53 protein-coding genes, 8 tRNA genes, 1 rRNA gene, 1 pseudogene, 1 riboswitch and 1 other annotated feature (1 of these 65 running past the window's edge) are annotated in these 57671 nt (G+C 38.9%); of the genes and pseudogenes, 13 read left to right on the top strand and 50 right to left on the bottom strand.

Annotated features, from left to right (window positions below):
- The 7 genes in view from ACFFHF_RS02005 to ACFFHF_RS01975 are tightly spaced (at most 32 nt apart) and all read right to left on the bottom strand, a layout consistent with a single transcriptional unit that may run on beyond the window.
- Positions 1-233, bottom strand: the 5' portion of a protein-coding gene (locus ACFFHF_RS02005) for a VOC family protein (protein ID WP_377057514.1). Its footprint begins 151 nt before the window's first position; only the first 233 of its 384 coding nucleotides appear in the window; it begins with the start codon at positions 231-233; the stop codon falls past the left edge of the window.
- A gap of 27 nt (positions 234-260) precedes the next feature.
- A complete protein-coding gene (locus tag ACFFHF_RS02000; RefSeq protein ID WP_377057513.1) occupies positions 261-824 on the bottom strand; it encodes a cob(I)yrinic acid a,c-diamide adenosyltransferase in 564 nt (187 codons plus the stop codon).
- Positions 825-840: 16 nt separating this feature from the next.
- Positions 841-1437 carry a histidine phosphatase family protein gene (locus ACFFHF_RS01995; RefSeq protein ID WP_377057512.1) on the bottom strand — a complete coding sequence of 199 codons (597 nt, stop codon included), beginning with the start codon at positions 1435-1437 and terminating at the stop codon, positions 841-843.
- The gene (cobS, locus tag ACFFHF_RS01990) at positions 1386-2177 is read right to left on the bottom strand and encodes an adenosylcobinamide-GDP ribazoletransferase (RefSeq protein ID WP_377057510.1); all 792 of its coding nucleotides are present in this window, start codon (positions 2175-2177) and stop codon (positions 1386-1388) included. Before cobS ends, ACFFHF_RS01995 begins: the two co-directional genes overlap by 52 nt.
- Before the next feature lie 32 nt (positions 2178-2209).
- Entirely contained in the window at positions 2210-3688 is a 1479-nt protein-coding gene (locus tag ACFFHF_RS01985) for an adenosylcobinamide amidohydrolase (protein WP_377057509.1), read from the bottom strand.
- Between the two features lies 1 nt (position 3689).
- Positions 3690-4751, bottom strand: a complete 1062-nt coding sequence (locus ACFFHF_RS01980) for a FecCD family ABC transporter permease (RefSeq protein WP_377057508.1) — start codon at positions 4749-4751, stop codon at positions 3690-3692.
- Positions 4714-5685 carry an ABC transporter substrate-binding protein gene (locus tag ACFFHF_RS01975; protein ID WP_377057507.1) on the bottom strand — a complete coding sequence of 324 codons (972 nt, stop codon included), beginning with the start codon at positions 5683-5685 and terminating at the stop codon, positions 4714-4716. Before ACFFHF_RS01975 ends, ACFFHF_RS01980 begins: the two co-directional genes overlap by 38 nt.
- Positions 5686-5828: 143 nt before the next feature.
- Positions 5829-6015, bottom strand: a riboswitch (cobalamin riboswitch).
- 245 nt (positions 6016-6260) lie between these two features.
- Here ACFFHF_RS01975 and ACFFHF_RS01970 point away from each other — a divergent pair.
- The gene (locus tag ACFFHF_RS01970; protein ID WP_377057506.1) at positions 6261-6818 is read left to right on the top strand and encodes a glycerol-3-phosphate acyltransferase; all 558 of its coding nucleotides are present in this window, start codon (positions 6261-6263) and stop codon (positions 6816-6818) included.
- 11 nt (positions 6819-6829) lie between these two features.
- The gene (locus tag ACFFHF_RS01965; RefSeq protein WP_377057505.1) at positions 6830-8404 is read left to right on the top strand and encodes an aminotransferase class V-fold PLP-dependent enzyme; all 1575 of its coding nucleotides are present in this window, start codon (positions 6830-6832) and stop codon (positions 8402-8404) included.
- Between the two features lie 72 nt (positions 8405-8476).
- Here the strand turns inward: ACFFHF_RS01965 and ACFFHF_RS01960 are convergent, their stop codons facing one another.
- Positions 8477-9241 (bottom strand): hypothetical protein, encoded by a 765-nt coding sequence (locus ACFFHF_RS01960; RefSeq protein WP_377057504.1) that lies wholly within the window; start codon positions 9239-9241, stop codon positions 8477-8479.
- Positions 9242-9489: 248 nt separating this feature from the next.
- Here ACFFHF_RS01960 and mgtE point away from each other — a divergent pair, with 248 nt between their 5' ends.
- Positions 9490-10848 (top strand): magnesium transporter, encoded by a 1359-nt coding sequence (mgtE, locus tag ACFFHF_RS01955; RefSeq protein ID WP_340901837.1) that lies wholly within the window; start codon positions 9490-9492, stop codon positions 10846-10848.
- A gap of 33 nt (positions 10849-10881) precedes the next feature.
- On the opposite strand, the gene ACFFHF_RS01950 is transcribed toward mgtE, so the two are convergent.
- The 7 genes and pseudogenes from ACFFHF_RS01950 to ACFFHF_RS01920 form a co-directional block, all read right to left on the bottom strand.
- Positions 10882-11247 (bottom strand): SLC5/6 family protein, encoded by a 366-nt coding sequence (locus ACFFHF_RS01950; RefSeq protein WP_377057503.1) that lies wholly within the window; start codon positions 11245-11247, stop codon positions 10882-10884.
- A 12-nt stretch (positions 11248-11259) separates the two neighbouring features.
- Positions 11260-11997, bottom strand: a complete 738-nt coding sequence (locus ACFFHF_RS01945) for a GerAB/ArcD/ProY family transporter (RefSeq protein WP_377057502.1) — start codon at positions 11995-11997, stop codon at positions 11260-11262.
- Positions 11997-12602, bottom strand: coding sequence for a Ger(x)C family spore germination C-terminal domain-containing protein (locus ACFFHF_RS01940; protein ID WP_377057501.1), 606 nt, complete (start codon positions 12600-12602; stop codon positions 11997-11999). The genes ACFFHF_RS01945 and ACFFHF_RS01940 overlap by 1 nt, the downstream gene beginning before the upstream one ends.
- Positions 12603-12713: 111 nt before the next feature.
- On the bottom strand, positions 12714-13211 hold the full coding sequence (locus ACFFHF_RS01935; RefSeq protein WP_377057500.1) for a Ger(x)C family spore germination protein: 498 nt from the start codon (positions 13209-13211) through the stop codon (positions 12714-12716).
- On the bottom strand, positions 13208-13567 hold the full coding sequence (locus ACFFHF_RS01930; protein WP_377057499.1) for a spore germination protein: 360 nt from the start codon (positions 13565-13567) through the stop codon (positions 13208-13210). Before ACFFHF_RS01930 ends, ACFFHF_RS01935 begins: the two co-directional genes overlap by 4 nt.
- Positions 13561-13935, bottom strand: a complete 375-nt coding sequence (locus ACFFHF_RS01925) for a spore germination protein (protein WP_377057498.1) — start codon at positions 13933-13935, stop codon at positions 13561-13563. Before ACFFHF_RS01925 ends, ACFFHF_RS01930 begins: the two co-directional genes overlap by 7 nt.
- Before the next feature lie 85 nt (positions 13936-14020).
- Positions 14021-14779, bottom strand: a pseudogene (locus ACFFHF_RS01920) (spore germination protein); the annotation flags it as partial.
- Between the two features lie 211 nt (positions 14780-14990).
- Here ACFFHF_RS01920 and ACFFHF_RS01915 point away from each other — a divergent pair.
- The 7 genes from ACFFHF_RS01915 (at position 14991) to adhE (ending at position 23208) form a co-directional block, all read left to right on the top strand.
- On the top strand, positions 14991-15191 hold the full coding sequence (locus ACFFHF_RS01915; RefSeq protein WP_377057497.1) for a hypothetical protein: 201 nt from the start codon (positions 14991-14993) through the stop codon (positions 15189-15191).
- Between the two features lie 155 nt (positions 15192-15346).
- The gene (gene rodA, locus ACFFHF_RS01910; protein WP_377057496.1) at positions 15347-16525 is read left to right on the top strand and encodes a rod shape-determining protein RodA; all 1179 of its coding nucleotides are present in this window, start codon (positions 15347-15349) and stop codon (positions 16523-16525) included.
- A 212-nt stretch (positions 16526-16737) separates the two neighbouring features.
- Positions 16738-17391: a hypothetical protein gene (locus tag ACFFHF_RS01905; protein ID WP_377057495.1), complete on the top strand. Its 654-nt coding sequence runs from the start codon at positions 16738-16740 to the stop codon at positions 17389-17391.
- Positions 17392-17609: 218 nt separating this feature from the next.
- Positions 17610-19394, top strand: coding sequence for an ABC transporter ATP-binding protein (locus ACFFHF_RS01900; RefSeq protein ID WP_340901830.1), 1785 nt, complete (start codon positions 17610-17612; stop codon positions 19392-19394).
- Between the two features lie 159 nt (positions 19395-19553).
- Complete coding sequence (locus ACFFHF_RS01895; RefSeq protein WP_377057493.1) at positions 19554-19988, top strand: Dps family protein; 435 nt, start codon at positions 19554-19556, stop codon at positions 19986-19988.
- A 278-nt stretch (positions 19989-20266) separates the two neighbouring features.
- The gene (locus ACFFHF_RS01890) at positions 20267-20494 is read left to right on the top strand and encodes a hypothetical protein (protein WP_160549025.1); all 228 of its coding nucleotides are present in this window, start codon (positions 20267-20269) and stop codon (positions 20492-20494) included.
- Between the two features lie 110 nt (positions 20495-20604).
- A complete protein-coding gene (adhE, locus tag ACFFHF_RS01885) occupies positions 20605-23208 on the top strand; it encodes a bifunctional acetaldehyde-CoA/alcohol dehydrogenase (protein WP_160549024.1) in 2604 nt (867 codons plus the stop codon).
- Positions 23209-23399: 191 nt separating this feature from the next.
- Here the strand turns inward: adhE and ACFFHF_RS01880 are convergent, their stop codons facing one another.
- The 10 genes from ACFFHF_RS01880 to ACFFHF_RS01835 form a co-directional block, all read right to left on the bottom strand.
- On the bottom strand, positions 23400-23555 hold the full coding sequence (locus ACFFHF_RS01880; protein ID WP_119706330.1) for a YpzG family protein: 156 nt from the start codon (positions 23553-23555) through the stop codon (positions 23400-23402).
- 79 nt (positions 23556-23634) lie between these two features.
- Positions 23635-24795, bottom strand: a complete 1161-nt coding sequence (locus ACFFHF_RS01875) for a mannitol-1-phosphate 5-dehydrogenase (protein WP_377057492.1) — start codon at positions 24793-24795, stop codon at positions 23635-23637.
- 1 nt (position 24796) lies between these two features.
- Entirely contained in the window at positions 24797-25234 is a 438-nt protein-coding gene (locus ACFFHF_RS01870; RefSeq protein WP_377057491.1) for a PTS mannitol transporter subunit IIA, read from the bottom strand.
- Positions 25235-25246: 12 nt separating this feature from the next.
- Complete coding sequence (locus ACFFHF_RS01865) at positions 25247-27340, bottom strand: BglG family transcription antiterminator (protein WP_377057490.1); 2094 nt, start codon at positions 27338-27340, stop codon at positions 25247-25249.
- Positions 27341-27527: 187 nt separating this feature from the next.
- The gene (locus tag ACFFHF_RS01860; protein ID WP_160549020.1) at positions 27528-28538 is read right to left on the bottom strand and encodes a DUF1646 family protein; all 1011 of its coding nucleotides are present in this window, start codon (positions 28536-28538) and stop codon (positions 27528-27530) included.
- A gap of 142 nt (positions 28539-28680) precedes the next feature.
- On the bottom strand, positions 28681-30093 hold the full coding sequence (locus ACFFHF_RS01855) for a PTS mannitol transporter subunit IICBA (RefSeq protein WP_160549019.1): 1413 nt from the start codon (positions 30091-30093) through the stop codon (positions 28681-28683).
- Positions 30094-30294: 201 nt separating this feature from the next.
- Entirely contained in the window at positions 30295-31914 is a 1620-nt protein-coding gene (gene metG / locus ACFFHF_RS01850; RefSeq protein WP_340901829.1) for a methionine--tRNA ligase, read from the bottom strand.
- A gap of 53 nt (positions 31915-31967) precedes the next feature.
- Positions 31968-32241: a binding site (T-box leader), on the bottom strand.
- 384 nt (positions 32242-32625) lie between these two features.
- Complete coding sequence (gene bcaP / locus ACFFHF_RS01845) at positions 32626-34017, bottom strand: branched-chain amino acid transporter BcaP (protein WP_377057489.1); 1392 nt, start codon at positions 34015-34017, stop codon at positions 32626-32628.
- 218 nt (positions 34018-34235) lie between these two features.
- Positions 34236-35957 (bottom strand): assimilatory sulfite reductase (NADPH) hemoprotein subunit, encoded by a 1722-nt coding sequence (cysI, locus tag ACFFHF_RS01840; RefSeq protein ID WP_160549515.1) that lies wholly within the window; start codon positions 35955-35957, stop codon positions 34236-34238.
- A gap of 24 nt (positions 35958-35981) precedes the next feature.
- Positions 35982-37808, bottom strand: a complete 1827-nt coding sequence (locus ACFFHF_RS01835; protein ID WP_377057488.1) for an assimilatory sulfite reductase (NADPH) flavoprotein subunit — start codon at positions 37806-37808, stop codon at positions 35982-35984.
- Positions 37809-38031: 223 nt separating this feature from the next.
- Between ACFFHF_RS01835 and ACFFHF_RS01830 the strand changes: the two genes are divergently transcribed.
- Positions 38032-38937, top strand: a complete 906-nt coding sequence (locus tag ACFFHF_RS01830) for a LysR substrate-binding domain-containing protein (protein WP_160549517.1) — start codon at positions 38032-38034, stop codon at positions 38935-38937.
- 99 nt (positions 38938-39036) lie between these two features.
- On the opposite strand, the gene ACFFHF_RS01825 is transcribed toward ACFFHF_RS01830, so the two are convergent.
- The 8 genes from ACFFHF_RS01825 to ACFFHF_RS01790 form a co-directional block, all read right to left on the bottom strand.
- Positions 39037-39813: a sulfite exporter TauE/SafE family protein gene (locus ACFFHF_RS01825; protein ID WP_160549518.1), complete on the bottom strand. Its 777-nt coding sequence runs from the start codon at positions 39811-39813 to the stop codon at positions 39037-39039.
- A gap of 85 nt (positions 39814-39898) precedes the next feature.
- Positions 39899-40126 (bottom strand): sulfurtransferase TusA family protein, encoded by a 228-nt coding sequence (locus tag ACFFHF_RS01820; RefSeq protein WP_160549519.1) that lies wholly within the window; start codon positions 40124-40126, stop codon positions 39899-39901.
- A gap of 23 nt (positions 40127-40149) precedes the next feature.
- On the bottom strand, positions 40150-41277 hold the full coding sequence (locus tag ACFFHF_RS01815) for an MBL fold metallo-hydrolase (protein WP_160549520.1): 1128 nt from the start codon (positions 41275-41277) through the stop codon (positions 40150-40152).
- Positions 41278-41321: 44 nt separating this feature from the next.
- Positions 41322-41897 carry a sulfurtransferase TusA family protein gene (locus tag ACFFHF_RS01810; protein WP_160549521.1) on the bottom strand — a complete coding sequence of 192 codons (576 nt, stop codon included), beginning with the start codon at positions 41895-41897 and terminating at the stop codon, positions 41322-41324.
- Between the two features lie 54 nt (positions 41898-41951).
- Entirely contained in the window at positions 41952-42248 is a 297-nt protein-coding gene (locus ACFFHF_RS01805) for a rhodanese-like domain-containing protein (RefSeq protein WP_160549522.1), read from the bottom strand.
- 66 nt (positions 42249-42314) lie between these two features.
- Complete coding sequence (locus ACFFHF_RS01800) at positions 42315-42794, bottom strand: DsrE/DsrF/DrsH-like family protein (protein WP_160549523.1); 480 nt, start codon at positions 42792-42794, stop codon at positions 42315-42317.
- A gap of 151 nt (positions 42795-42945) precedes the next feature.
- On the bottom strand, positions 42946-43209 hold the full coding sequence (locus ACFFHF_RS01795; protein ID WP_160549524.1) for a metal-sensitive transcriptional regulator: 264 nt from the start codon (positions 43207-43209) through the stop codon (positions 42946-42948).
- A gap of 516 nt (positions 43210-43725) precedes the next feature.
- Positions 43726-45672, bottom strand: a complete 1947-nt coding sequence (locus ACFFHF_RS01790) for a CoA-disulfide reductase (RefSeq protein WP_160549525.1) — start codon at positions 45670-45672, stop codon at positions 43726-43728.
- Between the two features lie 224 nt (positions 45673-45896).
- Between ACFFHF_RS01790 and ACFFHF_RS01785 the strand changes: the two genes are divergently transcribed.
- Entirely contained in the window at positions 45897-46808 is a 912-nt protein-coding gene (locus ACFFHF_RS01785) for a ferritin family protein (protein WP_160549526.1), read from the top strand.
- Between the two features lie 53 nt (positions 46809-46861).
- Here the strand turns inward: ACFFHF_RS01785 and ACFFHF_RS01780 are convergent, their stop codons facing one another.
- From ACFFHF_RS01780 to sigW, 7 genes are all read right to left on the bottom strand, one after another.
- Positions 46862-47662 carry an HAD-IIB family hydrolase gene (locus ACFFHF_RS01780; RefSeq protein ID WP_160549527.1) on the bottom strand — a complete coding sequence of 267 codons (801 nt, stop codon included), beginning with the start codon at positions 47660-47662 and terminating at the stop codon, positions 46862-46864.
- A 230-nt stretch (positions 47663-47892) separates the two neighbouring features.
- The gene (gene glmS, locus ACFFHF_RS01775) at positions 47893-49695 is read right to left on the bottom strand and encodes a glutamine--fructose-6-phosphate transaminase (isomerizing) (protein WP_160549528.1); all 1803 of its coding nucleotides are present in this window, start codon (positions 49693-49695) and stop codon (positions 47893-47895) included.
- A gap of 429 nt (positions 49696-50124) precedes the next feature.
- Positions 50125-51468, bottom strand: coding sequence for a phosphoglucosamine mutase (gene glmM / locus ACFFHF_RS01770; protein WP_340901816.1), 1344 nt, complete (start codon positions 51466-51468; stop codon positions 50125-50127).
- Between the two features lie 32 nt (positions 51469-51500).
- Complete coding sequence (locus ACFFHF_RS01765) at positions 51501-52736, bottom strand: CdaR family protein (RefSeq protein WP_160549530.1); 1236 nt, start codon at positions 52734-52736, stop codon at positions 51501-51503.
- Positions 52729-53556: a diadenylate cyclase CdaA gene (gene cdaA, locus ACFFHF_RS01760; RefSeq protein ID WP_160549531.1), complete on the bottom strand. Its 828-nt coding sequence runs from the start codon at positions 53554-53556 to the stop codon at positions 52729-52731. Before cdaA ends, ACFFHF_RS01765 begins: the two co-directional genes overlap by 8 nt.
- A 143-nt stretch (positions 53557-53699) precedes the next feature.
- A complete protein-coding gene (locus ACFFHF_RS01755) occupies positions 53700-54332 on the bottom strand; it encodes a zf-HC2 domain-containing protein (protein WP_340901812.1) in 633 nt (210 codons plus the stop codon).
- A 16-nt stretch (positions 54333-54348) separates the two neighbouring features.
- Positions 54349-54912, bottom strand: a complete 564-nt coding sequence (sigW, locus tag ACFFHF_RS01750; RefSeq protein WP_160549887.1) for an RNA polymerase sigma factor SigW — start codon at positions 54910-54912, stop codon at positions 54349-54351.
- A gap of 195 nt (positions 54913-55107) precedes the next feature.
- Between sigW and ACFFHF_RS01745 the strand changes: the two genes are divergently transcribed.
- Positions 55108-55278 carry an aspartyl-phosphate phosphatase Spo0E family protein gene (locus ACFFHF_RS01745; protein ID WP_160549888.1) on the top strand — a complete coding sequence of 57 codons (171 nt, stop codon included), beginning with the start codon at positions 55108-55110 and terminating at the stop codon, positions 55276-55278.
- Positions 55279-55295: 17 nt separating this feature from the next.
- Here the strand turns inward: ACFFHF_RS01745 and rocF are convergent, their stop codons facing one another.
- The 10 genes from rocF to rrf all read right to left on the bottom strand — a co-directional run bounded on the left by rocF (position 55296) and on the right by rrf (position 57482).
- Positions 55296-56192: an arginase gene (gene rocF, locus ACFFHF_RS01740; protein WP_377057487.1), complete on the bottom strand. Its 897-nt coding sequence runs from the start codon at positions 56190-56192 to the stop codon at positions 55296-55298.
- A 153-nt stretch (positions 56193-56345) separates the two neighbouring features.
- Positions 56346-56418: transfer RNA gene (locus ACFFHF_RS01735), tRNA-Lys, on the bottom strand.
- Between the two features lie 130 nt (positions 56419-56548).
- Positions 56549-56620 (bottom strand) — tRNA-Gln (locus tag ACFFHF_RS01730).
- Between the two features lie 62 nt (positions 56621-56682).
- Positions 56683-56766 (bottom strand) — tRNA-Tyr (locus ACFFHF_RS01725).
- Positions 56767-56784: 18 nt separating this feature from the next.
- Positions 56785-56860: transfer RNA gene (locus tag ACFFHF_RS01720), tRNA-Thr, on the bottom strand.
- Between the two features lie 44 nt (positions 56861-56904).
- A tRNA-Val gene (locus tag ACFFHF_RS01715) sits at positions 56905-56977 on the bottom strand.
- Positions 56978-57066: 89 nt separating this feature from the next.
- Positions 57067-57141 (bottom strand) — tRNA-Glu (locus tag ACFFHF_RS01710).
- A 24-nt stretch (positions 57142-57165) separates the two neighbouring features.
- Positions 57166-57238 (bottom strand) — tRNA-Thr (locus ACFFHF_RS01705).
- A gap of 36 nt (positions 57239-57274) precedes the next feature.
- Positions 57275-57350, bottom strand: a tRNA-Asn gene (locus ACFFHF_RS01700).
- A 16-nt stretch (positions 57351-57366) separates the two neighbouring features.
- A 5S ribosomal RNA gene (gene rrf, locus ACFFHF_RS01695) occupies positions 57367-57482 on the bottom strand.
- Positions 57483-57671: the final 189 nt, after the last annotated feature.

The raw sequence follows: 57671 nt of genomic DNA, 5'->3' as shown, positions 1-57671 counted from the left end.
ACAAAGCCTAACTCAAACGTATGACTTCTTTGAATACCATCTGGAATAGGCAATCCAGTCACTTCTCTTCCGCCTGCCCTTGTATTCATACTTAAGATCGTTGAGCCCGTTTCATATTCAATGTAGGAACCAAACTCATTTCGAAGCTTTAATCCAAGTAGTTCACCATAAAATTGCTTTGTTTTTTCTAAGCTGCCCACGTACAAAATGACATATCCAAGCTTAACTTCCATAGACTTTTCTCCTCTTCCCTACTTTAACTAATTTCTAAACACCTTCGCACTTCTTACATATTCAACATCTTTGACACCTAAACGGAAATTTATTACTCTCGCTAGAGCAAAAAAGTAATCAGAAAGACGGTTTACATACTGTAAGCAAACACTTGGGGTCGTTGAATCTGCCTTTGATAAACTGACAATTAGACGCTCAGCGCGACGAGCAACGGTACGAGCAATATGAATCGCAGCAGAAGCCTTTGTTCCTCCTGGTAAAATAAAGCGTTCAAGTGGTGGCGCTTCCTCGGTATACACATCGATTCTTTGCTCCAAGTACTGAACTGCTTCCTCTGTAAGTTTCGGAACACGTTTGGCCGTTACATTGGCTAAATCTCCTCCGCAGTCAAATAACTCATGCTGAATTTTCTCCAAGTCTGCAAGAACATCCGCAAAAACATCCGCATTGAGCTCCGCAGCCGCTTGTCCAACAAAGCTATTTACTTCATCAATCGTTCCATACGCCTCCACTCGGATATCATCCTTATCCACTCTTCCACCGATGATACTCGTTTGCCCTTTGTCTCCCGTCTTGGTATAAATCTTCATGTGCTCATCATCCCCTTTAAATGGATACTTTCTTTAGTGAAAAGGCTCGTTCTCCCTTTTCAAAGGCTTTTTTCAAAAATAGTAATTCATAATAAAAATCATGGGACACATTCCAGTCCCAGTATGCTCGTTCGTCTGGTGCAAACCTAGCTAATAAATGCCTTATGACACCTGCATGCGTGACAACAAACGAACGTGTCCAATGATTATGTTTCACTTCAGAAATCATCTTGTCCCAACCACGATCAACTCTTTTTACAAACTGCTGAAAACTTTCGCCATTCGGTGTGGTCGCTTCTTTGTAATGATTGAGCCATTGATTATACTCTTCAAGATCCTTTAAGTCCTCATAGGTGCAACCCTCAAAATCACCAAAATGCATCTCTCTTAGCTCGCTCAATTGAATGGGTTTTACCTCAGGAAAGAATGCTTGTAACGTGGTAATACAACGGCCTAAATCGCTCGTAAAAAACCCTTCATACGTCGTTACTAGCGGGGAGGGTTGATGGCATAAAGGAGAATCCGTCCACCCTAAATAGGCTTGTTTTTTATTTGCTTCTGTTAAACCATGCCTGCATAATGCCAGAGCCACACAATCATCCATAACAACCATTCCGTCCCTTCTGCAGATGCTCCCAACACATCTCCGGTTATTCCCCCAAACCAGTGGACTGATTTTTTTTGAATAAATAAAAAACATAAAAAAGCACTTGCTAATAACAAGAGGAACGAGGGAGTAAGCGCTGGCATGAAAAGGCTTAATCCTATTAACACGACCATACAATAGAAAGGATAACTGAGTAAAGAAATCTTACTCAATCTTTCTCTAAAAAATGCGGCCAGTCCCTCATTCTTTGCAAGTGGAGCAAGGACTAATAACGCACCCATCACTCCCCTACTGAAAAAAGGAATGAACAGGATGACGATATACGTGTAAGAATGGGCAAAACTCGTGATTTCATATAAAAACAAATAGCGACCACTTAACAGCACAATAGCAGATAACACACCAAATGCTCCTGTTCGAGGATCGCTCATAATTTCTAATCGTTTTTCCTTGTCGCGATAGGAAAAGAATGCATCGCTTGCATCCATCCAACCGTCTAGATGAAGACCTCCTGTAAAGAAGATCCATGCCAACCATAAGATAAAAGCAATGGCGACTGTCGATAACGGGGTCCACTCTATTAAGGTGAAAAGAAGGACTGAATACATGCCTCCTTGTAAAATTCCTAATAACGGGAACATGCCAACCGCACGCTTCATATGCGTGGCATCCATTGGCAAGTTCATGTTAACAGGAATGGAGGTAAAAAATTGCAAATTCAATAGAAAAGCACGGACAATTTTCACAGCTTATCCTCCCGGACCTATTTTGAACGAGATTAACTCATGCCTTCTTTTCTCAATCTAGATTTCCGAATGGCTTCCGTTGTACATTCGAAGACTCCTCGGCTAATTAATCTACCTAGCTGAGTAAAGGAGCCTGCATATTCAATGGATGTCCCCTTTTGGGTAGCTGCAATTAAGATGCTATCTGTTGAGGTACCTGTTGCAAGTGTCCCAGTGTTTAAGTCAAGCACCTCTTCATTTTGCAACACCTTCACTTTTACTTCCGTTGCGGTCATGATGGATTGAATAAATGCTTCCTCCGATAATTCTCCATTCACGAAGACCCATGTGTTGATTGTACCAGGCTTATAATCAAACACTTCTCGATCCATAACAGATGCGTCTATGGCATTTCCAACACCTGCCGTCACGACTACAAAAATGGAAACATTGCCATCTATATAAAGCTTATAAGAGACATCTTCAAGCTTAACAGCAGTCATCATTCCAACCGTTTCCCCTGGAAGGAAGCCATTTCTTTCTAAATAGTGGGCCATTTCTTGTTTATGGTCACTACAATTATAGGTTTTGTCTACATGGCGATTAACAAAGTTCTGATACCAGCCCGTTCCGGAACCAATCACACCAGAGCTCATTGTTTTTAATGGTTGCTCTGTTTTTACTACAATTCTTTCTGATGAAGCCTGAATCACTGATGGGTCAACTTGATAGATCTCTTCAATCTGTTCATTTTCCCACTCAGGCAATAACACCATTTGTGGAACGGGAACCTTTGGATGAGGCTGTTTGGCAATTTTCGTATGGTAAACGGTTTGAATTCGTTCTTGTTTTAACACTTCGTTCGGAGTATCTTCTATCACAATCTTTCCCTCATGAAGGAGCAGAAGTCTGTCACAGTATAATCCCGCTAAATTGAGATCATGGAAAATAGAAACGACCATTAGTTCACATTCCTTTGACCACTTTTTCAACAGATCAAACAACTCTTTTTGATAGCTTAAATCTAAGTGGTTGGTCGGCTCATCAAGTAGAAGGATACGTGGTTCCTGGGCGAGTGCCTGAGCTAAGTAAACCCTTTGTCTCTCTCCACCAGAGAGATCTTGAATATTTCGGTCTTGAAGGCTCAAGGTTCCCGTTTGCTCCATAACTCGCAGGACCGTTTCCTCATCTTCTTTACTCCAGCTATTGAACCAGCCTCTTTGATGGGCATAACGCCCAAGCGATATCGTTTCTTTTACCGTGTAGGAAAAAGGATCTGCCGCATGCTGGGGCAGCACCGCAATCAACTTAGCCAATTCCTTGGGAGAATATTCGGAAAGCTTATTTCCATCAATGGAAATGGTTCCTTCAGAAGCGGGCAAAATTCCACTAATTATTTTTAGAAGCGTGGTTTTTCCGCTTCCATTCGGTCCTAGAATACCAAGCATCTCGCCTTTATTCACTTCAAAGGAAATATCTTTTACGATTGAATGTCCTGCGTAACCACCACTGACATGCTGAATGTGAAGCATGTTAACCACTTCTTTCTGCTCTTGTTTTAAGTAGGATGACCGCAAAGACAGGTGCTCCGACCAGAGCGGTGATCACCCCAATGGGAAGCTCAATAGGAGCAATGATCGTCCTTGATACTAAGTCCGCTAATATTAAAAAGGCACTGCCTGTAAGAATCGATAACGGGAGGAGATGTTTATGATCTGGTCCCCAAAGCATTCTTGCTAAATGTGGAATCACCAATCCAACAAAACCAATCGTACCTGAAACCGCTACTGCACTTCCTGTTAACATGGACCCCGCCATCAAGATGATATGCTTTCTTCGTTGGACATTTACTCCCAGATGATGGGCTCTTTCCTCTCCAAACGACATAGCATTTAATTCTTTACCGTTAAAAATCAAGATGGCTGACCCTATTAGGAAGAATGGGAGAATAATTTTTATGTATACCCATCCTCTCATAGAAACGCTACCTAGTAACCATCCAATAATTTGACGTAACTCCTCACCTGTTAAAGCAATCATTAATGAGATAAGGGCTCCAAGAAAGGAGCTAAAAATGATTCCTGTTAAGATAATCGTCTCCACTCGCATCGATCGCTCTATTTTTTGTGCAAAACCTAATACGAGGAAAATAGTGATAAAAGAGAACAAAATACTGAGAACAGGAAGGGTGAATGCCCCAATGACTGGAAGTGACAGTTGAAAAAACAAGGTAACAACTGCTCCAACCGAAGCACCTGAGGATACGCCTAATGTATAGGGGTCTGCCAGTGGATTTCTGAGTAAACCTTGAAAGGCAGCTCCAGCAATCGCTAGAGCTGCTCCAACAAGTCCTGCTAAGATAACTCTTGGCAGACGGATATTCGATACAATGTTTACATGCATTTGGTCAACTCCATCTAGTGAAACAAATGGAAACAGTTGTGCAAGTAAAATTTGAATCGTACTTAAGATCGGAACTTTCACGGTTCCTAGTGAAATACCTAATACAATAGCCAACAGGAGAAACGAGGCTCCCATGGTGTAGGCTGCTAGTCGATTAGTTATTAAATACTTCCGGATATACGGCTTTTGCAAGTTCCTCTACCCCTTCAACGACCCTTGGACCTGGTCTGTTAACAAGATCTGGATTAACATCAACCACCTGCTTATTTTTGATCGCACTTACATCCGCCCAACCTTCTCTTGCCATTAGCTGACCTACAGGGTCTTCAATGTAATTATAAGTAGCAATAATGACATCGGGATTACGTTCAAGGATAGATTCTTGGTCAATGCTTGGCCAGCCCTCAAGATCTCCCGTAGCATTTTCTGCATTTATGGTTTGTAGCATGACATCCATGAATGTGTTTTTACCAACTGAATAGATATCTGGAGCTGGAGATATTTCAATATATACCTTTTTCTTTTCTGTCACTGTAGCTGCTTTTTCTTTAATTTCTTCAATTTTAGCTTTCATGTCAGCAGTTAACGCTTCTGCTTCTTCTGTTGTTCCTGTCAGTTGACCGATTATACCAATTGTATCGTAGACATCTACAAAATTAACGGCATCATTTACGATGAACACCTTGATACCTGCATCCCTCATTTGCTGAAAACCAGCTTCAGAAGAGGCTGCTGAAGATTCGTGTGCTAACACTAAATCTGGATTAAGTGCAATAACTTTTTCAATATCTACATTGAAATCTCCTACTTTTTCAACCTCTGCTGTTTCTTCTGGGTACGTATCATTTGTTGTTAACCCGACAACTTTATCTCCTAATCCCAATTCGTAAATAATTTCCGTGTTACTAGGAATTAGAGAAATGATTGATGCTGGTTCTTCCTCTATTACAACTTCATTATCTAATGCATCTTTGATCGTAACTGGAAAGGCCGCTTTTTCCGTTTGTTCCGTTTGGCCTTCTGTGTTTTGGTTTTCTTCTGTGTTTTCCGTTGTGCTCCCACAACCAGCAAGAATCCCTAGTGATAGTACGAGTAATGCAAATAGTGCGTAAAACTTTTGGCGCATGTTCTTTCCCCCTGTATAATGTAAAAAATAAAAAACATCTTCCTACAAAGGCAGGAAGATGTTGGTATGATAGACGTTTTACACTGATTAGAAATAAAATAATAGGTAAGGGTCTGCCACACCACTCCTATCCTCGTAGGAAATTCGGTGTATAGCAATAGGCGAGTTTCCTGGCTTATGGTCATTGCTTGCTACACCTTCCCATACATATAATGTACAGTGGTATACTTGCAGCTTGCTCCCATTTACAGTGGCGGGACCGCGTTGGAATTTCACCAACTTCCTTTTTAAGTCTTCAATAATGAAGACACCTACTACTAGTCGAATTATGAAATTTTCTGCTACGTCTGATTATACACCAACCAAACCCCAAAAACGCAACCCTTTTTAACAAAAAGGTGTCAGACACCCTTCGTGGACAAAAATGGCCAAAATGTCCACGGAGGGTGTCTGACACCACTCGTGGACACTTTTTGCGGCTTTGTCCTTCTGGGGCGGACAGTAACTTCTTATTGTGAAGAGGTTTTCCTTAGCATAATATGGAATATATACAACATAGCGCGGAGGTCATGTCTATGGTAGTAGTGGTTTATTTCTTCTTATCCTACTTCATTGGATGCATCATGTTTGGATACATTATTGGAAGACTGTTTGGGAAGATGGATATTCGGAAGGTCGGCAGTGGAAACGTGGGTGCTCGTAATATCGGGCGAAGTTTAAATAAGACGGCCTTTCTCGCTACCTTTTTAGGAGATGCGTCTAAAGGAGCAGCAGCTATCTTTCTTGGCAGAATGTTAGGCTTTTCAGAGGAGATTCAATTAGCGGGGTTTCTATTTGTCCTTGTAGGACATATTTGGCCCATCACCCTTTCCTTTCAGGGCGGAAAAGGAATCTCTAGCTTTCTCGGAGGAATCATTGCTTTTGAACCGACCGTAATCGTGGTCATACTCGTTAGCTTCGCCATCACCTATCCCTTTTTTCGCAGCTTTACGATTTCTGGTCTGCTAAGCCTATGCATTCTTCCAATCTATTTCTTTATTGAGTCTTATACATACACCGGCGTCGGCATAATTGCACTCACCATAATTACGATTCTTTTTGCTCATCGAACAAATATAAAAGAAAAAGACTAGGGGGAAACCAAATGGGCTTGCTTTTTAAAATTGCAAGAAGCGAAGAAGAAATGGAGCAAATTCATAAGCTAAATTATCGTACCTTTGTCGAAGAGATCCCACAGCATCCAAAGTCTGATACAGAAAGAAGAGTTGACCCTTTTCATGCAGAAAATACGTACCTCATTTGCTTAAAAAACAAACAGCTCATTGGAATGATTGCGGTTCGAGACAAGCGACCTTTTTCCATTGATAAAAAAATTGGTCCAGTAGAAGATCATCTTCCCTTTCAAGCTCATCTTTTATGCGAAATCCGCCTCCTCGCAGTTGATGCAAAAAATCGGAACGGAAGAGTGTTTCTAGGCCTTTCCCAATTATTAGCCAACTACTGTATCAAGCAAGGGTACGACGCAGCCGTTATCTCAGGAACGACCAGACAAACAAAGCTGTACACACAACTCGGCTTCACCGTGTTTCATGATCCAGTTGGAACAGAAGAGGCACAATTTCATCCGATGTATATCACTAGAGACACCTTTGAAAAACAAGTCTCTTCACGCATAGGGATTTCTTCTAGACGGTTTATACCCGGACCCATTATGGTAGCAGATGATGTGACCAAAGCGCTTATGAGTCCACCCATCTCTCATCGCTCTAAAGCCTTTCTAACATTATTTAATTCTGTAAAGGAAAAGCTTTTGAGGTTAACCAAAGCTGCCAATTGCCAGCTTCTTCTTGGATCTGGAACGCTTGCGAATGAAGTCATCGCCATGCAGTTGAAAAAACTTTCGAATGGAGTCATTTTTATTAACGGGGAGTTTGGAAAGCGACTGCAAGGTCACGCCATCCGTGCTGGCTTATCTTTTGAAAGTTATGAAATACCGTGGGGAACATCATTTACTTTGAAAGAAATAAAGGAGGTTATCCAAAAGCATAACCCTGAGTGGATCTGGTTTACCCATTGCGAAACATCGACTGGAGTTCTCAACTCTCTGGCTGATATGAGGGAGGCATGCACGGAAAAAGATATAAAAATCTGCCTTGATGCTATTAGTTCCATAGGAGCTAGCCCTGTGAATCTCTCAAATATCTATCTTGCCTCAGGAGTTAGTGGGAAAGCACTAGGCTCGTATTCAGGTCTTTCCATTGTGTTTCACCAGCATTACATAAAAAAAGATGAAACAATTCCAAGCTATCTGGATCTCGGAGGGTATATTGAGAACGACGGAGTCCCCTTTACCCATTCATCTAATCTTATTTCCGCTCTTCACCAAGCACTTGAAATCTATGAAGAGGACCAACCTTTCGAAAGAATTGTTCGTCAATATTTATACATTCGCGAGTTTCTCGAATCTCATGGCATTCCTGTTCTATCTAAGTTAGAGCATTCCTGTCCGGCCATTATGACGATTCCATTTCCATCAAAAATACCCTCAACCTTTATCGGAGAGGATATGGAGATGAATGGCTATTTACTACACTACGAAAGTGCGTATCTGAAAAATAATAACTGGGTTCAAATCTCTCCTATTAGCAATATTGAGGAGAAAGAGACACAGCGCATGCTATCCCAGTTTAAAGAACTAGTTACATACTATCAATCATAATAAAACCACGAGTGTCCACCCCACGCGGACAAATCAACCCAATTTGTCCACGAAGGGTGTCTGACACCGTTTTTACTGCCATTGCTTTGTTTTTTTGTCGAATGTGAGGGTTGCGTCGAATTTGGTTTTAGACAGTTTTTCGTACTCCTCGAACATATCATCCATATTCATGTAGTCGCCAATGACCCAAATAGGTACTTCAATCTTCGTTCTACTTTGTACCGCATCTTTAAAAGATAATAAGATTCCCTCTTTCATCAATGGTTTTAACGAAAGAGATATATCGATATCCATCGGAGGGTACTCCCTCCTTTTTTTCAACCCCAAAATTCCCTTTTCTGGTTTGAACTCATTTAACTTCTCAGGCACGAGATCAGATAGAAGCCGATAAAAATCGGTTAATGTCCGGTAATAAACCTTATTCCACCATCCATCATCGTGAGCAAAATAACCATATCTATTTCTCAGATGTCGGTTAAATGGCTGCTTTAGTTGCTCCTTCATATGCCCCATATAAAGTAACTCGGCAATCTCCTCGCCTGATAAGGCATTTACTCCTTCAAGCTCCTCGAAATCCACCCAGCAAAAATCTCCATACCCATGTACATCGTCACCCATAAGCCGATGCAATTTCTCTTTAGGGACGTATTCTAGTAATGTGTGACGATTAAACTCTCCCGATTCGTAAGCATGTTTAATCAACAAAAGATGATTCAAAGAATCGGAAAGAGACCGAGCAAACTCTTTAAATTCAATCCCGTGTGTCAGAACATATTGTTCACCTTCATTAAGGAATATGTAGAGAAGATCGCGTTTCTCCTGATTGCTTTTTTTCACCTAGTAAACCTCCACAATAATAGTAATATCTCCCTTACTTATGACGAATGAACGTATAAAAAAGTTTCGATTAATTTCCCGCACTGTTCTTCTAAATAAAACTATACTATTGTATAAGCACTATATAATTCAAGCACAATCTTTACAATTCACAAACTTTTATTAAACATCCATTTTAAAATAACTTGTTTTTCTCTATAATTAGCATGTTGGTAAAATGAACTTCCCCCACCAAAGAGGTGATACGTATGATTACAAATATGCCAGACAATCAAATTACTTTATACATTATTAAAGCGTTAAAAGAATCCAAACGAAAAGAATTTGACGCGATATTGGATGAGCTTCAGCCTTATGATGTCGCAAGAATATATGGGGAGTTGCCCGAAAAACACAAAAAGAGATTTTTATTGTACCTAAATATAGACATGCTTGCAGACCTCATCGAGGAATTAAGCAAAACCGAACAGCTCGATGTTCTAAATCGACTAGGTATTGAACGTTCAGGGGAAGTCCTCGATGAAATGGATAACGATGACCTCGCCTCATTGCTTGATGACCTGTCACCTGAAAAAATAACCCAACTCTTATCTGGAATGAAAAAAGAAGAATCCAAGGCCGTTCAAGATATCATGAATTATCCTCCTGAAACTGCTGGGCGATTGATGACGAACCGCTTTGTATGGATAAGAGATTACTATACCGTCAAGGAAGCGGTAACCAAGCTCAAATCATTTACCGACTACGCGGAAACCATTAATTATCTGTACGTAATCGACCAATACCGTAAATTAGTTGGCGTTGTTTCCTACCGTGATATTTTAATGGCAGAAGCTGATGCAGTTGTTCGCAATATTATGTACGAACGGGTCATCTCTGTTTCCGTCGATACAGACCAAGAAGAAGTGGCCATGCTTATTCAACGTTATGACTTTATGGCCATCCCTGCTGTAAACGAAGAAAATGTACTTATGGGTATTATTACCGTAGATGATATTATTGATGTTGTCATTCAAGAAGCGAACGAAGATATCGAAAAACTTTCCGCTTCAGGTAAATCCATTGATTTTGAAACTAGGGCCTATGTGGCTGCGTATAGAAGACTCCCATGGCTCATCCTTCTATTACTAATCGGCATTTTATCTGGAAGCATCATAAGTACGTATCAAGAAACACTTAAAGAAATTGTCGCACTCGCCTTCTTCATTCCTATGATATCCGGAATGACTGGAAATACCGGTACACAATCTTTAGCTGTGGTCGTTCGTGGACTTGTCTCTAACGACATTAACAAACGCGTCATCACAAAACTCGTCCTGAGGGAACTAGGCGTTGGTGTCATTATTGGAATTACCTGTGGCATCCTTATTTCGCTTATCGCCTTTATATGGCAGGGCAATTTAATGATTGGCCTTGTTGTTGGTATGTCCTTGCTTCTTACCCTTATTATCGGTACCTTAGCAGGAACAGTGATTCCATTGATCCTTTATCGACTACAAATTGATCCAGCCATTGCTTCTGGACCACTTATTACAACACTAAATGATATTTTTTCACTCTTAACCTATTTTGGGATTGCTACACTTTTCTTACACCATATACAGTAAAGAGGCACGAAGTCATAGAGCGCTTCGTGCTTTTTATTTTACCTCTTCCGCTACGATTTCCTTTTTCAGCTTCTTTTTAAAAAGAAAGCCCATTACAAGAATTAAAAAAGGTAAGCCTACAGCAACCCCTATGCTAATATACACCCACCAGCCCTCTAAAAAATCAACCGCACGATTTTTATCAAAGTTAATCCAATAACCAAATGAGCTGAGAATGATAGCAGTAGGAATAATGACTTTCCGATAATCCTTTAGACCAAGCATCTTTTGCATAGCAACCGAAGCACATAACAAGCTCATCATAATCTGAGTAAGGATGGATAACGCAAAGAAAGCAATCATAATCATTTCATAGCGATGAACAAAATAACCAATTTGTGCACTTCTAGCCATCTGCATACAAGAAACAATTTACTGCGCAGCTGTCTCAGGAGAAAGAACGCCTGCCTCTAGAATCGGCCACATGATAATGAATACCATTCCGTACCCAATTCCAGCAAACCCCATTTTCCCCCAAGTTTTCTTATCGGCCACCATTGGTAAAATAATTCCCGCCATAATTGTAGCCATAGCCCAGTCCGTATTATGATGTCTACTTGCCCAAACGGTCCTCAAAAAGCCCATTTGAAAAGTGGGACGTAATTCCCTAATATCGAATTCTGATAATGAGCCAAACATGAGCAAAATATTTAAAGCAATAATCGAAAACACACCGATTAAAGCCATCCTAGCTATAACCTCTACTCCAAAGTAAATAGCATATGTACCTAATAAAGAAGCTGCAATGATAAACAATAGGATTGGTGCCTCTGGCAGGAAATAATCCTTTAAGTGAAAAACAAAGGTTGACATAACTGGCCCGTAAGCAGCTAGGAAAAATAAAAAGGTGATCAGCGCAACAAATTTCCCAAACCATTTGCCAAGTAACCTCGCCGCTTGGTCAATTAAGTCACCCTCAAGCATTCGACGGATGACTAAGATAACCAAGAACATAATCACTCCACCTTGGATGGTGGCAATCAGGGTTGAAATCCATATATCCCCACCTACTTCTCTAGCCATCGATCCTTGCGTCACACCAATTGCCTTTGCATAGATCATATTGATAATTAATGCCATAAACATACCATTTGAGATTTGTACCTTCATTAGTTTGCACTATTCTCCTTTTTACCGGAGTTCGTTTCCTCCCATAATAAGACGGAATCCTTTACCTCCACATTTACAGAGACTTTGATATCTACCGTTGGGAATACTTCCTCCCAATCATCCGCAATTTGCTTCCAGTACCCAGGATACTCATTGTGAAACACTTTCCCGAGCTCGAAGACATCTGTTTTATACTCCTTTTGCACTTTATTGATAGTCGTATCAATTTCCTTTTTCAGTTTTTTCTCAACCGCTTGTTCTAATTTTGTTACTTGCTCTTGATCATCGATAGAAAATGGACAACCCGCTTCAACCACCATAGCAAAAGCATCATACTCAGCAGTAAAACTTATTTGGCTACCTTTAAAATGAGGAGTCACCTGAAACATCTGATCCCTAAGCTCAACACTTACGGTTCGTTCAGGTTTACTTTTACATGGGGTGGTAACAACACCAGACTTTAATCTTTCTGTAAAAAGCATTAATGCCCTTGTTTCTTCTGGTTTTAACACTCCAACCAAACGATCTTCCTGAAAGACTCCGGCACCGGCCAAATCCACTTGTTTGATCGTAGGTCCCTTTTCTGGTTTTTTGTTAGAGACCATCACTTCCTTTAAGGAAACTCTAGCGATGATCGGTTGTGAGCTTTGACTTAAGTAGGCCGCCTGAACATCCATGATTTGTGAATTTGGAGCGACATTAGAAATTTCCCCATATCAAAAAAGTTTATTTAATGCCTCCCCCGGTATGAGCTCCAACCCCGTAACGGTGGATACTAAGGTGCTAGCCTTTTCTGGTGTAATAACAACCCAAGTTCTCATCCGAAGCTCTGAGTTTCTAGTAAAAAAATCAATCACCTGTGCAATTCCTTCCTTGGCCAAATCCTCATTGATAACAATGACTTGATTGTGGGCCCAAAAAACATTTCTTGTGGTAAAGGAAGACAAATCACGAATCGCATCAAACAAAGACTCACCTTGTCCCACAATGGTGAGAATAGGCTCTCCTGTCTGCCCAGAAGGAGCACCAGTCTGTCCCCTAGCATCTGCTGGTCTGGCTATCTGTGCCGTCACTTTAAAGGCGTTCTCTCCCTCGCCTTTATCGATACCTACAGCCATCACCAAGGCTAGGTCATTTAGCTCTCTCTTCCCTGCACAGCCCGATAATAGGAGAATTAGTATTAATAAAAGAGACCACTTTAAGTGTCTTTTCATTCTTCATCCTCCCCCTTAAGCTTGATGATACGACGGGCTTTCTTCCTCCGTGATCCATCTTTTTGTTCTTCTTCTTTACCCTTACCTCCTTCTTTAGAATAAGGATCTGTATTAGGTGGTTCTGGAAATTGATGATCTCCTACACGCTTCTCATCCCCAGTAACCCCAACTGGCCTCGTCTGCATTTTCCACCAAGGAAAGCGAATAATCGAATCCTTCTGATCATTCGGTTGGAAAGGCGTGGCCGGTGCTAAGTAGGACTCCCCAAAGGAGCGAAGAGTAAGAGCATGAATCACTAATAAGGTAAACATCGCAGAAAAACCAAGCAATCCAAGTGTCCCAGCTGCTATTAGCAAAGGAAAACGAATGAGACGAATCGAGAATGATGCCGCATAATTGGAATGGCAAACGACGCAATACCCGTTAAGGCAACGATAATCACCATAAACGGAGACACGATCCCAGCTTGAACAGCGGCTTGACCAATGACAAGTGATCCCACAATACTAACAGCTTGACCAACAGGCTTAGGCATCCGAAGCCCTGCTTCCCTCATCAATTCAAAGGAGATTTCCATCAATAACGCTTCTAGTAAAACCGGAAAAGGAACAACCTCGCGTCCGGAGGCAATCGTTAGGATCAATTGGGTAGGAATCATTTCTTGATGAAAGCTTACGAGCATCACATAAATAGAGGTAAGAGTTAAGCTCAGTACAAAGGCCAAATATCGTATCGCACGAAAAAAAACTACCCGTCATAAATCTTGAATAATAGTCATCACTTGCCTGTAAAAACTGCCAAAAGAAACTGGGGACTACCAATACAAAAGGGGTATTGTCAACAAAAATAGCCACTCTTCCTTCAAGTATCGACGATGCTACTTTATCCGGTCTTTCTGTACTTTGTACGGTAGTAAATGGAGATCGAGGGGCATCTTCAATTAATTCTTCGATATATCCGCTTTCTAAAATGGCATCGATTTTTATATCCCGTAACCTTTTCTTTACCTCCTCAACCAAACCTTCCTTCACGATGTCTTCTATATAGGCAATATTGACATCTGTCTTTGAGCGCTTCCCGATATTCATTTGCTCAATTCGAAGCTTGGGATCTCTAATTCTACGTCGTACAAGTGCCGTATTGGTTCGAATACTCTCTGTAAAACCATCTCTTGGCCCACGAACCACTTGCTCAGTCTGCGGTTCATCTACACCTCTTTTTTCCCAGCCTTTTGTTTGTATTACGAACACTTCATCGCTTCCATCAAGAATGAGGACTGCGACTCCGGATAAAATTCCATCCACCGCTTGACTAACCTCTTTGACGACCTGAAAAGAGGCATTTGTAAGCATATGTTCCTTCAGCAAGGTTAATGGAGGACCCGTTGGTAATGTTGTATGTTGCAGTAACCAATTTCCTTTATAAAGTAGGTCACTAATAAACAGTTCTATTTGTATGACATCAACCAATCCATCCGTGTAATAACAAATCGCTTGAACATTTTTATGCTCATGAAAGGTAATCCGTCGTTTGACTAGATCCACACTGCTTCCCAAGATCTCAGTCATCAAATTCTCATTATCTTGCAAATCTCTAAAAAAATGATCCTTCTCTTCCACTGCAGTCATAAATTGAAAACTCCTAAAATAATTATTTCCACGTTCATAACCCTTTCTTTATTTTTCCAACAAAAACAGATTCTAGTCAGAATTTAGTTTATTTCCTAAAGGGTTTGGTAAACATGTAGCCAACTAGGAAATGAGAAAGGCGGATTTTTTTATGGAGTTTTATAGCACTTGGGTCTATCGTTATATCTTTAATGCTGAATGGGCGATTTGGACATTCGTTGTCATCATTATGATATTAAATCTTCTTGCCCCCGTCTTTATCTGGATGATCATGAACGGAACTCCGATTACCAAATTGATAAAGAAAAGAATGAAGAATAAGGAAAAAGGAACCAGTTCAAAGAGCACTTAATTTCTCCCAAACTGAAACTAAACCCTAGTCTTGTTCGTCTTTTTATATGACAACGAAGCTATGAATGATTAATATATTTTCTACATATATTGAATGAGGAATTTTTGTTTGATAGGATAAAATTGTAAATAGAACAGGGAATTAGGTGCAGAAGAATGGAAGTTGTTAAAAAACCATCAGAAAAGTTTGATTGGACCTTAAGTCTTATTTTGTTTTTATTGTTTCTAGTAAGCTGCTTATCTATCTATAGTGCTCAAACAACAGGACAGTACAATGAGAACTATTTTATAAGGCAAATCTTTTGGTATGTGGTAGGAATTATCATTGTTGCAGTCGTTATGTTTTTTGATAGCGATCAATATAAAAAGCTTTCCTGGTATCTATACGGGTTCGGCATATTCCTGCTTTTTGCTCTTATTATCGCACCTGAAAGCATTGCACCCGAAAGAAATGGAGCACATAGCTGGTTTCAAATTCCGGGTTTTGGTACGATACAGCCTTCGGAATTTATGAAAGCCTTTCTCATACTTTCCCTTAGTAAGGTCATAACCTCTCATCATGAAAAATACATAAAGAAAACTTTTAAAACGGACGTTTGGCTTTTCACTAAAATGAACTTATCTACAGCTCTTCCATTAGCATTAATCATGAAACAACCTGATTTAGGAACAAGTCTTGTTATTGTAGCAATATTCACCGGACTTATTTTCGTATCAGGAATTACATGGAAGATTATTCTGGCCATTTATGGACTTGGCTCACTACTTGGAGCAACCATTATATACTACGTTGTTTGGGCTCCAGAAGTACTAGTAAAATACCTAAACGTTCAAACATACCAGTTTAATAGAATCTACTCCTGGATTGACCCCGACAACCACCAAGCAGGAGCAGGATATCATCTTTATAATTCCTTAAGGGCTATCGGTTCCGGGCTATTAACTGGTAAGGGTTTTGGGGAAAGACAGGTTTACATACCCGAAAGTCATACCGACTTTATTTTCAGTGTGATCGGTGAGGAATATGGATTTGTAGGAGCAAGCATCGTTATTGGTCTTTTCTTTATACTAATCTATCATTTAACAAAGACTGCCTTAGATGCAAATGATCCCTTTAACACCTATATTTGCGCAGGAGTCATTTCAATGATTACCTTCCACGTTTTTCAAAATGTTGGAATGACCATTCAAGTTCTCCCCATTACGGGAATCCCCCTTCCTTTCGTCAGTTATGGTGGAAGCTCTCTCATGGGGAATATGTTTGCGATGGGATTAATTTTCAGTATTCATTATCATAAAAAAAACTATATGTTTGGATCTGAAGGAAAGCAATGATCAGGAATCCTAATACTAATAACCCGTTCTTTGAAAGGAACGGGTTATTAAGCAATTTTCTAGTATTTTGTCGAAATTATTTTCTTTAAAACGAACGTTTCTGGTAGTATAATAGGATGGATAGCAATTACAACTGAAGAATAGTATCAATCGATGTCTTTCTGTTCTTTTTTAAGAACTATTTATTACATAAATGAAGAGGTGTATATAATATGACTAAAAAAATGTATACGAGTCCGAAGGTAATTAGTCATCAAGCGATTAAATTTGAGACTTTAATAAGCGGCCCCACCGATGAACCAGAACCAACAGATCCAGGTGAATCTAACTATCCAATAATTGATATTAAACCTGGTAGTGATCCAAGCAGCTATGGGGCAAATTCAAACGGAAAAATTCCAGTAGCAGTATTTGGTTCAGCAAACTTTGATGTCTCAAAAATTGATAATAGTACTGTTCGGTTTGGAGATACATCAACCGATGGAGCAGCACCTTCTCATTTTGGTGAATTAAAGGATATTAATGGGGACGGATATGCTGATAGAGTCTATCACTTTCCATTCCAACAAACTAACTTAGATCCTGAAGATAAAATTGGTTATCTCAGTGGAAAAATTAGTGGAGAGAATTTTGTAAGTTCAAGTGACGTTAATATTGTTGGTGGCAGTGATACAAATGGTAATGGCAATGAAAATGACAACAATGATAATAGCGATCGACACGGCGATGTTGATGACAACGGCAATGGCAATGACAATGGCAACGGCAATGGCAACGGCAATGGCAACGGCAATGGCAACGGCAACGGCAATGGCAACGGCAACGGCAATGGCAACGGCAACGGCAACGGTAGAAACGGAAATTAAAAAACTATGTTATTTGGGATTATAAGGGCTAATAAAGTCCCTTATAATCCAACTACATGGTGAAGATCAAACACTCTTAATAAAAATTGAAAGACTCTGTATAACCTTCTTTTTATTACCTTCAGAAAATTCCCCTCAATAGCCCCTCTCCATTTAACCATTAAAACTTTTCCTACCTTACTGGTATTTATTAAAGGAAAACTAACGGAGGATCTTAAGTGAAAGAATTCATGTATTATTTTAAACAATTGTATCAATACACCGGAAACATTATGTATATCAATTTCCTTGGAATGGTAGTAGTGAGTTTTCTTGATGGAGTAGCTATTCTATTATTGATTCCGATCCTAAGCATAAGTGGAATTATTAACTCAGCTAATGAGGCTTCTTGGATGTGGATGTTTTCAGATTTGTTGAAGGATCTTCCTACTGGGATTGGTTTACCGTTTATACTAGGATTTTACGTTATATTGGTATTTGGACAAAACCTCATACAGAGAAACCTATCCATTCGTGACATTAAGATTCATCAGGGCTTTATCAATCACCTGAAAGAAGAAATCTATCAGAGTTTATTACATGTTAAGTGGGAATTTATTATAAGGACGAGAAAATCCAATTTAATAAATTCTTTAACAAAAGATATCAATCGAGTTAGTACTGGAATTAAAATGTTTATGCAGTTTATTACAAACTTTATATTTACATTGATTCAAATTGGAATTGCTTTTTGGCTCTCTCCTCAAATAGCGAGCCTTGTTCTAGTTTGTGGGTTAGGTCTTGCATTTTTTTCATGGAAATTTGTCCGTCAAGCAAAAAATCTCGGGAAAGAATCAACTGATATTTCAAGAGCCTATCTAGCAGGTATAACTGATCATCTAAATGGTTTAAAAGACATTAAAACGAACCGACTTGAAAAATCGCGGATGACGTGGTTACAATCGCTAAATATAAAAATGCTTGATGAACAAGTGAGATTTGTTGAGTTACAGACTAGCTCTCAGTTGTCTTACAAAACCGCTTTCGCATTAATTCTTTCTTGTTTTATCTTTTTTTCTGCTAATTTGTTCTATACTCAACCAGAGAAATTATTAATTGTCATTATTATCTTTTCTAGATTATGGCCCCGTTTTGTTACCATACAGTCAAATTTACAGCAATTAGCATTAACAATTCCAGCATTTAAAGTGTTATTATCTTTACAAAATGAAACAAAACAATTGATTGAAGTATCAGATGATAATGAAGAGATCCTGTATATGAATAGAATGATTGAATGTAAAAACGTATGCTTTAAATACAATGGAGACAATACGTCCTATGCACTTCAAAATATCAATCTACAAATTCCAGCAAATCATATGACCGCCATTGTCGGACAATCAGGGGCTGGTAAAAGCACTTTAGTTGATATATTAATGGGATTACAGCGTCCGGAAACTGGTGAATTATTAATAGACGGGGTTTCTTTAACAGATGATACAGTGCTCGCTTTAAGAAAAACCATTAGCTTTGTTCCACAGGACCCCTTCCTTTTTAACGCAAGTATTAGACAAAACCTTCTATTAATGAATCCAACGGCACCTGAGGAACATTTGTGGGCAGCACTAGAATTTGCCGCTGCAGCAGATTTTGTAAAAGAACTTCCAAATGGCTTAGATACCCCCCTCGGTGATAGAGGAATAAGATTGTCGGGTGGAGAAAGACAACGTATTGTATTAGCCAGAGCTATATTACGAAATCCTTCTATACTAATTCTTGATGAAGCAACTAGCTCCTTGGATACTGAAAATGAATCAAAAATACAAATGGCATTGGAACGACTGAAAGGAAAAATGACCATCATTGTCATTGCCCATCGCCTGTCTACTATCCACAATGCTGATCAAGTAATCGTATTAGATAAAGGGAGAATTGTACAAAAAGGAGAATATATACAGTTAGCAAACGATAAGAAAGGGATGTTTCGTAGTTTCTTAAATAAACAGTTAGAGGCTAATTAACTATTAAATGAAGGTATAGAAAGGTCGATTGATCTCTCTATACTTTTTTTATTTTAGATGATTATTTAACCTTTATTTAAAATTATTATAATTTAATATTGATTATAATATTATATATGTTATAATTTATTTATAAGATAACTGAGGAGGAATTTTATTATGGAATTACAAGCTCAATTAAATCAACAAATCGCAAACTGGAATGTTTTATACACGAAGCTTCACCGTTTCCATTGGTACGTAAAAGGTCCTTTATTCTTTACCCTACATGCCAAGTTTGAGGAATTATATAATGAATCAGGTTTAGTAGTTGATCAATTGGCAGAACGATTATTAGCCATCGGTGGACAACCAGTAGCTACTATGAAGGAATATTTAGAAACAGCTACTCTAATTGAGACAAATAATGAAACAAAAGCTAGTGAAATGGTTTCTGCTCTTGTTGCAGACTACAAACAAATTAAGGATGAACTCTCTTCATTAGCTAATCTAGCTGAAGAAAACCATGACATCATTACTAACGATATGGTAACAGGACTTATTGAGTCACTTGATACACATATTTGGATGTTGACTGCTTACTTAGGAGAATAATATTAATAGAAGAGAAAGTCAGTGACAAATGTCGCTGACTTTCTTTTTTAACAAAAACCTCATTCGAATAAAGTTATATTAATATATCATTTATATTGTAAGCGTTTCCAAAATGATAATTGTGTTTTTTTCATTCTCACTAATAATCCTTGTAATTACGGTCATTTTTTATCGTTTTAAAGATAAAATCATTGTTCATACTTTGTTCAATATTTCACAAACTATTATTGTTTTTGTATGTTATATTTAATTCAAGAAAAACATTAGGGGTGATAAACATGATGGTATGCGAATGGAAGAACTTTTCTACAGACACTGAGACTTACACACTAGAAGTTTTTGAGGAAGTTATCGGAGATGAATTCGAGTCAATGATGTTTAATGAAAATGAAAGCCTTCCTGCATTCATTTGGACAGTTAACTACGTCGTCATCGTAAAGAGCTGTTCTAAATATATTTCAGATATATCTTTCGAGAAGATCCCTAGAAATCCAGTTTGCGCGTAACGTCCATTTAGGCGTTTACCTATACATCTTGCCCTACATCAAGTTAAATTTTTTTACTACCAAATGTGAAATGTTTCACAAACTAAATTGTTTAAACGGAGGTCTTTAACATGGCAGTTGAAGAAAAAGTGCTAACTGAAAATCAAGAAGTAGCAAAAATGATTGATGAGTTAGTTGCAAAAGGTCAAAAAGCGTTGAAGGAATTCCAAGGTTTCACACAAGAAATGATTGATAGCATTGTAAAGGAAATGGCTCTTGCTGGACTTGACCAACATATGCCTTTAGCAAAACTAGCGGTAGAAGAAACAGGCCGCGGAGTTTTTGAAGATAAAATGATTAAAAATATTTTTGCAACTGAATATGTTTACAACAATATTAAAAATAACAAAACAGTTGGAATTATCGATGACAACCAATATGAAGGTGTTTATACAATCGCTGATCCAGTTGGAGTGGTTGCTGGGGTAACACCTGTAACAAATCCAACATCAACTACAATGTTCAAATCATTAATTGCTATCAAAACAAGAAACCCAATCATCTTTGCTTTCCATCCATCTGCACAAAAATGTAGCAGTGAAGCCGCACGTGTCGTACGCGATGCAGCGATTAAAGCTGGTGCTCCTGAAAACTGTATTCAGTGGGTTGAAAAGCCATCTGTAGCAGCTACTCAAGCATTGATGAAGCACCCTGGAATTTCACTTATTTTAGCAACGGGTGGACCTGGAATGGTTAAATCAGCTTATAGCTCTGGTAAGCCTGCTCTAGGTGTTGGTGCCGGTAACGTTCCTTGCTATATTGAAAAATCTGCAAAGATCAAGCGTGCTGTAAATGACTTAATCCTATCTAAGACTTTTGACAACGGTATGATATGCGCTTCTGAACAAGCGGTTATTATTGATAAAGAAATCTACAATGAAGTGAAGAAAGAACTAATTTCTAATAAGTGCTACTTCCTAAACGATGCAGAAAAGAAAAAGGTTGAGGCATTGGTTATTAATGAAAATACATGTGCAGTTAACCCAACGATCGTAGGGATGCCTGCTGCTAAAATTGCACAGCTTGCTGGAGTAGAAGTGCCTGAAGATACAAAGATTCTTATTGCTGAACTTAAGACAGTTGGACCTGAATCTCCACTTTCTCGTGAAAAACTAAGCCCAGTTCTTGCTTGCTTCAAGGTGAACAGCTTGGAAGAAGGTTTAACACGCGCTGAAGAAATGCTTGAATTCGGTGGACTTGGTCACTCAGCTGTTCTTCACTCAACAAATGAAGAAGTAATGAAGGAATTTGGACTTCGTATGAAGGCTGGTCGTATCATCGTTAATGCTCCTTCTTCACAAGGCGCAATTGGCGACATCTATAACGCATTTATGCCATCATTAACACTTGGTTGCGGTACATTCGGTGGAAACTCTGTATCTCAAAACGTAGGAGCGATCCATCTTGTAAATATTAAAAAGTTAGCGAAGAGGAATAATAATATGCAATGGTTTAAGGTTCCACCTAAAATCTATTTCGAGAAAAATTCTACTCAGTACCTAGCTAAAATGCCAAATGTTTCAAGAGCATTTATCGTTACTGACCCTGGAATGGTAAAACTAGGATATGTTGACATCGTGACTCGTTACCTTCGTCAACGTCCAAATCTAGTTCATGTTGAAGTATTTTCAGCCGTTGAGCCAGATCCATCTATCGACACAGTTATGGCTGGTGCAGAAGCTATGGCAGCATTCCAACCAGATGTAATTATTGCACTTGGTGGTGGTTCTGCAATGGATGCTGCAAAAGGTATGTGGTTATTCTACGAACACCCAGATGCAGACTTCTTTGGATTAAAACAAAAATTCTTAGATATTCGTAAGCGTGTTGTTAAGTATCCTAAGTTAGGTGAAAAAACTCAGTTTGTTGCGATTCCAACAACTTCTGGAACTGGTTCTGAGGTAACATCTTTCTCTGTTATCACAGACAAGGTAAACAACATTAAGTATCCATTAGCAGATTATGAGTTAACTCCAGATGTAGCGATCATCGATCCACAATTTGTTATGACGGTTCCTAAGGTCATTACCGCTGATACTGGTATGGACGTATTAACTCACGCGTTCGAAGCTTATGTATCTATTATGGCTAACGACTATACAGATGGATTAGCAATGAAAGCTATTCAACTGGTATTCGAATACCTGCCAAGAGCTTTCCGCGATGGCAGTGACGCAGTAGCACGTGAAAAAATGCATAATGCATCAACGATTGCGGGTATGGCATTTGCTAACGCATTCCTTGGAATTAACCACAGCTTGGCACATAAGCTTGGTGCAGAATTCCACATTGCTCACGGACGTTCTAACACCATCTTAATGCCACATGTTATTCGTTATAATGCAACCAAACCAACAAAGTTTGCTGCATTCCCTAAATACGAGAACTTTATTGCAGACCAGCGTTATGCTGAAATTGCAAGAACATTAGGTCTCCCTGCTCGTACAACGGAAGAAGGTGTTGAAAGCTTAATCCAAGCCGTTATCAAGCTGGCTAAAGAGCTAGAAATTCCTATGAGTATTGAAGCTAACGGAGTAACAAAAGAAGCATTTGAAGCAAAAGTTGATTACCTTGCTGAGCGTGCCTTTGAAGATCAGTGTACAACGGCTAACCCTAAATTACCGCTAGTAACTGAATTAGCAGACATTTATCGCGAAGCATTCAAAGGAGTATAACGGTTACACACAAAAGTGTTTTCCATTAAGAGACTCCCCCATCTCCCATTATCAATAGCGACCCATCCCTTTCCCCGGGGATGGGTTATTTTTCTTTTTATATAGAAAAAGAGAGAACCTAATCGGTCCCCTCTTTTTTGGCTAGCAACGCTAACCACTATTCCTTTTTCCTCATATCATCAAACAATTCCTTACCAGCGATGAGCCTTTGCATTCTTAGCCAGAATAATTTCTGCCTGCGACTTTCTAGTCTCTCCATTTACTTGAGAACTACTAGCATGCTTTCGTCTCGTCCACGTGTGACAAAAAAGTTGAGAATGTTGATCCAAATGATCTCTAAAACTCATCTCTAATCACCTCATTGGTCAGGATACGTGCTGATATTCGGAGGAATATCTTTAATAGCTTGTCACTTTTATCTAATAATTATGATAGCTGATTTTGGAATTGCTTATATTCCTCCACAACCGTCTGGATAATGGAATGATTTGGGTCTAAATTTGTTAACCTCGTTAATACTGCAACAACTCCATCGTTCTTCAAACTCTTTTGAAGCTCAAGTGCTTCTTGATCATCATTTGATGTAAATAATAACGCAGCAGCAATGACTTTACATAGATTAACTGGTGCTTCCTGAAACTCGTTGAAATATTCTATTGCTGGAGCAAATAATCGGTCGTGAATGCCTAGCTTTCGGAGAGGAGATCTTCCCACTCTTTTTACATCATCAATAATATATTCATTTTTGAAACGGCCAATAATTTTCTGAATATATGCTTGATGCTGTTCATTGGAAAATCCATACTTTTTAACAAGTACTTTTCCTGACTCTTGCAATGCTCCTGAAACAATCTGATTAACTTGTTCATTTTGTATCGCTTCTGCTATCGGATGAAACCCGTATACGGAACCCACATAAGCAATGGCTGCATGTCCTGTATTAACTGTAAACAACTTTCTCTCGATAAATGGGGCCAAATCATCCACCAGTGTTGCTCCCTTAATAGATGGCTTCTCTCCTACCCAAGCCGTTTGCTCAATGACCCATTCGAAGAACGGCTCAACTTTCACCAAGAGCTTGTCGTCATTTGATTGGTTTGGAACAATTCGGTCCACCGCAGAGTTGGGAAATCCGTATAGGGAATCAAAGCTATTTCTTTCTTCCCCCGTCAAATGTTCGTATACCTTCTCTTTGAGAAATGCACTCCCTCCAATCATATTTTCACACGCGATAATATTTAACGGTTTAGTTGAAATAGCAGCTCTTTTTTTCAATCCTTTAGCAATCATCGGTGCAATAATAGCTAAAATATTCGGACCCACTGCAGTGGTAATAAGATCTGCCTGAACAATTGCCTCTTCAACAAACTCACTATTTATTGCACTGTTAATCGCAGATATGTTTGTCACGGTTGTCTCTGTTTGTTCCTTATTTGCTAATTCCACTTTGTACTCTTTACGCTCATTAAGTAAGTCAACGATTTCTGCATTCACATCGGCAAAGCACACCTCATAGCCTGATTGTTGTAATAACAACCCGATAAAACCACGACCAATATTCCCCGCACCAAAATGTAGAGCAAACATATTAGTTCACCTCAGCAAATAAACTTAAAATTTCTTCTTCTGTTTTAGCCTGAACGAGTTTCTCGATATTTTCTTCCTCCGAACAAACGATGGCAATGTTTGATAAAATATCTAGGTGTTCGTTATTCTTCCCAGCAATACCAATGAGAACCTTTACTATATTCCCTCCTCCAAAATCAACTCCCTCTGGAGCTTGAATGATGGAGATACCAGAATGCTTAACCAAATCCTTTGCGTCTTCTGTACCGTGAGGGATGGCAACAAAATTCCCCATATAGGTGGAAGTTAACTCTTCTCTAGCCAGCATTTTCTCGATATATGACGCTTCAACATACCCTTTATCAACAAGAATTTGTCCCGTCTTTTTTATCGCTTCCTCCTTTGTTGATAATGCTACATTTAATTGGATATTTTCAGCTGTTAAAATTTGTACTGTCATATTGTCCACTCCTTAATGAATATCTTTCGCTTCAAAAATGTCTCTTATCTCGTTACATAGAAAATCAAAAAGGGCATCCTTTTCTCCATTCTCATACAAATGTATCGATTCATCATTTCGAATAATCGAAGCACTGATTTGACTTAATATCTCAAGTGCCTCTTCGGTTGATTCTTGTGGTGAAAGCATCAGGAGAATTCGTTTATTTGAGATCTCTGATCCATCCATTGCACTTACATTCACGGGTTTTTCCAGTTCATACATAGTGAAAGAGGGTTTCGTCACCTCCGTGCTTCTCGTATGGTAAAGCGACAGGGTGGTTTCAGGTATTCCAAGCCCGCCTAATGCTTCTCTTTCCACTATGTGTTTAACTACTTTTACAGCATCGTTAATGATCCCTTGCTCTTGTAGTGTTTCACATGCGGCCAATAAGGCTGATTCAATCGAACAATCTCCTCCCAGTTTTTGAATAAAATAACCAGAGAGAATGTCAATGGCTGCTGATGTAAAACGATGGTTCCGTTGAATTCTGCTAAAAAAATCTTTTTCCGCTTCATTTTTTATGCTTAAGTTTATATCCTTTTTCGGCTGATCACGGTGGTCGACTCGAACCGACTGTTTTATTCTTTCAATCTCAGCCTGAGAAAGGATAGGGCTTACAAGAACATACGGCCCTTGATCATCCTTTAAAGGGACGGTCGAAATAATGATCGAATATTCCTCAGGATTGATCTGCTCAAAATCAAATAGAGAAACATTTTTTGTTTTTAACCATGGCAGTTCTTTTTGAATTTTTGTCGCAAGAATCTTTGATGTTCCTATTCCACTCGAACATACGACTAGACCCTTCACTTCCTTATTTTCTTCTCCCTTTAGCATGGCAGAAGCAAAATGCATAACAAGAAAGCCGATCTCCTCTTTTGGAACAAAGAAGTCTGGAAAAACAATTTCAACGCCATCTTGAATGATTCCAAATAATTCTTGATAATCCTCCATAATCCGCTTAAGCAACGGATTACTAATCTTCATATGTTGCTTCATTCGATAGATGGCAGGACGCAAATGAGCAATTAAGCCTTGGTAAAGATCAATATTATTTTCAAAATGATACCCCATCCTCTTCCCTACATACTGGATGAGTTTTTGAGCGCTATATCCGACTTGAACAGCCGTTTCTTCAAAAATATCTCCTTGTTCATTCCTCAGCTTTGCTCCTAAAAGATGCATCGTAATATAACTTGCTTCCCCTTGAGAAACAGAAATCTGAAAGGCCGTTTCTAATCCTGATACAATTTTTTCCGCAATCTTATACTCTTTTGTTGTCAAAAGCTGATCAGGGAATCTATCATCCAACACGAGCTCCACACCTTGTTGGATCCTTTCAGTAGCCAGAGCTAGATGGACAACCAAACCGATATAAGCACTATCAGCAATCGGGTAAGGCAATTCCTTTTTTACATCATCAATAATACTTTCAATGATAATAAGCTTCTTTTTGTCAACCAACCCAAGTAAACGATCGGTTGCTGTGTCCATATCCATAGTGGATCTTTTTTGAATATTCTCCCGGATAAAAGAAATAAATTCAAACTCATCCAGGTGATCTAAAATCAGACTGCTCATGACTTTTCTCTTAGCCGTTTCCAATCCAAATAACTCTACTCCATATCCTCTTTTGCGGATAAGAGATAAACCGAATGGTTCGATTTTTTCTTCAATTTTGTTTAAATCATTACTTACTGTTGCAATCGTGACATTTAGGTCATTTGCTAAGACAGCCAATTTGACCGGTTCTAAGCTCTCCAGTAGACTAGAGAGAATAATCGTTTGTCGTTCATCAGGGGTGTACTCGGTATGAGAAGCACTAAAGAGAAATAATTTGAGCTTCTCTTTGTTTTCTCTACTTCCTTTGACGAGAATCCCTACCCCAGATTGCTTTGAAAGGGACAAATCGTAGGACTTTAGTATTTCCTCTACCCCTTTTAAGTCACGGTGTACCGTCCTAGAACTCACATTAAGTATTTTGGCAATACTACTCACGGTCGTTTCCTCTTCACTAAGAAGTATCACCTCGAGAATTTTCCTTTCCCTCGCTGTAATATACAAGACCATCAACTCCTAAAGAGTCCAACTTACTGACAAGATTAAAATAAAAATATTTACATATTTAATGATACTCCTGCAAATAACGGTAAACAACCGATTATAAATACACATTCGTCATAGTATTTGTTGACAAAATTAAATAAATGCACAAAAAAAGGGCTAGAATTACTCTAGACCCCGCTTCATTTTAGAATAAAAAAGCAAAAATAATAACCAGTATAACTAATCCAATGGGCACTCCCACATTAGCCCATTCCTTACTTGTGATCCCCAGTTTATTGGCAGCTATGATATTAGGAATATTCCCTGGAATTAACATCCCTCCACTAATCAGTAAACCTAATAGAACCGCTATTACCTTTTGATCTCCCATCTGAGGACTCATTTCAGCCGCTGCGAGGGTAGCATTGTCTAAAACAGCAGAAACCGTATTAATCCAGTACAGCAATGGTGTGTTTAGGTGAATGATATAGAGATCAATTACGGGTTTAAACCCAGATCCTAGTAAGGTTAAGCCCATCACAAACAAGTAAATTTTAATTCCTCTATACAAAATCTCTTCATACGTTTCATTGCTAATATGTGCCTCTCTAAATTGGTGTTCATGCTTTGGCTTTTTGACTAGTATCGCCGCCACTATACCCAATAAAGTAATTAAAGGAATAATGATGGGTCCTAATAAATTGATCAGATAGAAGAAATCCTCCCCTAATTTGTTGATGGCTATAGTAGCAACAGGTTCGCCTACAGGGGTTAAACTTGCACCTAACCCAATACTAAAACAGGAAAGGACTACATAACGGACGGTTGATTTTGTATCTAACCTCATAGACGTAACGATCGCTACTAAGAGAAGAGAAGCGATAATTGCTGTTATTATACTTGATACTAAGCCTAAGGTTATTACTGTTAAAGCTACACACCATTTAAAGGATAATGCACGTAACAACCGATTGATACATCTGTCTATACCGCGGTGAAACCACTTTAAAAGCAAGGATGCAAGGATTACAGCAATGGTAATTCCAATCGGATCACTCGCAGCTTTTAAGAATAACTCTCTGCTCCAACTTCCACTAGAGATCGCCGTAATCATACCCATGATAAAAATAAATAATTCAATATTGTTCTCTACAATCTTTACTTTTAAGGGTAGAAGTAATACGAACAAAAAGACAATTAGTAACCAAAAAACCATTGTTCCACTTCATCTCCAATAGCATATTTCCTTTTATCAGGAGTTATATATATATGCTCTATCTGGGACAAACTTGCCATTTCGTTCAAACTAATAACACCCCTAAATCGTAGACTGATTTAGGGGTGTTCATTTTCGTTCATTATTTTAAGTTATTTACAATTTCATCATATTTAGGGCTATTTAAGAAGTTTTCTACAGACACATGATGGGCATTTGGAAGCTTAGCTTTCGCACGGTCCGTTAAATCTTTATGGGTTACAACGATGTCAGCATCTGCCGGAAGATTATTGATAGATGTATTTGCTACCTCTACCCCTTCTACTTCTGCCTTTTTTACTTTGTTTCGTAAAATCGAAGCTCCCATTGCACTAGAACCCATTCCAGCATCACAAGCAAAGATAATTTTATTTACCTTTTTATAGTCCACTTTGCTTTCTAATGCTTCTGCCACTGAACTCTTCTTGCCTTTCATTTCTTGCATTTTTTCTGTAGCTGCTTCTAAATCTTCTTCTTCATTGTTTTTGCTAACTTTAAGAATAAATGATGCTACTGCGAATGATACAGCTGCTGCAACAAGTACTCCTAACAGTACTCCTAAGTGACCACCTTTTGGTGTCATTGCCATTAAAGCAAAGATACTTCCTGGTGATGGAGGGGCTACAAGACCTGCGTTAAAAATGGATAATGTGAAAACTCCACTCACGCCCCCTGCTATTGCAGCAAGAATTAACATAGGCTTCATTAAAATGTATGGGAAGTAAATCTCATGAATTCCCCCTAGGAAGTGTATAATCACTGCACCTGGAGCTGTTCTTTTGGCTGAACCTTTCCCGAATAACATAATGGCTAAAAGAATACCCAGTCCAGGTCCAGGGTTTGATTCTAACAGGAACATAATCGATTTTCCAGCGTCTGCTGCTTGCTCTACACCAAGTGGGCTTAAAATCCCGTGATTGATTGCATTGTTTAAGAATAATATTTTAGCAGGTTCAATTAGAATATTTGCTAATGGAAGAAGCCCTGCATCAACGATAGCCTCTACTCCTGACGCTAACACTTTGTTTAAACCTTCTACCACTGGTCCGATTACTTTAAATGCGATTAAAGTTAACGCTCCACCTAAAATACCCGCTGTAAAGTTGTTTACCAACATTTCAAAACCTTGTCTGATCTTTGGAACAATCACGTCATCCAGCTTTTTGATTAGATAACCTCCAAGTGGCCCCATAATCATGGCACCTAGGAACATCGGAATCTCTGCTCCAACGATCACACCCATTGTTGCTGTGGCACCCACTACTCCTCCACGAGTATCATAGACGATCTTACCGCCCGTGTAACCGATTAATAATGGAAGAAGATACGTAATCATCGGTCCAACTAACTTGGCAAAATCCTCATTTGGGTACCAACCTGTTGGAATAAATAAAGCTGTAATAATCCCCCATGCGATAAATGCACCAATATTCGGCATAATCATGCCACTTAAATGACTACCAAAGCGTTGGATTTTTACACGCACATCCGACTTTTGCGCTACTTGATTAGACATATAGTATAATTCCCCTTTCAGAAATATCGTTCTTTTGTCCTTGTTTCTAATTTTATGATAAAGCGTTTTCAATACCTATTCAATTCAAACTAAAATGCATTTTGTCATGAATCATGTTGTCATAATTGAATTGTCAATAATGCTTGTTCTTCTATAAAAAGAGACACCTTTATAGGTGCCACTTTTAAGATACTATTTCTTTCATTTAATCTGTGAGCGAAGTCTCTCTCCTTCTTCTGCAATCGCCCTTATATCAATTCGCTCAAACAGTGGGTGAACATTTTCAATAATCAACGGCAAGTTAGTAATCACTTTCCAGGAGAATTGGGAATGATGGAGCATTTTTCTAACTTCCTCACTAGAATTCGGAAGAAAGGGATGAAGTAATTGGGCGAAATTTAGGATAAGAAACACACATGTGGCGATGGTTGCATCCCGCTGTTCTTCTTCCGCTCTCCATGGTTGCTGTTCATCAAAATACTTGTTTGCGTATCTTATGCACTCAAAAGTCTCTTCTAACGCTTGCTTTACTCTTGCTGCTTCAATGGCTTCCCCTACTTGCTGATAAAGTACTTCGACACGCTTTTGAATACTTGTATCAATTGCTGATTGAGGGACCTCTCCTGATAATTGATTTTGGATGAACTTTAAAGTGCGGTTTACAAAATTCCCATACGCCCCTAACAGTTCGCTGTTATGACTGTAAATAAACTCTCGCCAAGAGAAATCTGTATCACGGTTTTCTGGTGCATTGATGGTTAGAAAGTAGCGTATGGAGTCAGGATGATACCTTTCCAATAGATCCGGGATCCAAATAGCCCAGTTTTTGCTTGTTGAGATCTTCTTTTTTTCTAATGTGACGTACTCATTTGAGACGATATACTTCGGATAGGCCTCCAAGCCTGCCCCCATTTGGATTGCGGGCCAAATGATAGAATGGAAAGGGATATTGTCTTTTCCGTGCACATAGTAGCTACGGGCAGATTCCTTCCAGAAACCTTCTACCTCTCTTCCCTTCTCAATTGCCCACTGCTGACTTGCTGAGTAATATCCTGATACCGCTTCAATCCACACATAAATTTTCTTCTGTTCAAATCCTTTTATTGGAACCGACACACCAATGGGCAGGTCCCGAGTCGCCGGACGATCTTTCAGTCCTTCCTTTAAGTACCTCTCGGTTAATTGCAATGCATTTTCACGCCATACCCCTTCTCTATCCTTTTTGAGTTCTTCTATTCGGTGTTGAAGTTTACTTAATGCTAAGTAATAATGCTCCGTTTTCTTAATGACAGGTGATGAACCACATATTTTACAAGTCTTATGATAAAGCTCAACTGGATCTAGTATCGTAGAACAATAATCACATTGATCACCACGGGCATGTTCTCCACAGGTCGGGCAATTTCCTTCTACATAACGGTCAGGAAGAAACTGATCACAAGAATTACAATACACTTGATCGTTTTCTTTGGTATAAAGGAGACCATTATGATTAAGCTTTAAAAATAAGTCTTGGACCACACTAGCGTGGTGAGCAGTATCTGTACGTGTATAACAATCATAAGAGAATCCTAGTTTTGTAAAGCATTCAGTAAACTCTTGGTGATAACGGTTAGCTATCTCACTTACATCCACCCCATCTTGCATGGCACGAATCGCGATAGGTGTCCCGTTACAGTCACTTCCAGACACATATAAAACCTCTTCCCCTTTTAAACGGTAATATCTGGCCAGAACATCACCTGGCAGTAAGCTTGCTATATGACCAATATGCAGGGAACCATTTGCATATGGCCAAGCACCCCCAATAAATACATTCATTCATGATTCCTCCTTTAAAAAAATAAAAAAAGCCCTGTCCGTATCTTAATAAAGATAAGGACAGGGCTTTACTCCCGTGGTACCACCTTAATTCACCAACAGCTTACACTGCTAGCCTCAGCAAGTACTAAAGTAGCTAAAACTCTACTCATATACCGTGACGTTGATAACGGGCGTCAACTCCCGACAACTCCTACTTCTGTCCATGGCAGGTTCAGTTCGCAGCTCCGAGGCCATTGTTCAAATGCGTATCCTTACTCCTTTTCAGCAACCGGAGCTCTCTGCAAAGAATCCCTACATTTTACTTTTCCTCTTCCACGCCTTTAATGATATTATAAACAAAATACATAAATGTAACAATATACCAATTTTTATTTATAAAACTAAAAAAGCAGGTTCAATCAGGCAAAAAATAAGCGGAGTTTTTCCGGTTAGATGCCGATTGAAGGCTCGTTTGGGGGTGAATAAGGGGAGATTTTCCGGGTATGCCATGAAAAATCCCCCTATTTTCACGTTTTCGAGTTTATAGGTGGAATTTCTCCGTTTATTTAAGCTATTTTTTATCGTATTTACTAATTAAGCGGAAATTCTCCGTTTATTTCTCAACTAGGGTGCTTAGCCCAATCCCCCAACCGATAAGTGCTGACCCTCTTGTACCTAGATATATATAAATCTAAAAAAGCCGGTTCAATCCAGAACCGACTGTTTCTTTTATGAATTGGATGGTTCAGGGTTGTTTAATTTACTATTTCTATACCCATAACCAATATAGATGGCTAAACCGAGTACTAACCAGACCAAAAATCCCTTCCAAGTAAATGCTGATAACTGGAGCATTAAATACACACAAAACACAACTGCCAAGATAGGAATTATAGGAACAAGTGGTGTCTTGAACGGACGATGTAAATCGGGCTGTGTTTTACGAAGTACAGCGACTCCAAGAGATACCGTTGCAAAGGCAAACAATGTTCCAATGCTTGTTAACTCAGCTAGTTTGTTTAAAGGAATGAATCCTGCAAAAATCGCTACTAATCCTCCTGTTACCCATGTGCTTGTAATTGGCACTTGAGATTTCGGGTGAACCGTTGATAATTTTTTCGGTAACAACCCATCTCGACTAATTGCATAGAATAAACGTGTTTGTCCAAACATCATAACAATTAGGACGGTTGTAATACCTACGATTGCTCCAAGCGAGATAAATCCTGCAGCCCAGTCTTGTTGGATAAATCGTAGGGCAAAGGCTACTGGATCCTTTACGTTTAAAAGGTTGAACGGTACAATTCCTGTTAAGATTAAGGAAACAGCAATATATAAAACGGTACATACAGCAAGAGCAGAAATAATCCCAATCGGAAGATTCCGTTGAGGATTCTTTACCTCTTCAGCTGCTGTTGAAACAGCGTCAAATCCAAAATATGCAAATACTACGACAGCTGCACCCGCTACGACTCCTGAAGCTCCAAATGGCATAAATGGTTGCCAATTGGTTGGTTCCACATACCATACCCCAATAGCAATAAATAGGAGAACCACAGCAACTTTAATCACAACCATGATGGCATTAAATTTTGCTGATTCCTTCACGCCTCGTGTTAATAAAAGGGTCACTAATAAAACGATAATAACAGCTGGTAGGTCTACAATTGTTCCTTTTGATGGGTCAAACGCACTTGTTAGAAAAGTAGGTAAATGCCATCCGAACCCTGCCATTAAACTTTGAAAATAGCCTGACCAACCACTTGCAACCGCTGATGAAGCGAGTCCATATTCCAACACTAAATCCCAACCAAGTACCCATGCAAGCAGTTCTCCAAACGCAACATATCCATATGTATAGGCACTACCTGATTGAGGGATCATTGAAGCAAATTCTGAGTAACATAATGCTGCAAATGCACAAGCTAGTCCAGCAATAATAAAGGATAAGATAAGTGCAGGCCCTGCATATTCAGCTGCTGCCACTCCAGTTAAAACGAATACTCCTGTTCCGATTATGGCTCCAACACCGAGTAGAGTTAGGTCAAATGCTCCTAATACTCTTTTGAGGGAATTTTCAGACACTGATTTCCCTACTTGTTTCTTACGAAATAAATCCATTATATCCTCCTATAAAAATTGAAATAATTGTCGAAAAATAGCGAATACACCTTAGCCATTTTACATAATTGTTTGTTAATTGTAAATTATAAATTATGGTAATATAACAGATTCAAAATATTTCTAATTCTATTTTGCTCAGTTACAATTGCACTATGTTTAAAAACCAAAAAAGACCCTTACTCTATCTCTCGATAGAATAAAGGTCTTTTTAAAAATTAAGCGTGAAAATTCGTTCCATCCGTTGTTGCTTCAATAATGCCGGCACGAATCACAAAGTCTCCAAAATGTTCCCCTTCGTTACGTTCCTTTGCATATCGAGGAAGAATGGAACCAAGCTCTCGAAGGATTTCTTCTTCTCCGATATTTTCACGGTACATCTTGCTTAAGCGGCTTCCATCAAAGGCAGCACCTAAATACATATTGTATTTTCCAGGGGCTTTACCGATAAACCCAATTTCACCTAAGGCATGCCTTGCACATCCGTTTGGACATCCAGTCATACGAATCGTAATTTCTTTATCTCTTAGCCCATTCTCTTCAACGATTTCTTCAATCTTATCGATAAGAGTTGGCAGATATCTCTCCGCTTCCGCCATGGCAAGTCCACAGGTTGGTAATGCTACACATGCGATTGAACTACGACGAATCGCTGAGTGATGTTTTCCATCTGTTAAATTGTATTTTTCAAGTAACTCAGTAATTTTTTTCTTTTTCTGAGCTGACACACTACCAATGATTAGGTTTTGATTGGCAGTCAAACGGAAATCTCCTGTATGAACCTTTGCGATTTCACGTAAGCCTGTTTTTAATGGATACCCGTCAAAGTCTGCAATACGTCCACCTTGAACAAATAATGTAAAGTGCCACTGCCCCTTTAAGCCTTTAACCCAGCCATAACGATCTCCATTATGATCAAATGAGTAAGGCTTTGCTTCTTCTAGCTTCCAACCCAGTCGGTTTTCTAGCTCATGCTTCACATTTTCTAATCCTAAACGATCCACTGTGTACTTAAATCGCGCATTCTTACGTACGGAACGGTTTCCATAGTCACGTTGGATGGTAATAACCTTTTCAGCCACATCGTATACTTGCTCAGGCTTACAGAAGCCGATCACTTTTGCAAGCTGTGGGTAAGTCGTCTTATCACCGTGAGACATACCCATTCCGCCACCAATTGCCACGTTAAATCCAACAAGCTTTCCATCTTCTACAATGGCAATATACCCTAGATCTTGTGAAAATACATCCACATCGTTCTCAGGCGGAATAGCCATACCGATTTTGAATTTACGAGGCAAGTAGAGTGGGCCATACATAGGCTCAACTTCTACATCAGGTGTTCCTGCCACTCTTTCTTCATCCAGCCAAATTTCATGATAGGCTCTTGTGCGAGGAAGTAAATCATCACTTAATTTCTTGCCCCACTCATACACCTCTGCATGTATTTCTGACTGATGTGGATTAGAAGTACTCATCACATTTCTATTTACATCTCCACATGCGGCAATTGTATCCATTAGAGCTTGATTAATACCTTGGATGGTACTTTTCATATTCCACTTTAAGATTCCATGGATTTGGAATGTTTGGCGAGTCGTTAATTTCAATGTACCATTTCCGTATTTTTCAGAAAGATCATCCATCACCAACCACTGTTCAGGTGTTGCTACACCGCCTGGTAGTCGAACACGAAGCATGAACTGATAAGCTGGTTCAAGCTTTTGCTTTTGTCGTTCTGCACGCACATCACGGTCATCCTGTAAATAGCTTCCATGATGCTTCATTAATCGGTTGTCATCCTCTGGAATACCTGCACTCATTCGATCAAGCATTACTTCTTTTAACGTTCCACGTAAGTAATCGCTTCTGTCTTTTATTCCCTCTACATCACTAGGAGGGCCTTCAGGCGCTTTTAAAATATCTTTCACTTCCACCATGCTAAAAACTCCTTTCACTCAAACTCAATATACGTCACGCTGGTATCGCTTTTCTTTTTGCATGGAAGCTAAATAGCTTTCTGCTTCTTCACGACCCATGCTGCCTTCTTTTTCGATAATAGTAATTAATGTTTGATGTACGTCATGTGCCATATGTTTCTCATCACCACAAATATATACGGCTGCTCCCTCTTGAAGCCAAGCAAATAATTCCTTGCTTTGCTCAAGCATACGGTGCTGAACATATACCTTTTCATTCGTATCTCTTGAAAAAGCAACATCCATCTTTGTTAGGACGCCATCCTTCAACCATTTTTGCCATTCGGTTTGATATAAGAAATCTGTTACAAAGTGCTGATCACCGAAGAACATCCATGACTTGCCCTCAGCACCCGCTTCTTCGCGCTCTTGCATAAATGAGCGGAATGGTGCAACACCTGTTCCTGGTCCTACCATGATAATTGGAGTTTCAGGGTTTTCAGGTAACTTAAAGTTTGGATTATGTTGGATAAAGATTGGTAGCGTATCTCCTGCTTGCAGGCGCTCTGCTGTTAGAATCGAGCATACACCTTTTCTTTCACGTCCGTGTGAATCATATCTGACTGCACCAATCGTCAAATGAACTTCATCTGGGTTTGCCGAAACACTACTTGCAATCGAGTATAAACGTGCAGGAAGCTTTCTTAAGATAGAAACAATCTCCTGCGCAGTAGCTGTCCAAGGGCCAAAGTCTCGAAGCAAGTCAAGCAAATCGCGTCCTTGAATATACTCTCTTACTTTATCTGCATTTTCCGGTTTCACTAGCTCCTGTAATTCCTGATTGACAGAAAGCTTGGCTGCCTGTTCCATTAACGGCTTCGTTAATACCGTAATTTCAAAATTGGTAAGTAGCGCGTCTTTTAGCGTTTTTACTTCTCCTTGTTTATTAACTGTCACTTTTTCATCTGCATTCCAGTTCATTTCAGCAAGGATTTGCTCCACAAGCTCCGGATCGTTTTCTGGATATATTCCTAGACTGTCACCTGGCTCATATGTTAATCCTGAACCTTCAAGCGATAACTCAAGATGACGTGTTTCTTTATTGGATCCACGACCATTTAAATTTAAGTTTTCTAGGACTTCAGCACGAAAAGGATTGGTTCTAGAATAAATAGATTCTTCTGAAGCAACTTGTACCGCTGCACCTGCCGCCTGTGCTTGGCTTGCCGCAGTTCCAGCCTGACCTAGAGCCGATAATACATTCTCAATCCATTCAGAAGCAGGTTCATCAAAATCTAAATCACAGTCTACTCTTTCAGTTAATGGCTTTCCACCTAACTCCTTAAGGCGCTCATCAAATTCTTTTCCTGTTTGACAGAAGAATTCGTACGAGCTATCCCCTAACGATAGAACCGCATAATTGAGCTCCTCTAGCTTTGGAGCACGCTTTGAGTGTAAGTACTCATGGAAAGATAAGGCATTATCTGGTGGTTCACCCTCACCATGTGTACTTGCTACTATTAATAGGTTTTGTAATTTCTTTAAATTATTTGGCTTAAAATCACTCATGGATGAAACTGTTACTTGAAAACCATTGCTTTCAAGTGTTTTACCTGCTTTTGTAGCAAGTCGTTGTGCATTTCCTGTTTGTGAACCAAAAAGGATAGTTACTTCTTTCGACACCGGCTTAGAAGCCTCAACTAATGGAGCTACAGAAACCGATTCTGAAATCGTAGTTGCTGGTGCTGATTGAATAGCTGCTAAATATCCACTAAGCCAAACCTTCTGCGATTCAGTTAATGATGGCAGTATTTTGTTAAGAAGCTCTGCCTGCTCCTGACTAAACGGGCTGTTCATAACCTGAAGTTGCAACGAAATCCACCTCACAAAAATAAATAGACTAAATTCCCCAAATTTCGCAAAATTATTATACGTGTTATTATATCTTAATTATTCCAATAAGTTAAGTCGGTTTTATTAATTATAACCGATAATTCTCTTCTATGATAACTACTTTACCTTATGTTTAGCTATTGGTAAAATACATATAACTGATGATAATTATTAATATTTCTAATAACAAGGAGGGGAATGTATGTATTTTGATGAGATAAAAACCTTTGTTACTCTAGTGGAAGTAAAAAACTTCACCAAAACAGCCGAACTCCTTCTCATGTCACAACCTAGTGTTAGTTTACATATTAAGAATTTAGAAAATGAGTTTCAAACGAAACTATTCATACGTTCTCCAAAACAATTAAAAATCACTCCTTCTGGAGAGATTTTGTATGATCGAGCCAAACAGTTAATAAGCATGTATGAACAGACCAAACAAGATATCCTCGACTTGCATTCATCTGTTAGAGGATCCTTGAAAATCGGGGCAAGCTTTACCATCGGGGAATATATTTTACCTTCTCTTCTCTTTGACATCCAAAAAGAACATCAGGCACTTGAACTTGAAGTGGTGATTGGGAATACGAAGGAAATTGTTCTATCCGTTAAAAGGCATGAAGTGGATATTGGTCTAATTGAAGGACAAACCAACGAAAAAGAACTATCTGTCCACCCATTCTTAAAGGACGAGCTTTTTGTTGTATCTTCCGCTACACATCCTCTTGCCATAATGAATAGAGACATATTCATCTCCGATCTTCAAAACCAATTATGGGTGACGAGAGAGGTGGGGTCAGGTACTCGGGAATACTTAAACCACGTGATCCGTTCGAATGGGTTAAAGGTAAAATCCCTACTATCTATCAGCAGCAATCAAGGAATTAAAGAAACTATAAGTAAGGGCATGGGTCTTTCACTTTTATCAAACAGCGTTATCCATAAAGAGGTTAAAAATGGAGAATTAGCCATCATTCGCATTAAAGATTTTCAATTCCCTAGAACGCTGTCGTATGTCTACTCTCCTACTATGAAAACGAAAAAGAACGTGGAGCTATTTATTACGAGCCTTCAAGAAATGTGGCCATACCGTTCTGAATCGATTTAAGTATAGCTCGCTCCTTTATCCTATCTTTTCTTGTTAAAATTCAAGAAGGCCATCACTGATGGCCTTCTCATATTAAAGTTCTTCAATATGTTATCAAACTTACAATATATCCATCCAAATCTTTATCGCAGTTGCTAAAATCAAAAGTGCTAGGACTATTTGGAGAATCTTTGTGTTAACCTTTTTCCCTGCCATCGCCCCTAGTGGCGAGGCAATTAAACTAGCTATGACCATGATTAAAGATGGCCAAAATTCTACTTGTCCCGTTGTTATTTTTCCAACAGTCGCACCGATAGAGGAGATAAATGTGATAGCAAGTGAGGAGGCAATGGTCATACGAGTTGGAATTTTTAATACCACAAGCATGATTGGTACTAAAAGAAAAGCACCCGCAGCTCCGACAATTCCAGAACCTATTCCAACGATAAATGCAAGGACCGCTGCCAACCATTTATTAAATGTCACTTGATCTAATGGAAGATCATCTAAACCCTTTTTAGGAATGAACATCATCACAGCTGCAATCAATGCTAAAATACCATATATGAGATTAATTCCACCTTCACTCATGAGCTTTGAACCAAAGCCCCCAATAAAGCTACCAACTAAAATACTTGCTCCCATATAAATGATGAGCTTTTTATTTAAAAAGCCACCCTTTCGGTAAGCCCACACCCCACCGATCGTAGCAAAAAACACCTGAACAGCACTTATTCCTGATACTTCGTGAGCACTAAAAGCCGCTAAACCGAATAAAGGTGGAATGTATAATAGCATCGGATACTTAATGATTGAACCGCCAATTCCAAGCATTCCGGAAATATATGAACCAATAAAACCAATTAAAAAGATGGTGATTATAAATCCTACATCCATCGTTTTTTCCCCCTTTGAAAAAGCAAAAGCGCCTATTATGACGCTATTTTTAGAAAAAGGGAACCCTATCTGGTCCCCTTATAAATCAGCCTTTTTTAATCCAAAATTTTAATACCGCATTATCTTCTTCGTGTTTGATTAATTCATGACCACCTGATTTTGCCCATGCAGCTAGGTCACTTTTTGCCCCTTTATCGGTTGCATGAATTTCTAACACTTGCCCACTTTCTAATTCATTCATTGCTTTCTTTGTTTTTACGATCGGCATTGGACAAGCCAGCCCTTTTGCATCTAATACTTTATTTGATTCCATTTTATTTCCTCCTAGTATTGTTTTTATCGAACCGCACATCGGTTTGGTCCGATTTCCATTTCACGTTGTTGCTCTTCGTCTGGAGTGATTTTCCCCATATTTGTTTCACGAATTTGTTGGTATGCATTCGGTTGTGGTGGAAGGTTTTCCGTTACCACTCTTCTAAATTCATCTTCGTCTGCAATATTTAAACCGTGGTTTTTCTTAAAAAGTGTACCTAGCTTTTCTGACACACTTCCATCTTCATTTAACTCATCAATGATCATAAAGTGAGCTGGAAGTACGATTAACTTCTCAGATAGCTCTCTGTAACGCTTGTATAGACTTTCACGTAAGTCTCCCACCCAATCCTGTGCTAGTCCAGCTAAATCTGGTCTTCCAATCGAATCGATGAACAAGATATCTCCTGAAAGTAAGAACTTTTCATCCACAATAAAGGAAGTAGATCCGATTGTGTGTCCTGGTGAATACAATGCATGAATATTGATTTTCACATTTCCAATTTCTACATCTTTGCCGTCTTCTAATGGTTGGTACGTAAATGTCACTTCTGTTGCATCCTTTGGTGGTAACCAGTATGTTGCATTTGTTTTTTCAGCGATCACTCTTCCACCAGAAATATGGTCGGCATGAAGGTGAGTATCAAATACATGAGTGATCTTTGCTCCGATCGAGTTGGCAAAATCAAGGTACGTATCCGTCATACGAGTAGAGTCGATGATAGCTGCTTCGCCATTTGAAACAACCATGTATGATAAACAGCCTTTTCCAATACGAACGAACTGATAAATTTCACCACCGTCTTTTAAATCCCCCACCTTAACGGGTTCTAGGTGTTCACTCCATGCTTTCATCCCACCAGCTAGATAAGACACCGTACGTCCTGCTTCAGAAAGCATGTCAGCTACCATGATAGATGATCCTTCCTTGGCACAAACGACTAATACCTCTTTATCCGTTGGTACTTGATCAAGGATTTCCTCTATCCCATCTAATAGATCGAAGTACGGTACATTTAGATATTCAAAATTTTCGCCATCAATTTTCCAATCTTGAAATGCCTCTTCATTACGTACATCTAAAATGAAGAATACTTCTTTATTAAATACTTTCTTCGTCACTTCTTTTGCCGTCATTGCTTGAACAGTCATTACTTTTACCCCCTAGAGTATAATTAATTCTAAAATTTTTTTCCTTAATGGTTGATACGATCCGTTGTTCCAGTCCATTGACTCATACCTGGAATAACATTCCATACGTTAGAAAATCCGTTCTCAGCTAGTTTCTGAGCAGCAAGATCACTACGGCTACCTGTACGGCATACAATATAGATGGCTTGATCTTGGTTTAATTCATTCATACGAGCTTCTAACTCACCAAGTGGAATAGAGATCGCATTCGGAATATGGTTAAATGCATATTCTGCCGTTTCTCTTACATCTAAAACCATCATGTTTTCATTTGCTTCAAGCTTCGACTGTAATTCTTCGTTTGTCACTACGTTTGGATGTTTTCTTTCGATCGTTTCATCGCTTGATGACTTTCTTAGATAGTGCTTTAAGACATTTCCTTCTTCCAAAGTACCTAGATATTGATGTCCTGTACTTTCAGCCCATGCTTTAATATCTGCTTTTGATCCCTTATCTGTTGCTTGGACTTCCAATACTTGCCCTGCTTCTAATCCAGTCATTGCTTTTTTCGTTTTAACAATCGGCATTGGACATGCTAGTCCCTTTGCATCAAGAGTAACGTTTGCTTTTAAGTTATCCATAAGTTACCTCCATTACTTTTATACCATACAGGGTATATTTTATTTTAAAATTTTTTATTCTGTTTTACCTTCCCAAGAAAGCATACCACCAGTCATATTAATGACGTTGTATCCATAGCTTTCAAGAAATTGTGAAGCACTACCACTTCTACCACCAGAACGACAAACCATGATATATTCCTTTGATTTATCTAACTCATGCATGCGGAACTCAATAAGTCCTAATGGAATATTTACTGCCCCAGGAATTTTCCCAGCCGCTACCTCATCTACTTCACGCACATCGATAATGTCTATTGCTGTTCCTTCGTTTAATAGTGTTTCTACTTCTTTTGCGGTCATTGCTTTCATTGTTGATTCCTCCTATATCTTATGACCAGACGCTCATGCCGCCTTGGCAAAATCCCTTATCTTTTATTAAATAAATAGATTCACATTCCCATCTTCTGCATCCGCCAAATAAGCAGCTACACCCGCATATTCGACATTTTCAAGAAGCTCTTCTTCTTTAAGACCTAACAGATCCATTGTCATCGTACATGCCACTAATTTTACGTCTTGTTCTTGTGCCATTTCGATTAACTGAGGTAGGGACATCGCGTTGTGTTTTTTCATAACACCTTTAATCATTTTTGGTCCCATTCCTGCAAAGTGCATTTTAGATAATCCCATCTTATCTGCGCCTCTTGGCATCATTTTTTCAAACATCTTTTCCATAAATCCTTTTTTCACCATCATGTTTTCCTCTTTACGTAAAGCATTTAAGCCCCAAAACGTATGAAAAATGGTTACTTCATGATCATAAGCTGCTGCACCATTTGCGATAATATAAGCAGCCATCGCTTTATCGTAATCTCCACTAAATAACACAATTGTAGTTTTTTTCTTTTCTGACATTATCCTGTTACCTCCTAGATTTTCTATATAATTTATTTACATATACCTATATGGGTATATTATAATTTAAAAAAATATAAGTTGTTTTAAATCTCCAACTTACCCCTATGGGTATAATATAAATGAATGTCTCCATGGTGTCAATCCTTTTTTATCTACTTTTTACAAGCAAATTAACCGCTTCTTTAATCAGATCTTCTGCATTTGATTCTTCATTTTCATTAGCTTTTTGTACACAGTCAACTAAATTTGAACCTACAATTACACCTATTGTACGATCAACAGCCGTTCGAACAGCTGATAATTGTGTAATTACTTCTTTACAGTCCTTATTTTCATCCATCATTCGTAAAATCCCTCTAAGCTGTCCTTCTATACGCTTTACTCTATTTTGAATTTGAGTATTGTATTCCATATCCTTGCCTCCTTTTAACAAAGATTTTTTATATTTAGTTGATCCTCTTTCAATAGTTTTGATTGATGACCAGCAAGGGTATATCCAATTACTTGAAATCCTTTCCTACGTAAAAGACGAATACCCACATTTCTTTCTAGATTGTTTGAAGCAATAATATATAGTTTACGATTGGGTATGTCCGTGCTAAATCTATTAAGATAAGCAACAGGTATATTTACTGAACCCGGTATAGAGAATTTACTCGATTGATTATAATCTCTTAAATCAATAATAGTGGATTTTGTTTCGATCTCTTCTCTCGGAATATAAACTACAGAGTAAACCGGAAAATACCTTTCAAATAACACATATCCAATCACTAACAGTAGAATGGTTACAAAAGCAATCTGAAATACCTCCTTAGGTGTTTGTCGATATGTACATATTATACCCCATTGGGTATAAAGTCAATCAGGGAATTTTTACCACATGAAAAACGCACGACTCCTGTATTTGAGTCATGCGTTTATTAACCTATTTCTTTTTAATCCAAAACTTAATGAGCTTATCATCTTGCTCCGTTTTTAGAATGGTGTGACCAGCATTTTTTGACCAAGCAGGTAAATCATTTAATGCTCCTTTATCTGTTACATGAAGCTCTAGCACCTGGCCACTTACTAATACCTCTATTCCTTTTTTTAGCTTTACGATAGGCATGGGACACGTTAAACCACTAACATCTACCAATGAATCCACCTGTAAGTCTTTGGAACGTTCTTCGATAACTGTTTCTCCAAGATCGTTCGTTTTTGTTTCAACTTGTTTAGCTATGTTGCTTCCAAATACGGAAGAATAGGTCTTCCAGCCACCATCCACATTCTTTACATTGAATCCGTTATTTTTTAGAATTCGGCTTGCTAAATACCCTCTTAACCCTACCTGACAGCTTACATATATGGTTTGATCTTTAGGAATTTCATCTAATTTATTTCTGAGTTCATTTAGCGAAATATTAATTGAACCTTCAATAAAACCAATTTCACGTTCCATTGGTTCGCGAACGTCAATTAGTAAGCCACCTCCAGAAACGATTTGGTCTACTTCATGCCACTGAATATGTTCTAATTCATCCTCCATAAGATTTGTTGCTACATAACCTGCCATATTGACTGGATCTTTAGCAGAGGAATACGGTGGAGCGTATGACAGTTCTAAGTTTGTTAAGTCTTCAACCGTTAGTCCACCTTTAATCGCTGTAGCAATAACGTCCATTCGTTTATCAACCCCATCTGCTCCAACCGCTTGTGCACCAAAGATTTTTCCTGTTTCCTTGTCAAAAATCAACTTTAGAGACATGGGTACAGCTCCTGGATAGTAGCCAGCATGTGAGCTTGGGTGAAGATGAACCACTTCGTAAGATACCCCTAGTTGTTTTAGTGTTTTTTCATTGTTCCCAGTAGCGGCAACCGTTAAATCAAATACCTTTGCAATAGAAGTACCCATCGTTCCTTGGTATTTCTCTTTTTTCCCCATGATATTATTAGCAGCGATCCGCCCTTGACGGTTTGCAGGACCAGCAAGTGGAATCATTGCCTTTGTACCGCTAATATAATCGACTACCTCTACTGCATCTCCCACTGCGTAAATATCCTCAATTGACGTTTGAAGATACTCATTCACCATAATACCTCCACGCTGTCCTATTTCAAGACCAGCTGATTTGGCCAACTCATTTTCAGGAATGACACCGATAGACAGAATGGTCATATCTGTAGAAATTTCCAAACCATCTGAGAGGATGATGTTCTTTCCTTGATCTTCAAACGCTTTTACCCCATTTTCTAGAATAAGTTGAACTCCTTTTTCTTTTAAATGAGCATGTAAAATACTCGCCATTTCAAAATCGATTGGTGCCAGAATTTGATTAGCCATTTCAATTAGTGTTACTTCAATTCCTCGATCTACTAGGTTTTCTGCCATTTCGATACCAATAAAGCCACCACCTATAACAACCGCCTTTTTAGGTTGTACGGTATCTACATAGTTTTTTATTTTATCCGTATCTGGAATATTTCTTAAAGTAAATAAAGTCTCATTTTCCTTTATTCCTGGAATCGGTGGCACGATGGGTCTAGCCCCAGGAGATAATAATAACTTATCAAAGGACTCTTCATAAACTTCCCCATTTTGAAGATTCTTTATGGTCACCCGTTTGTTATCCGGATCAATGCTCACTACTTCACTTAAGTTACGAATATCGAGCTTAAAGCGTTCTGACATACCCTCGACAGTTTGTACTAACAACTTGCTTCTATCCTTGATCGTTTCCCCGATATAATAAGGTAATCCACAGTTTGCAAATGAAATATGCTCCCCACGTTCGAAAAGAACGATTTCTACATCTTCACTAATTCTTCTTAATCTTGCTGCTGCCGTTGCTCCCCCAGCTACTCCGCCTACGATAACCACTTTCTGTGTCATATCTATTCCTCCAACAAAGAATTTTTATATATGAAAAACTAACTTTATAACTAGGTTTCAGGCAATACCATATACCTATATGGGTATTATAGTATATAAAAAAATAAAGTAAACCCCTTTGGGTATGAGTTCACTCTTTCTTCACAATTACTCCCTGTTAGGCACCTATCCAATATATGAGCATATGATAAGTTGAAAAATTACCCTAGGGGGTGGATTCTTGCATGCACTATTTCTATAATAATTATCCCTTTTCTCATACTTATCTAAGAAATACTTTTGATGTCAGTTTAATAACCGATATTCAAAAAGCGATCAACGGGGAATATGGAGCCATTGAATGTTATGAACAATTATCTAGAATGGCCAAATCTCAGGTTGAAAAAGATCAGATTCTTGAAATACGTCAGGATGAGATACGTCACTTTGAGGAGTTCAGTAGAATATATAGAGAGCTAACGGGCAGACAACCGGTTGCTGAAAACATTGAAAAGTGTCCTGACCAGTATCAAGAGGGTGTAGAGTTTGCTTTTAGAGATGAACAAGAAACCGTAGACTTTTACCTAGACATTGCAGATAAGTCACAAAATCCTGTTATTAAAGAGACCTTTCGTCGCGCTGCTGCTGATGAGCAAAATCATGCCGTATGGTTTTTATACTTTCTATTAAATAAACAAATGATTCCAACCGCTAGTCGCCAGCCTACTAATTACGGAGCTAAAGGTGCATTAAATGCTACCAGTTTAACCCTACCCCAGATGCTAACCTTCGCACTTCAAGATGAACACTTGGCTCAATCTAGGTATAAAAATGTACTCCAAACTTTTGGAGACATTCGTACATTTGCACAAATCAAAGAAGCAGAATTAAGACATATCTATGCACTATTACCTCTTTTTGAAAAATATCAAGTCACAATTCCAGAAGATATATCACAATCGTTCGTCAAAACACCGGGAAGTGTAAAGGCCGCTTTTGCCGCTAGTGTAGAAGCAGAAGTTGACAATATAGCTATGTATGAAAAGTTCCTAGCATATGAACTTCCAAATGATATTAGTATGGTGTTCACTCAATTACGAAATGCATCCAAAAATCATCTTGCGGCATTTGAAAGAGGGCTTGAAAGAAATAGGTAAAAATCTTCAGGACAAAAAAAGTCGGAAACAAATCCGACTTTCTTTTTCTTCCATTATCTTTGTAATGATAATATCTCAATGATGGTTTTCATCACAGCGTCATCTTGATTGGAACGTGTGATAAAATTAGCCGCGTCTTTTAATTCTTGAACAGCATTTCTTACAGCAAAGCTATAGGTAGCTCGAGTCATTAGTTCTAAATCATTATAGCCATCGCCGAATGCCATCGTTTCTTCTGGCGTCACATTCAATAAGCGCTGTAAGTGTTCAACCGTAGTACCTTTATGAACATTCACATTGGCAATGTCGATCCATGCTGCTTCAGATGCGACAATATAGGCTGACTCAAAAAATGGTGATAGTTTTTCTCTTGTTTCCATACATCTTAACAAGGGATCATGAATCGTGATCTTAACAAAATCCTCTGTTAGTTCATTAAAATCAGATACTTGTTTTACATGCGCATAGGATCTTCTGACAATAGCCGATTCCCCTTGAGGAATGTTATCTTTTATTACCGCACCATTTCTCGTACAAGCAATAATCGTATGTTCTGTACTAATTTCCTCCAGTAAACGAATAATTGCCAAACCTAATTTATTACTTAACAGAGATTCATAAACAAATTCTCCATTATGCTTAATTCGAGTTGCACTATCACCTAGAATCCACAAATCTTCGGTATCCACACCAAATAACTCTTCTACACGTTCACATTGCTTACCAGTAACGGGAGCAAATACTACTCCTTTTTCTTTCATGATCTTCTTTACATCCTGGTACAGTTCTCTATTAAAATCACCACTATTATTTAAGAACGTTCCATCCATATCAGTTAACACTAATTTAATCATTATGGTTCCCCCATTATTTCTACTTCGTGACTTATTAAACTTCTTTAATAAGTGATGTGAATAATATATCATATGAGATCTTATAGAGAGTATAAAAATGAGATAAACAGTTATTAATAATGATGAATGATAAACGTTACAACCATGTAACACAGCGTTACATAGTAAGAATGAAAAATATGCAAAAAAAGACACAACCCTTTAAAGGATTGTGCCTTACTAGACAAGTTTTACTCAACCGTTACTGATTTGGCAAGGTTTCTTGGCTTATCTACGTCACACTCACGGTGTAGTGCTGCATAGTAAGCGATCAGCTGGGTTGGAATAACAGAGACTAAAGGTGTTAAAATTTCGTGTACTTCTGGAATAACAAATCGATCTTCTTCCATTTCTAAACCTTTCATGGAAATGATACATGGGTTTGCTCCACGAGCTACTACCTCTTTCACATTTCCGCGAATGCTTAGGTTCACACTTTCTTGAGTTGCTAGAGCGATGATTGGAGTACCATCTTCAATTAAAGCAATCGTTCCATGCTTTAATTCTCCACCTGCAAAGCCCTCCGCTTGAATATAAGAGATTTCTTTCAGCTTTAGTGAAGCTTCAAGAACTACATAAAAGTCGATTCCACGGCCAATAAAGAACGCATTTCTAGTGGTTGATAAATACTCACGTGCAATGGCTTCAAACTCATCTTTAGAATCACATAGTACCTCGATGGCATTTGCTACGATTCCTAGCTCATGAATTAAATCAAAGTTCACTTCAAGTCCACGTTTTTTCGCTATTACTTCTGATAAGATAGACAGAACCGCAATTTGTGCCGTGTATGCTTTCGTAGATGCCACCGCAATTTCAGGACCAGCATGTAGCAGAAGTGTATAATCGGCTTCACGTGATAATGTTGAACCCGGCACATTCGTTACCGTTAACGTCTTATAACCAAGCTTTTTCACATGAACTAACACCTGACGGCTATCTGCGGTCTCTCCACTTTGAGAAATAAAGATAAATAATGGATTTGCTGATAATAATGGTGTGTTATAAGCAAACTCACTTGCAATATGAACCTCAACTGGAATATGAGCAATCTTTTCAATTAATTGCTTCCCAACAAGTCCTGCGTGATAAGAAGTTCCCGCCGCAATGATGTACACTCGATCAGACTGATCCACTGCATCCACAATGTCTTGGTCAATCACAAGCTGACCTGATTCATTTTGGTACTGTTGAATAATTTTACGAATAACAGCTGGCTGCTCATCAATTTCCTTCAACATGTAGTGAGGGTAGGTGCCTTTTTCAATATCACTTGCATCAAGCTCTGCTGTATAAGGTGCACGAGTAATGGTTTCACCTTCAAGGTTTTGAATGGTTACTTCATCTTTCGTAACAATGACTACTTCTTTATCCATTAGTTCTACATATTGATTGGTCACTTGAAGCATCGCCATTGCGTCACTAGCCACTACATTGAACCCGTCTCCAAGACCAACTAAAAGAGGACTTTTGTTTTTCGCAACAAAAATCGTCTCATTGTTTTGAGAGTCAAGCAAGGCAAGGGCATATGAACCCTTCAAAAGTTTCAATGTTTTACGGAATGCAGCTTCTACTTCAAGGCCTTCACTCACGAATAAATCGATTAATTGAACGATAACTTCTGTATCTGTGTCACTCTCAAAGTGAACATTTTGTAGATACTCTTTCTTCAACAAGTCATAGTTCTCAATAACTCCATTATGAACAAGTGTTAAACGAGTCGTAGAACTTTGATGTGGATGGGCATTCACTTTGCTTGGCACCCCGTGTGTTGCCCAGCGAGTGTGACCAATACCTGTATTTGCCATTACACCTAAGTCGACAATTTCACGTAAGTCTGCAATACGACCCTTTTCCTTAAACACGTGAACGCCTGTATCATTCATTACTGCAATACCAGCAGAATCATAACCTCTATATTCAAGCTTTTCTAGCCCTTTTAATAAAATTTCCTTTGAGTCATTATTACCGATATATCCAACGATTCCACACATAAGTGTAATTCCTCCTAATTTACGGAGGCAAGTTGCTAACGAGGGCAGACTTGCCCCCTAGTCTCTGTGATATTTATTGTTAGCATTTATTGATTTAAGCATTCTTTTTCCCTTTGTCCATCGGGTTACCCCAATGATTTTTAGAAAAAGCATACGATTGTGCTTAACAATCGGGAGGCATCCGCCGAAAAATCGATAAACCTCCTCCTCGTCAACTAGCCGCTCTTCGTCCATTAGCTAGTTCAGGCGCTTTAAGTTTTTATATTTTTTACCTCTATCCTCCTTCCGACTTCTTTACAAAATCAGGATAATCATACAATATGGATAGGCCTTCGTCAACAAAAATCTATGTGACATAAAGTATCCCATATATAAAAAATATGCATGAGGGGTTGTAAACGTTCCCCACATGCATATTTCTAGGTGATATTATAGTCCCATTTCTTCCTGAACAACTGCTGCTATACGGCTTACGTAAGACTCACAAAGCTCCTCTGTTGGTGCTTCTGCCATGACTCTTACAAGTGGTTCTGTACCTGAAGGTCGAACAAGAATACGTCCGTTACCGTTCATTTCGGTCTCTACCTCTGAAATAATAGCACTTACCTTTTCATTGTCTGTAACATGGTACTTATCCGTTACGCGAATGTTCACCAGCTTTTGAGGGAATTTTTTCATTTCTCCTGCAAGTTCCGAAAGTGGCTTCTTCGTGATCTTCATGATATTTGCTAACTGGAGGCCAGTAAGCAATCCATCTCCGGTTGTGTTGTAGTCTAGGAAAATGATGTGTCCTGACTGTTCACCACCTAAGTTGTAGCCTGTCTTTTTCATTTCTTCCACAACATAACGGTCACCTACTGCGGTTTGAACACTTTCAACTCCGTGACCTTCCAAGCCCTTATAGAAACCAAGATTACTCATTACAGTCGAAACCACTGTATTGTGCTTGAGTCTTCCTTGCTCCTTCATGAACTTAGCACAAATATACATAATCTGATCTCCGTCAACGATATCTCCATTTTCATCGATGGCAATTAATCGATCTCCATCACCATCAAAAGAGAGGCCCACATCTGCACCTTTTTCTTTAACAAAAGCTGAAAGTGCCTCAGGGTGTGTCGAACCAACACCATCATTGATATTTAGTCCATTAGGAGACGCTCCCATTGTTGAAAGATCAGCATCTAGGTCAGCAAATAAGTGTGTAGCTAGTGAAGAAGTAGCGCCGTGAGCACAATCTAGAGCAATATGTATTCCCGTAAAATCTTCATCAACCGTTTGTTTTAAGTATTGAAGATATTTTTGTCCACCTTCAAAATAATCATTAACTTGTCCTAAATCTGAACCGACTGGTCTAGGCAGTTCATCTTTTTCAAGATCCATTAAACCTTCAATCTCCAGTTCTTGCTCATCAGAAAGCTTAAAGCCATCTGGTCCAAAGAATTTAATTCCGTTATCAGCTACCGGGTTATGAGAAGCTGATATCATAACTCCAGCTTGTGCTCCAAGTGCTTTCGTTAAGTATGCCACTCCAGGTGTTGAAATCACGCCTAAGCGCATGACCTCTGCACCAATAGATAAAAGGCCTGCAACAAGAGCCCCCTCTAGCATATGTCCTGAAATACGAGTATCACGTCCAATGATCACCTTCGGACGGTCTTTATCTTTTGTTAAAACATACCCACCAAAACGTCCTAGTTTGAATGCTAATTCTGGTGTTAACTCACTGTTTGCTACTCCTCGCACCCCATCAGTACCGAAATATTTACCCATTAAAAGATCTCTCCTTAATAATTGTTGTGCATCTATGCTTCACGTTCTGTAATCGAAATTTTTGCTGTCTTTTGGTTGATCGTCCAACTAATATTTGTTGGACCAGTGACGTTTAGATCTACAGTATGTTCTCCTTCACCTAAACCAGCTAAATTAAGGATGACGCTAAAGTCACTTTCTTTTAAGGAGCCTATTATATTGCTCTCCCCTGTTGCGGTAATTGAAACTGTCCCATCAAGCGGTTCATTGTATGACATATCAAAGTCGGCTGCCAATCCATTTGCTTTAATCGGAATATTTGAAAAGGTAATATCCTCTTCCCGACTGACCTTAACGGTGACTTCAACAGTTTCCGGATCCACACTAACTATGCCTTCAGATATAATGACCGGCAGAGTCAGAGTCGTATCATCATTTATGGAACTAACATCTACCTCCACACGTACAGATTCTGTCTTGTTTAATATATCCGCATTAGCAAGTATGGTTGCTTGGGATTGAGCTAAGTCAATGGATTCAATAGTTACCCCACTGGGGGGAGTTCCTCTTTCAACTATTTTAATAGGAACTTCTTTACTAGACGCCTTTACTGGTATGGTCACCTCAACTGTATCTGATTCAAGTATGACATCCAGTTTATTTAGGTCTTGATCCAAGACTAAAATTTTCGCTTCCTTCGTTACAGTATCCTCGATCTTTCCTTCTAAATCTATCGTTGCTTTTACATAAGTGATTTTTTCGATCACATCTTTTGCGCCGGTAATTTTCACTTTGTTAGGCTTAACAATCGCCTGCTCAGCGGAATAACCATCTGCAACAAGACTTGAATTATACTCGGGCTCCACCTTGAATTCTTGAGTTACCTTCTCTTGTATAGATACATCAGCATAATTCGGTTCAATTTCCACCGTTAGTCTGTCGGACACATCTCTAATTTCAATTGGTACGCGTTGTGTACCGATCTCTGCCTCTGATAAATCCACATACACTTCATATGATCGAGAGGTCTTTGCTTGCTGCAAGAGATTTTTAGGTCCACTTAACTTGATGGTTACAGTACTAGGAACCCCACTTACGACAAGGTTTTCCGTATCATAATAACTTTTCACGGGAACGTCTGTGATTGTTTCAGTTTCTTGATCCTGTGGCACATTAATCGATAAATCTTCTCCGTCATACACGTATACGAAAAGCAAGAAGGCTAATAGCAAGGCAACAACCCTAATAAACCATCGATTATCAATTAGTTTATCAATTAGATTATCCATTCTTTTTTCCCCTCCAATTCCATCGAGGTGTGGAGGTTTGCTTCGGTTTTATTGGAGTAATAAATTCATTGGCTAACATTTGCTTAAACTGTTCAAGCTTTAAGTCACGGTGAAGTTCTCCATTTTTAGTAAGTGAGATGGACCCGGTTTCTTCAGAGACAATAACGGTTACACTATCTGTCACTTCACTAATTCCTAGAGCCGCTCTGTGCCTTGTTCCTAGTTCCTTAGAAATAAAAGGACTCTCAGATAACGGTAGATAACAGGCAGCTGCTGCAACCATATTCTTTTGAATAATAACTGCACCATCATGAAGCGGTGTATTTGGTATAAATATATTAATTAATAGCTCTGAGGAGATTTTCGCTTGTAAGCCAATTCCAGTCTCTATGTAATCTCCCATACCGGTTTCTCTTTCAATTGACATTAACGCACCGATTCTACGCTTTGCCATATAATCAGTTGCTTTTGTAATCGCTTCTACCATTTTTTCCTGTTCTTCCTCTTCCTGTCCACCTGTTCGAGAGAAGAACCGCCCTCGACCTAGCTGTTCAAGTGCTCTTCTAAGCTCTGGCTGAAAGATAATAATAATCCCAAGAACTCCCCAAAGCAATACTTGTTCCATCATCCAATTCAGTGTTTTTAGGCTAAACCAATCACTAATCACTGTCACCATTAATATAACAAATATCCCTTTAAGCAGTTGGACTGCCTTCGTACCTTTAATAACCATGATCAGCTTATAGATCACGTACCAAACTAGGAGAATGTCAATGGTAATGGATAAGTATTTCAAAACATCGAAATCCGCAATCGACATTGTACTTCCTCCAAATATATTTTTCAAAGCATTAAGCTAATAATTTTGTTTAACTTTTTTATTATAACATAAAATTGAAATGACAAATAATTTGCTCTTATTATAAGAAAAAATTAGTCACTCCTATACGAGCGACTAATTTATCAATCCTTATCTTGAAAAACGCTAACAAGCTCTTTGCTTGTCTTTTTTATATGATACCAAATCCATTCAAACACTTCATTTACTTCTTTAATCTCACCCGTAACATGTCCTGCAGAGGCCAAATAATTTTCTCCGTTAATTTGCCCGTTAATGACAGTTACATCACCTTCAACCTTTCCCTCAATTTGAAGGGCGCCGTTTCTAACAGTTATATCCCCTTTAACTACTTCACCCTCAGGAACAATAACGGTATTATTATGAACCACTAAATTTGGTTGCTTTGTTACTGAAAACTCTTGATCTTTATTCCAAGTTGAAAGAACACTACCTGTCATTAAAATGATAAAAAGTGATGCTGCGGTCAATAAAGGATGCTGTCGGAACCATCGATTGACACCCACCCTTCTTTTTTCTTTAGGTAGTCGAGCCATTACATTTTCAGTAAAATTACTAGGTGCCTGTATATGAGAAGTGCTCTGCACTAAGGCAATTGCCTTCTCTAATTCATGAAAATAACTTTGACATTTTGGGCAGGTCTGTAAATGCTTTTTTAGTAGCTGTTCATCTTGATCTTCAATTTCTTCATCTAGATATTCATGCATATACAAGACAATGTTATCTGGACACTTCACTGATTTTCACCTCTCATTAAACATTTCTTAATTGGTGTCGTAATGCTTCCCTACCCCTATGTATCCTTGTTTTTACTGTGCCTAGTGGGATATCTAGTATCTCACTAATTTCATTTAATGAAAGCTCTTCAATATATTTTAGAACAATTACAGATCGATATTTTTCTGGCAACTTAGTAATTTCTCGTTGAATCGTCTCTTGTAGTTCAAGACTCTCTATTTCATCTTCAGGAAGAATCGTATCTGATGCAATTTGAGAATACATGGTCAGTCCATCTGTACCTGATACTTCTGCATCAAGGTAGTAGTCTGGCTTTTTCTTTCGAATCCGATCAATACATAGGTTTGTTGCAATTCTATATAACCAAGTTGAAAACTTTAAATCAATATTAAAGCTGGATATGTTAACATATCCTCTAATAAATGCCTCTTGTGCCATATCCTCCGCTTCATGACGATTACCAAGAATTCGAAAACAAAGTTGAAAAACTTTGTCCTTATATATCTCAACGATTTCCCCGTATGCGCTTTGGTCCCCTTTTAACACTTGCTTGATTCTTTTTTTAATCAGTGCTTCCATTCCTATACCTCCGCTCTAATGCGGCTACTCGATAATACGTATCGATACCGGAAAAGGTTTCATTACTTACAAAAAATTTTTCTCCACTACATATTTTAACAAATATTTACTGTAAATAGTTTAAAAATTTTGGCTCTGGGTATAAATGTAGAAATTAGGGAGGTTATTATATCATTACGAATAGGAGTGAATCATATGGATAAGCAATCTCTTCTTAAAGATATTGAAGCTCATCGTAGAAAAATGGTGAGCCAAGCATCTCACTCTTCATTAAGCAATGAAAAAGTAATCATACTTAGTAAAAAATTGGACAATCTATTAAATAAATACGACAGATTAATAAAAAATAGCAGCAACTCTTTATGAGAGTTACTGCTATTGTGTTATAATAATTTTTCGCCAAATAACGAACCCATCAGAGCAACAGCTACTGATGCTGTTTTATTTTTATCATCTAATATCGGATTAACTTCGACAAATTCAGCGGATGTAATAAGTTTAGATTCTGCAAGCATTTCCATGGCAAGATGGCTTTCTCTGTAGCTAATCCCACCGGTAACAGGTGTTCCTACTCCTGGAGCATCATGTGGATCTAACCCATCTAAGTCTAAAGAGAGATGTACCCCATCCGTTCTCTCTTTTAAATACTCAATCGTTTCTTCCATCACCTTTGTCATACCTAAACGATCGATTTCATGCATCGTGTATACTTTTATACCAATCTCTTTTATTAACTCTTTTTCTCCCTCATCAAGTGCTCTTGCACCTATTAGAACAATATTTTCAGGTTTAATTTTAGGTTCAAATCCTCCGACACTTGTTAACATCTTATGTCCAATACCCAGACTTACAGCCAATGGCATTCCGTGAATATTTCCAGAAGGTGAAGTTTCCGCCGTATTAAGATCCCCATGTGCGTCATACCAAATAACACCCAAACTTTTGTAATGCTTTGAAACTCCAGCTAATGTTCCAATTGCAATACTGTGGTCTCCTCCAAGGACAAGCGGAAAGGATCCTGAAGAGATTGCTTGATCAACTTCCTTTGATAGTGCCTCATTTTTTTCTGCGACAAGATGTAAGTTTCTTAGATTAGATTGCTCGTCTATCACAACCTCAGGTCTTCCAATCGGGATATCCCCTAAATCATGTACTTCATCAAAAAGGTTTCGTAATCTTTCAACAACCCCAGCATACCTAATGGCACTCGGCCCCATATCCACCCCACGTCTCATTTGACCAAGATCCATTGGCATCCCAATAATTGATAGTTTTTTCATCCTCTAACCCCCTGTCTGTTCTCCCTCCTATTTTATACATTTATATGTCTGTGACTCAACTCGACAAAATCGCGCATAAATATGCAGTCAATATCCAATTTTCAAATAACTTTACGTACAAAAAAACCTTAGGAAATATTCCTAAGGTTTCAATGAGCCATGAAGGACTCGAACCTTCGACCCTCTGATTAAAAGTCAGATGCTCTACCGACTGAGCTAATGGCTCAAGATATTAGTGTCTAGCTACAGCAACTAGGGGCTCGGGGTTATAAGGCAAAGTCTCCAGAGGTCAGCACCTCCTACAGCCTTCGCCTTATACCAGTCGCCCCTATTCAAGTTGCTTCCGCTTTTTCCGACTGGGCTAGCTGGATTCGAACCAACGCATGACGGAGTCAAAGTCCGTTGCCTTACCGCTTGGCTATAGCCCAAAAGTCAAAATAAAAAGGACATTTTTAGTTTGTCCATTTTTAGACTTACTATGTAATTTAAATGGTGGAGGGGGACGGATTCGAACCGCCGAACCCAAGGGAGCGGATTTACAGTCCGCCGCGTTTAGCCACTTCGCTACCCCTCCATTATTCGAAATGAAGCATGGTGCCGGTGAGAGGACTTGAACCCCCAACCTACTGATTACAAGTCAGTTGCTCTACCAATTGAGCTACGCCGGCTTATTAGGAAGACTACTTTTCACAGAAGTGAAAAGTAGTCTTGATGGAGGATGACGGGATCGAACCGCCGACCCCCTGCTTGTAAGGCAGGTGCTCTCCCAGCTGAGCTAATCCTCCGAAATAGAATGTTATTTTCACTTTGCGAAAAAACTTGGTTATTTTCACTTTGCGAAAAAACTTGGTTATTTTCACTTCGTGAAAAAACTTGGTGACCCCTACGGGATTCGAACCCGTGTTACCGCCGTGAAAGGGCGGTGTCTTAACCGCTTGACCAAGGGGCCGTACTAGTAATCTATAAAACAGAGAGCTTCCAACCGGATTCGAACCGGTGACCTCTTCCTTACCATGGAAGTGCTCTACCTGCTGAGCTATGGAAGCATTCCAAAGAGCTCATAAGAGGTTGTCTTATGAAAATGGCTCCACAGGCAGGACTCGAACCTGCGACCGTTCGGTTAACAGCCGAATGCTCTACCAACTGAGCTACTGTGGAACGATAAAATATTAACGCCTGGCGACGTCCTACTCTCACAGAGGGAAACCCTCAACTACCATCGGCGCTGAAAAGCTTAACTTCCGTGTTCGGTATGGGAACGGGTGTGACCTTTTCGCTATCGCCACCAGACTATTTATGCGACACTATTTATTATAATAGTTTTTCGCGTTTTTTCAAGAGAAATTTTTAAGCATTCTCTCAAAACTAGATAATGAATGAAGAAGAAAGAAATACGTTTCATCGTTGTCCAGCTACAGCGCCTAGCCGCTCGAGGTCATAAGCCAAATCCCTCCAGAAGGCAGGCCTTCTTGCGTGATT

The sequence above is a fragment of the Robertmurraya beringensis genome, assembly GCF_042433785.1.
GTDB classification, from domain to species: Bacteria; Bacillota; Bacilli; order Bacillales; family Cytobacillaceae; genus Robertmurraya_A; species Robertmurraya_A beringensis.
Note: the sequence above shows the minus strand (reverse complement) of the source record. Positions and strands in the feature narration are given on the sequence as shown.

What these genes read in the sequence shown, in the direction of transcription:
- ACFFHF_RS01940 (WP_377057501.1), bottom strand. Translation starts at nt 12,602, where the DNA reads ATGGTCTCTAACAAAAAACCAGAAAAGGGACCTACGATCAAACAAGTG.
- adhE (WP_160549024.1), top strand. Translation starts at nt 20,605, where the DNA reads ATGGCAGTTGAAGAAAAAGTGCTAACTGAAAATCAAGAAGTAGCAAAA.
- ACFFHF_RS01890 (WP_160549025.1), top strand. Translation starts at nt 20,267, where the DNA reads ATGATGGTATGCGAATGGAAGAACTTTTCTACAGACACTGAGACTTAC.
- ACFFHF_RS01810 (WP_160549521.1), bottom strand. Translation starts at nt 41,897, where the DNA reads ATGGATAACTTAAAAGCAAACGTTACTCTTGATGCAAAGGGACTAGCA.
- ACFFHF_RS02000 (WP_377057513.1), bottom strand. Translation starts at nt 824, where the DNA reads ATGAAGATTTATACCAAGACGGGAGACAAAGGGCAAACGAGTATCATC.
- ACFFHF_RS01855 (WP_160549019.1), bottom strand. Translation starts at nt 30,093, where the DNA reads ATGTCTAATCAAGTAGCGCAAAAGTCGGATGTGCGTGTAAAAATCCAA.
- ACFFHF_RS01935 (WP_377057500.1), bottom strand. Translation starts at nt 13,211, where the DNA reads ATGAAAAGACACTTAAAGTGGTCTCTTTTATTAATACTAATTCTCCTA.
- bcaP (WP_377057489.1), bottom strand. Translation starts at nt 34,017, where the DNA reads ATGGATTTATTTCGTAAGAAACAAGTAGGGAAATCAGTGTCTGAAAAT.
- ACFFHF_RS01970 (WP_377057506.1), top strand. Translation starts at nt 6,261, where the DNA reads ATGGTAGTAGTGGTTTATTTCTTCTTATCCTACTTCATTGGATGCATC.
- ACFFHF_RS01950 (WP_377057503.1), bottom strand. Translation starts at nt 11,247, where the DNA reads ATGCAGATGGCTAGAAGTGCACAAATTGGTTATTTTGTTCATCGCTAT.
- cdaA (WP_160549531.1), bottom strand. Translation starts at nt 53,556, where the DNA reads ATGTCGATTGCGGATTTCGATGTTTTGAAATACTTATCCATTACCATT.
- mgtE (WP_340901837.1), top strand. Translation starts at nt 9,490, where the DNA reads ATGATTACAAATATGCCAGACAATCAAATTACTTTATACATTATTAAA.
- ACFFHF_RS01945 (WP_377057502.1), bottom strand. Translation starts at nt 11,997, where the DNA reads ATGAAGGTACAAATCTCAAATGGTATGTTTATGGCATTAATTATCAAT.
- ACFFHF_RS01795 (WP_160549524.1), bottom strand. Translation starts at nt 43,209, where the DNA reads ATGGAATACAATACTCAAATTCAAAATAGAGTAAAGCGTATAGAAGGA.
- ACFFHF_RS01905 (WP_377057495.1), top strand. Translation starts at nt 16,738, where the DNA reads ATGACTAAAAAAATGTATACGAGTCCGAAGGTAATTAGTCATCAAGCG.
- ACFFHF_RS01815 (WP_160549520.1), bottom strand. Translation starts at nt 41,277, where the DNA reads ATGACTGTTCAAGCAATGACGGCAAAAGAAGTGACGAAGAAAGTATTT.
- ACFFHF_RS01765 (WP_160549530.1), bottom strand. Translation starts at nt 52,736, where the DNA reads ATGGATAATCTAATTGATAAACTAATTGATAATCGATGGTTTATTAGG.
- ACFFHF_RS01875 (WP_377057492.1), bottom strand. Translation starts at nt 24,795, where the DNA reads ATGTTTGCTCTACATTTTGGTGCGGGGAATATTGGTCGTGGTTTTATC.
- ACFFHF_RS01825 (WP_160549518.1), bottom strand. Translation starts at nt 39,813, where the DNA reads ATGGATGTAGGATTTATAATCACCATCTTTTTAATTGGTTTTATTGGT.
- rocF (WP_377057487.1), bottom strand. Translation starts at nt 56,192, where the DNA reads ATGAAAAAACTATCAATTATTGGGATGCCAATGGATCTTGGTCAAATG.
- ACFFHF_RS01745 (WP_160549888.1), top strand. Translation starts at nt 55,108, where the DNA reads ATGGATAAGCAATCTCTTCTTAAAGATATTGAAGCTCATCGTAGAAAA.
- sigW (WP_160549887.1), bottom strand. Translation starts at nt 54,912, where the DNA reads ATGGAAGCACTGATTAAAAAAAGAATCAAGCAAGTGTTAAAAGGGGAC.
- ACFFHF_RS01785 (WP_160549526.1), top strand. Translation starts at nt 45,897, where the DNA reads ATGCACTATTTCTATAATAATTATCCCTTTTCTCATACTTATCTAAGA.
- ACFFHF_RS01800 (WP_160549523.1), bottom strand. Translation starts at nt 42,794, where the DNA reads ATGTCAGAAAAGAAAAAAACTACAATTGTGTTATTTAGTGGAGATTAC.
- ACFFHF_RS01985 (WP_377057509.1), bottom strand. Translation starts at nt 3,688, where the DNA reads ATGCTTCACATTCAGCATGTCAGTGGTGGTTACGCAGGACATTCAATC.
- ACFFHF_RS01965 (WP_377057505.1), top strand. Translation starts at nt 6,830, where the DNA reads ATGGGCTTGCTTTTTAAAATTGCAAGAAGCGAAGAAGAAATGGAGCAA.
- ACFFHF_RS01895 (WP_377057493.1), top strand. Translation starts at nt 19,554, where the DNA reads ATGGAATTACAAGCTCAATTAAATCAACAAATCGCAAACTGGAATGTT.
- ACFFHF_RS01880 (WP_119706330.1), bottom strand. Translation starts at nt 23,555, where the DNA reads ATGAGTTTTAGAGATCATTTGGATCAACATTCTCAACTTTTTTGTCAC.
- ACFFHF_RS01995 (WP_377057512.1), bottom strand. Translation starts at nt 1,437, where the DNA reads ATGGTTGTTATGGATGATTGTGTGGCTCTGGCATTATGCAGGCATGGT.
- ACFFHF_RS01975 (WP_377057507.1), bottom strand. Translation starts at nt 5,685, where the DNA reads ATGCGCCAAAAGTTTTACGCACTATTTGCATTACTCGTACTATCACTA.
- glmM (WP_340901816.1), bottom strand. Translation starts at nt 51,468, where the DNA reads ATGGGTAAATATTTCGGTACTGATGGGGTGCGAGGAGTAGCAAACAGT.
- ACFFHF_RS01870 (WP_377057491.1), bottom strand. Translation starts at nt 25,234, where the DNA reads ATGACAGTACAAATTTTAACAGCTGAAAATATCCAATTAAATGTAGCA.
- ACFFHF_RS01830 (WP_160549517.1), top strand. Translation starts at nt 38,032, where the DNA reads ATGTATTTTGATGAGATAAAAACCTTTGTTACTCTAGTGGAAGTAAAA.
- ACFFHF_RS01805 (WP_160549522.1), bottom strand. Translation starts at nt 42,248, where the DNA reads ATGAAAGCAATGACCGCAAAAGAAGTAGAAACACTATTAAACGAAGGA.
- ACFFHF_RS01860 (WP_160549020.1), bottom strand. Translation starts at nt 28,538, where the DNA reads ATGGTTTTTTGGTTACTAATTGTCTTTTTGTTCGTATTACTTCTACCC.
- ACFFHF_RS01780 (WP_160549527.1), bottom strand. Translation starts at nt 47,662, where the DNA reads ATGATTAAATTAGTGTTAACTGATATGGATGGAACGTTCTTAAATAAT.
- ACFFHF_RS01915 (WP_377057497.1), top strand. Translation starts at nt 14,991, where the DNA reads ATGGAGTTTTATAGCACTTGGGTCTATCGTTATATCTTTAATGCTGAA.
- ACFFHF_RS01790 (WP_160549525.1), bottom strand. Translation starts at nt 45,672, where the DNA reads ATGACACAGAAAGTGGTTATCGTAGGCGGAGTAGCTGGGGGAGCAACG.
- cysI (WP_160549515.1), bottom strand. Translation starts at nt 35,957, where the DNA reads ATGGTGGAAGTGAAAGATATTTTAAAAGCGCCTGAAGGCCCTCCTAGT.
- glmS (WP_160549528.1), bottom strand. Translation starts at nt 49,695, where the DNA reads ATGTGTGGAATCGTTGGATATATCGGTAATAATGACTCAAAGGAAATT.
- rodA (WP_377057496.1), top strand. Translation starts at nt 15,347, where the DNA reads ATGGAAGTTGTTAAAAAACCATCAGAAAAGTTTGATTGGACCTTAAGT.
- ACFFHF_RS01820 (WP_160549519.1), bottom strand. Translation starts at nt 40,126, where the DNA reads ATGGAATCAAATAAAGTATTAGATGCAAAAGGGCTGGCTTGTCCAATG.
- metG (WP_340901829.1), bottom strand. Translation starts at nt 31,914, where the DNA reads ATGAATGTATTTATTGGGGGTGCTTGGCCATATGCAAATGGTTCCCTG.